Here is a 52,302-nt window from a genome sequence, read left to right on the forward strand (position 1 = left end):
ACGTCCTCCCAAAAGCTTCTCTTTTGGTCGTGCGATGATTACGCTTCCGAAGTCTTCCTTGTCCTGTCGCATTGTCGACACTAGTACGTCCTGTACGGCGGGGGTAGGCGCTGTAGCTAGACGTAGAAAAAGCTCTTGCTGATTTACATAGCAAGAGCTTTTTTGTTATTTAGAGATTATTCTCTGACTGTATTTTTTTGTATCGATGCTTCTTTCATTTAACCAATGATGGGTTTTTCCTGAAATGATTAATGGAGCTTGCTGCAACTCTGATACATTACTTGCACCTAATGCAGTAATGATCATCTTAATCTCATCCTGTATGATTTGAAGCTCTTCTATTAATGCTTCTATGCCTTTATTCATTAAAATACTAAGAACAAAGCCAGCCATTCCAACAGCCTCGGCTCCAAGGGCTATTGCTTTTGCAATATCAAGACTTGTCTGAACTCCCCCAGAACCTATAATAGATACATCTTTTGAGTTTTCTTTCGCTTCAATAATTGATACTGCAGTGGGAATACCCCATTCATTAAAAATGGATAGTTCTCTATTTCGCCGTTCATTTTCTATTCTAGCAAAATTAGTGCCGCCAAACCCTCCAACATCGACAGCCGAAACACCGATAGAACGCAGCATTAATACCGTTTCTCTACTCATTCCAAAGCCTACTTCTTTAACGATGATCGGTACATTAGCGGCCTTTACAATCGCTTCTAAACGGTGAAGGGCTGTTCGAAAGTCTCGGTCTCCTTCAGGCATTGTTAGTTCCTGAACTACATTTAAATGAATTTGCAATGCATCAGCATTAATCATGTCAATGGCGGCTTTTGCTTGGTCCACTGTTGCTTCACTGCCGAGGTTTCCAAAAATAATGCCGTCTGGATATTCCTTTCGAACGACTTCATAAGATTTTCTTTCTGAAGGATTCTTAAGAGCAGACATTTGCGAACCGACAGCAATTGCCATTCCCATTGCTTTTGCAGCCATTGCCAATTCACGATTAATTCGTAAAGTCTGCTCACCTCCACCGCCTGTCATCCCATTTATAAAAATTGGCGAACTTAAAGAAAGTTCGCCAATTTTTACATTTAAAGTTGCCTGATCTAATGAAGTATGAGGCATACTTTGGTGAATAAAGGTAATATCATCAAAACCTGATAGCCTTTTCTGCCCTGTAGTCAAAGCTAATTGAATATGATCCCATTTACGTTTTGATCTAGACACCATTTATCACCATTATCATTTTAAATTCTTTAATTGATCCCCAATCATTTCGCCGAGCTGAAATCCTTTTGATTCCTCTGGGAGTTCATAATCAGTAACATAATCTGGTTCTTTTTCCTGTAGCTCTTTAATGCTTAGAGATAAACGCTGTTCTTGTTCATTTGCGTCTAAAACTTTAACTTTGATTTCTTGACCTTCTTTTAACACTTCATGCGGAGTTGCAATATGTTTATGTGAAATTTGAGAAATATGAACAAGTCCTTCTACACCAGGGAAAAGCTCTACAAACGCACCATATGAAACAAGTCTTTTTACTACTCCGTCAAGCACACTACCCTTTGGAGCTTTTTCAGATATATTTGACCATGGTCCTGGCTGAGTTTCTTTAATTGATAAAGAAATTCGTCCACTTGCCCGATCAACACTTAGAACCTTTACTTGGACTTTTTGACCTTCTTCTACTACTTCTGAAGGGGTGCTCACATGCTCGTGAGAAAGCTGGGATATATGAACAAGTCCATCTATGCCGCCAATATCAACAAAAGCGCCAAAATCAGTAATTCTTTGAACAGTTCCTTCTAATTCCTGTCCTGCCTCTAAAGAATCAAGGATTTGATTTTTTTGCTTACCCTTTTCTTCCTCGACAACAGCCCGATGAGAGAGAATTAAACGATTTTTATCCTTTTCAAGCTCAACGATTTTAAAGGTCATTGTTTTTCCTTTGTAGTCTGAAAAATCCTCAACAAAGAAATCTTCAACTAATGAAGCAGGGATAAATCCTCTGACACCAAGGTCAACGACTAAACCGCCTTTAACAACATCCTTAATTTCAGCTTCGAAAATTACACCGTTATTAAATTTCTCTTCAAGATCAGCCCATGACTTTTCAGCATCTACTTTTCGTTTTGATAGAATTAATGCATCCTCTTCTACCTTTAAAACTTCAAGCTCCAGCTGATCTCCTTCTGAAACAGCATCACTTGCTTTCTCTACATGAAGACTTGATAATTCACTAATAGGGATAATTCCATCAAGCTTGCTATCATTGATGTTTACAATTACTTGCTTCTCTTCAACCTTTGTAACCTGGCCGGAAACCTTATCGCCAATTTCGAAATTTCTCACTTCAACTTGATTCATCTCTTCTGACATATGTATTCCTCCTTATTTGAAAGGCGGAAGCGCCTTCGCAATATCTAATGATAAAATTCGCCTTTTAACTAACTTCTTATAAACCACTTCTTTTGTCAAGTAAGAAGGTTTAGCTATTCTCATTTATCAGTTTGCGAATTTCACTCATAATTAATTCAGTCGTCTCCTCCACGGAAGCTTTCTTTTCACGTAAAGGAGCCATGTCTATCGGCTTTCCATAAACGACTTTCAATCTTTTAAAAGACTTATATGGACCTATAATAGCACATGGTACAATTGCAGCATCGGTACGAAGAGCAAAAAAACCGGCTCCTGCAAGCCCTTGACCCAACTCACCGGTTTTACTTCTTGTCCCTTCAGGAAATAAGCCCAAAACTTTTCCTTCTTTCAAAATAGCAAGTCCTTTTCTTAGAGCTTCCCTATCACTCATCCCCCTCTTAACTGGAAAGGCATTTAAATCAGGAAGAAGCTTCCCTAAAATAGGCACTCGAAACAATTCTTCCTTAGCCATAAAGTGTACTGCCCTTGGTGCATTGATACCGACTACAGGCGGATCAAAATTATGAATATGATTAGAACAGAGCAGAACACCGCCTTCTTTAGGGAAATGCTCTGTTCCAATTACTTCAAAGCGGTATATTGGCTTTAATATTCCATAAACGACTGATTTTGCAAAAGAGTATAAATTCACTGTCATCCGATCCTTTCATAAGCAAGCACCATGATTCTTTCAACAACCTGATCGATTGATAATGAGGTTGTGTCAATTTCGATTGCATCTGACGCCTTTTTCAATGGTGCAACTGCCCGTTCTGAATCTAATTTATCTCTTGTAGAGATTTCTTCTTTTAATTTCTCTAAATCGGATGGGTAGCCCTTTTGGATATTTTCAGTATGTCTGCGAATCGCTCGTTCATCAACAGATGCCAATAGGAAAATCTTAACCTCTGCTTTGGGCAGAACATGTGTCCCAATATCTCTGCCATCCATAACAACGCCGCCGTTTTCAGCAAAGCTTTTTTGTCTGGCGACCATTTCTTCTCTAACGAGTTTATGTTTTGCAACAATCGAAACGGAATTCGTTACTTCAGCAGTCCTAATTTCATTTGTAACATTTTTTCCGTCTAAATATATGAATTGACCATCATCACCTGGCAATAATTCAATGGTTGTCTCATTTAAAATATTCAACAAGCCTAGTTCATCCTCTAAGTCCATTTTCATATTTATGGCTTTATATGTTAAAGCTCTATACATAGCCCCTGTGTCGATATAAATATATGATAGTTTTTCAGCTGTAATTTTTGCAACAGTGCTTTTTCCTGCAGCAGCAGGTCCATCAATTGCAATAGAGATTTTTTTATTCATAGTGCCTCCCAAAAACAATTTCTCGTCCATTTTATTTTATCATATGATGGCATATATAAACGAATAAAACTATGATTACCTCTCTACATTGAAAAGCATTTATTAAAAATAAAAATAGCAGGCAAGCACCTGCTATCATTGCCCCCTGAATGTTTCAAGGAATTCCGTAAAGTTATTATCCGTGACACCTTCATATTGAGTAAGCTGTTTGAGTTCAGGAAAAATATTAAATTTATGAAAAAACAATTGGGTTATGAAGAGGAATAAGAACTGTATAATGACAACTTTTATTAGTATTCTTTCAATCGATTTCATAACGATCTCCCCGCATGGTTAATATATTTAAAGTATGCGAGTAATTTTTACTTTTTATTCCTATCTATTATATTTCTATCCCTTTTTTCTTATAGGCAAGCTGTCGGTCAAAACAGAAGCGAAGCAATACCTGTCTATCAGTCGGTGAAATATCAATAAATTGAAGAGAGATTAGCGATTTCCACTCATTGACTGCAACGATCCTGACAATTTTACTTTTTAGTTTTAAATAATGGGTTTCCCCATTTTGCATCGGAAGAACAAACCAACTATGGATCATCATATTTTGTGATAAAGGTCTCTTTCTGTCATTAATGATGGCAGCCCCCCCAGCACTAATGTCATCTGTAACCGTTACAAATGGAGCAAATTCCCATTCGATCGGATGAATAGCCGCATCCACTCCTGTTTCAATACGAACAAATTGCCGGCGCTGTATCTTAACAAGTTGTTCAATACCCGGATAGGATAATATAATCATTGGAATATTGCCTTTGACTTTTCTAAGTACCTCACATTCAAATAGATAAACAGACCCATCCCCTGAGATAAACGATCCTTTTAATTGTGTACCATCTATAAGAAAAACGGTTCTATTCGTATTCATATTTATCGGATAATCAATATATACCGAATTGTCCCCTTTTTCTAAAATTTTACATTTGTATTTCTCAACACTTTTCGAATACCTCGGTTCTAAAAAAAGTACATCACCAATTTTTATCATGCTGACCACACTTTCTCTGTCCATTTTCTTTCAATAGGATAATCTTGTCATTTTATTATGACATGTATACTAGTGTTTGTACATCGACATTTATATGCAAACAGAAAAGGAAAGGCTTAAGACCTTTCCTTAAAGAACATCTTCATAAATTGGTTCTGCATTTTTTAGTTTTTCAACAAGTTCTTCATGCCCATTTTCTGCATTAATAAAGATCCGGTACGTATCATTACCGAGTGTGCCAAGGAACTCATAACAGAGAACCTCTTTCCCTAAATCATTTTCAATAACTGCAAGCCTATTTTCCATAACTTTAACTTGAGGATTTATATCAGAACGAGCATTTTCAAGAGAAATGGCCGGTTTCTGAATGATTCTATTGTGGTTGCTTTTCAAATAGTTCCCTGCTGAAAACCCAACGATATTCCCATTATCTAATGCAACCTTTACTTTAATGGAGTCTGGATAAATTCTAATATCATCCTGCTTTGAAACGAAGTTAAATACTCCTGTATGATTGTACTGTGCACTTTCAAAAAGTTCCAAATCATTAAATCCATTATCATTCAGAAATTTAAGGGCTTGATTGCTTGCCTCATTCAAGCTTATTGTTTGTTTATTTATATCTCTTGAGAGAATAAACCAGATTGGATATCCGCCTTTTTTAGTAATATCCATGTTGGCTTCTTGTTTTGTTTTCTGATTCAAGATAGATACACTATAAAATCCATAATCAGAGCCTTTTCCATTCTCTGTCACTTGAACGGCAACATCATTATTAAAACCTGAATATTTTTTAGCAATATTGATTGCATCCTGCTGTGAAATCACCTTGCCTTTTATGTTTTTAAAATTGTTATCTTCCTTCTCTAAACTGACTTTTGTTGGGCCAAGATCCGTTTCTCCGTAGCCCTCGACTGTTTTTTCTACCGTTTTGAATCCGTCAATAATGGTATTATCAGCATTTTCTTTGCCTGTAGCAATTGCCATTTCTACATCCATCCAGCGAAGATTATTTTTGAGAACTAAGTGCTGCACTTTCCGTAATTCTTTCTGGATCTCAGCAGAGTTGGAATATAATTTTTTTAGGTTCTCATATTCTTTATCAGTTAATGGTTCCTTATCTAAATCCCTAACAGCCGTCCTGTAACTAAAATCACCAATATTTGCAAGAAACTCCTCTGTTTTATTAAATGGCAATAACGTTAACGGCAGCTGACCGACATTTGTATGTGCCTCTGATGTAAGTCTCCAAACATCAGCCAAACCTGGAGATAAGGATTTACGGGAATTCATTGCCAATGTTGTTCCGATCTTATCATGCAGTAAATCTACATTATACGTTAAGCTGTGGAAGGCATTCTGATAATTATTTTCCGCATTCATTAAGATTGCATTTTTTTCGCGATGCTCTTGGTATCCCCAAAATGCGGTTCCAGCTACACCTAATGAAAGTACGCCAATTAATATTCCTCTAATCAATATTCCTCACCTCTTTATTTGCAAAATATATGTTTCCCAATCCGCTTAATTTGCGGGCGTGTCCAGATCCATGCACTAGTTGCAGTATCAGGATTAAAATAATAAAGTGCCTGTCCTGTAGGGTCCCAGCCATTAATGGCATCAATAACAGCTTCTTTTGCTCTCTCATTAGGAGTAAGCCAAATCTGGCCATCTGCCACAGCAGTAAATGCTCCTGGTTCAAAAATTACGCCTGATACGGTATTCGGGAATGATGCACTGTTTACACGGTTCAAAATAACAGCCGCTACTGCCACTTGCCCTGTATATGGCTCTCCTCTTGCTTCACCATAAACAGCATTAGCCATTAATTGAATATCATTTTGCGAAAAACCGTTAGGCATATTAGCTGCTGTTGGTTTTTGGGCTGTTTGATTCTTTGCAGGAGCAGGCGTACTTTTTGCTGGTTTTTTTTGCGATTCGAGATTTACTCCCCCGTAATGAGTAAATTTATTGCCTTTGGCAATTTGCTCCTTTACAAATTGCTGATTATATTTAGATGCCTTGACGAGCTTGTTTTTCGTATCAGCTCCTGCCATCCCATCAATTTCGAGTCCAAATTCATATTGAAAATTTCTTAAAGCCCAATACGTTCCCCATCCAAATACCCCATCGATCTTTCCGTTGTAAAATCCTAAGTATTGCAGTCTTGACTGTAATTCAATTACATCATCTCCAACAGCTCCTTGCTGAATAACTTGATTGGTAAAAGCTGTTGCCCTCTGCTCGTTTCCACTCATAGGGACTAAAATCATACAAATAGAGACAATAAGAATTACTTTAGTAAACAAAAAGTTCTTTTTCATGAATCGTACCTCCAAAGTAAATCTTGATGACATTATCTCTATATTTTGTAGTAGCTGGTTTTTTATGCAAATCCCTTGTTATTTTTTGACGAATAAAAAAAACTCCTCATTTATGAATGAAGAGTTGCTTTTAGTAGTTTAGCTGGTTCTCTATATGTTTCGCGCTTAATTCGCGGGCCTTCTTAACCTTTCTTAATCCAAACCACCAAAGAAATATCATGAATGGGAACATAATGATCAGCCAATTTTCTTGGGTAATCAGGATGAAGTCATACGTACCGTGAAGAATAACAGGAAATAGGAAGGAAAGCATAAGCCATTTCGCCTTAGAGGTTGCTGAAAATTTCCCTTTTCCTATATAATAGCCCATAATAACACCAAATAAAGCATGACTGGAAACAGGCAGAAGCGCTCGGCCAATCGCATGCTCTAAGCCATAGGAAATAAGATACAAGATGTTTTCCAACGAAGCAAACCCTAATGATACAGATGCACCATATACAATACCATCATATGGTTCATCAAAATCAACATGCTGATAGACTGCATAAAACAGGATAAACCATTTAAAAAATTCTTCCAGCATCCCTGAAGAAAGAAATGCATTTATAAAGCTTGATTGTATATTGTACTCTGTTTCCAGAACATATTGAATAAACGCAATGGGGAAAACAAGAATTGCACCAAATAAAAAGGTCCTAAAAACTGTAAAAACCGGCTCAGAGCCATATTGATCTTTCAAATAAAAATAGCTTAATAGCGCTAATCCAGGGGCAATACCCGCAGATAAAATACCAAGCATGTACTGTCCTCTTTTCTATAAATTAATGAGGTCATTTCCCCAATATGCAGCTAAATTTCATCATTAGCAATGAATTTTTGTACCATTATCCATTACTTTTATCGTAACATGATGAAGGAAGAAAGAAAATGGATTATCAAATTTTGGAATAAGAAATATGTTAAATCTCTAAAATAGTAAACTTTCATTCAATTATACACTTTTTACACTAAATTAGTTTTATATTTTTGTAAATTTGGAGGTATTCAGTATGCAAAAGAAAAAAATTCTTGTTATACATACAGGCGGAACGATTTCAATGAGTGAAGATGCATCTACTGGAGCTGTTAAGCCGTCTGAAAGCAATCCGATTACGGAAAAAACGAAAGAACTGCTTACACTAGCAGACATTATTATCGAGGAGCCATTTCATCTTCCTTCCCCGCATATTACTCCTGTGGAAATGCTTATGCTGAAGGATCTAATTAATCGCTATTTAGAGAAAAAAGAAATCTCTGGAGTCGTAATTACACATGGAACAGATACACTAGAGGAAACAGCGTATTTCCTGCACTTAACAGTTCAGACTTCTCTGCCCATTGTCGTAACAGGTGCTATGAGGTCAAGCAATGAAATTGGTGCAGACGGCCTCTACAATTTAATTACTTCTATTAAAGTTGCTTCATGTGAAGAGGCAAAATATAAAGGAGTTCTTGTCGTATTGAACGATGAGATTCATACGGCAGAGAATGTTACGAAGACTCATACAAGTAATGTTTCCACCTTCCAAAGTCCTCAATATGGACCGATTGGAATTGTGACAAAAAGAGGCGTGTTTTTCCACCATCTGCCAACGAACAATGAATTTTATGACATTGATCATGTATCGACACGCGTTGCCTTAATAAAAGCACATGCTGGGATGGATTCAACACTTCTGTTTGCCATCCGTGACTTAAACTATCAGGGAGTAGTTATTGAGGCATTAGGTCAAGGTAATTTGCCGCCTGCAACAGTAGAAGGGATTAAGGTCCTTATAGAAAAAAACATACCTGTTGTCATCGTATCCAGATGCTTTAATGGAATAGCCCAAGACGTTTATAGTTATGAAGGCGGAGGAAAAAAACTTAAAGATTTAGGAGTCATTTTTTCCAATGGCTTAAATGGTCAGAAAGCACGAATCAAACTGCTCGTTGGTTTAGCCACCACCAATAGCAGTAAAAAAATTGAAGAGATGTTCATGGTTTAATGGTGAATGTAAAAGAAATCGGCGAAAAATGCCGATTTCTTTTTTACTTCTTATATTCTTTATTGACGATTGCCTTTGCAATTAAATCACCATGAAACCGGCCATTTTCAATAAAAATTTCATTCGCATTATTGCCAGCAGCAATGACACCAGCAATATAAATCCCTTCGACATTTGTTTCCATTGTCTCAATATTAAATACCGGCCTTCCTGTCTCGGAATCAATATGGACTCCCATCGCTTGCAGAAAGTGATGGTCTGGATGGTAGCCTGTCATGGCAAATACAAAATCATTTTTTATCTCAAAACGTTCTTCTTTTACTGTATAAATCACTTTATCGTTTAAAATCTCCTTCACATGCGCATTGAATTCCATTTTGATCACCCCATTACGGATTAGGGAATCAAACTCAGGCAAGATCCATGGCTTTACACTTGGTGAATATTCGCTTCCCCTATAAATAACTGTAACTCTCGCACCAGCTTTCACTAATTCTAATGCAGCATCCACACTAGAATTTTTTCCGCCTACTACTATGACATCTTTATCAAAATACGGATGGGCTTCTTTAAAATAATGAAATACCTTAGGCAATCCTTCACCTGGAACATTCATGTAATTCGGATGATCATAATAGCCTGTTGCAATTATTACATTCTTCGACCTGTATTCATCCTTATCTGTCATTACTAAAAATCCGCTTTCTTGTTTCGTAACCGACAAAACCTTTTCGTAAGCATTTATTTGGATTTTTTTTCGTTTAACAACTTCTCGATAATAGGACAATGCTTCGTTTCTTCTTGGTTTATAGTCAACTGTAATAAAAGGCACTCCGCCAATTTCCAGCTTTTCACTAGTACTAAAAAAAGTTTGATGTGTTGGATAATGGTAAATGGCATTAACGATATTTCCTTTTTCAATCACAAGCGGATTCATTCCTATTTCCTGAAGAGAAATCACAGCTGCTAACCCACACGGACCTCCCCCTACAATAATTGCTTCTTCACATTTCATTTTTAGTTCTCCCTTCAATAAATAAAAATCTCCCATCAAATATGATAGGAGATTTTTCATTAAGATTCAAATAATGAACTTATACCCAGCCGCGGAATCTTGATGCCTCAGCCATTTTGCGCACGCCAACCATATAAGCAGCAAGACGCATATCTACACGGCGGGATTGTGAAGTTTCATAAATATTATTAAAGGATTGTACTAAAATCTTTTCAAGCTTTTCTGCAATTTCTTCTTCTGACCAGTAGTAGCCTTGGTTATTTTGCACCCACTCGAAGTAAGAAACTGTAACACCGCCTGCAGACGCTAATACATCTGGAACGAGAAGAATTCCACGCTCAGTTAAAATTTGCGTAGCCTCTAATGTAGTTGGCCCATTTGCTGCTTCTACTACAATTTTCGCTTTAATGTTATGTGCGTTTTCATCCGTAATTTGGTTTTCAATTGCAGCTGGAACTAAAATATCACAGTCTAATTCTAAAAGCTCTTTATTTGTAATTGTATCATTAAATAAATTAGTTACTGTTCCGAAGCTATCGCGGCGGTCTAATAAATAATCAATATCAAGTCCATTAGGATCATGTAATGCACCGTAAGCATCAGAAATACCAATCACTTTTGCACCAGCGTCATGAAGGAACTTAGATAAGAAGCTTCCTGCGTTACCAAAGCCTTGAACTACAACACGAGCACCTTCTAATTCAATGCCGCGCTTCTTAGCAGCTTCTCTAATACAAATTGTTACCCCTTTAGCTGTTGCTGTCTCACGGCCGTGAGATCCACCTAGTACTAATGGCTTTCCAGTAATAAAGCCTGGTGAATTAAATTCATCCATTCTGCTGTACTCGTCCATCATCCATGCCATAATTTGTGAATTTGTAAATACATCTGGCGCTGGAATGTCTTTTGTAGGTCCAACGATTTGGCTTATGGCACGTACATATCCACGGCTCAAAGCTTCTAATTCACGGAATGACATATTACGCGGGTCGCAGATAATACCGCCCTTACCACCGCCATATGGCAAATCAACAATACCACATTTTAAACTCATCCAAATCGATAGAGCTTTAACTTCCTTTTCAGTAACACCAGGATGGAAACGAATTCCACCTTTTGTAGGCCCAACCGCATCATTATGCTGTGCCCGGTAGCCGGTAAAGACTTTAACTGTTCCATCATCCATCCGGACTGGGATTTTAACTGTCATCATTCGAAGAGGCTCTTTTAATAATTCAAACACCTCATCAGAATAACCTAGCTTTTCCAAAGCCTTATGAATAACCGTTTGCGTTGACTTTAATACGTCAAGCTTGTCTTCTTTTTTAGTATCAGTACCATGATTGGCTACCATTAGTAAACCTCCTAGAAATCACTATCATTTGTTGTTCGCTTCCATGCAATAGTATACACCTTTGATTAATATATGCAAGATAGTAGAAATATTTTTCCGCATTTTTTGATAATTTTATGTAACCGTTTTTACTATTGTTTTATTAAGGAAAAAATCATTTTTTAAATAAACGGCAGATTAGTTTGGAAAGGGAGAAAACGATCCTCCCTCCTCTATTAATTACGAAAGAAATGCATAAGTTTCTCCACAGCCTGATCTTTCATTATTTCCGTTCCATATTCTTCTACCACATGAATACTTATAATAGCTGGATTCCCATACTCCGCTATAATAGCTATAAGTTTATTTTTATCGTCCGGATTTTGGTTTTTCAGATGAATATAATAATGATTATTATAAGCATACAAGCTTGTGTTTGTTATGTTTAATATATGAAGACGCCTTGCCAGCTGAATGACATTTTCGAAGTCTTCCAATTCAAAGAATAATTCCTCGCTGCCATCCATGATAACCTGCATTTCTATAAAGCCATCTTGAAGCAGTTCCTCATCATTCTGATCCTCCATCGTTACGATCATAATCATCCCTTGTGCCTGCATGGAGAATATCTCTACTGCAACAGAGCCTTGAATTTCTACCCCAAATTCTTCACTTGCCTCTTCAAGCATATCATGGAAAAGCTGATGCCATTTCATCGAATCCTTCCAAATATCTTCTTTCGTTAGCCCTCTTTCCGATAAATCATCTTGAGTTAGAAAAATTTTGATTTTGTTATAATTTAAACGTTCTAAGCGCATGTAACTGCCCCCTGCCGTGAACTAACTCTTTTATTTAGTGTATGACAGAAACAAAGGATGGTGAGTCGTCTAAGTTATTTACCTTATGCGCTTTAATTTGCCTTTACCTCATTACTGCAAAGAAGACAAGCATAGGCCTCCCCTAATTCCCATTATTTAACGTGATTAAATGTGTTTCTGCTTTTGCTCCTAATCTTAATGGCAAAGCGGTTGTTCCATAACCATTACTTATTAATAATGTCGTTTCCTTTCGTTTTTTTATACCCCCTTTTTCATAAGGACTGTAGCCCAAAATATGTATTTGCCCTCCATGTGTATGACCGCTTAACACTAAGGATATTTGATGTTCTTTTTTTATTTTGCTCATAATTTGAGGACTATGGCTTACTAAAACTCTAAAGCCTGTTTGACCCGCATCAAGTAAAGCGAGATCAAGTCTATCGCGTTTTTTACTCATATCGTCAACACCTAACAATATGAATTTATCACCTGTTTCTGATTCAAAGAATACTGCAGTATTATCAAGAACCTTAACGCCAAAATCCAAAAATATAGTATCTAGCTCACGAAAATTTACTTCGTAATCATTATTGCCCCATACAAAATAAACAGGGCCTAATGTTTTTAGTTTAGCTAAATTTTCTTTTACTCTTTGAAGCGGAACTCCTTTTTCAACTAAGTCGCCGCCAATAATAATGATATTTGGTTTCAATAAACGAACTTCCTCAATAATTTTATCTGAGATGACTCTCTTATGTATGTCAGAAATGAAAAAAATCTTGACTTCACCAAAGCTTGCTGGAAATTCTTTGAAGGACAGATCATTTAATATGACTCGATCTGCATTCGCTTCCCTATACATAAATGCAATAAACCCTATTCCTATTAATACTAAAATGATAACTATTGTAAAAATCATAATGCTCCTGCCCCGCAATCTGTTATCTATACTTTTGCTAGTTTAAGTTCCTCGAAATCTATAGAAATAATACCATAAAGAATAGAAAAACAGAAAAATACAACTGTTTGCCAAAATCCTAATAAGAATAAGGTGATAAAGCCTGCCAGAAAAAACAAAGAAAACAATAAATTAAATAGCGTTGTCTTGCGTTTCATAAATAACTGAACTGTTTGGATGACCTCTTCACCAATCAACTCAGCATTTGTCAGAAAGCCAATAATGAAGACAACTGCAGAAGCAAAAAATGGAACTGGCTCCAAAATGCAAGCAGCCAAAATTTCCGTAAGCCCTGATGGAACACTAATTGGAAACCACTCAATAAAAAGTAAACCACAAAGGAAGCCGCCAATAAGCTGAACTGTTTTACGCAACAAGAAAATCCCTCCCATAAAATTGTATGAGGGGGATTATTCTTTATTGCTTTGATTTATTATTCAATCGGACAACTATTACTCTTCATGAACATCAAGAATTCTGAATCCTGAATCCTCAAGCTTTTCGAGGAATTTCTTTATATTGTCTTTCTTCTCTACCTTCATTACAATCCTGCGTACTAGTTTATCTGTTTCGTCAAATGTGACGATCGAAATGATCTGTTCATGAAACTGACGGGCAATCTCAGATAATCTCGCTAATCTGCCTTCTGTTTCAGAAGCGGTAAACGCAATTCTAACACCTGGTTTGTTCATACCGAATGCAGATTGAAACTGGGCAAGAACATCAAAACGCGTTACGACCCCTAAAAACCTTTGCTTCTCATCAAGAACAGCCAATAGCGGAAAGTCCTTTAAACTTAGCAAGGTTTTTTCGAAGATCTCATTCCCCTTAAGATATTGATCCTGATGTGTAGCGATGTCTTCTGCCTTCGTATTCTGTAAAAAATCTTCCTTTATTTGTTTAGATTTAAAGTAATTTTCATAGATCCCATATCTGGTAATCATTCCGACATAGTTGTCACCATTTAAAACTGGCAAACCATCGATTTGATGCTCCTCTAATTTGTCAAGGGTTTCTTTAATTGTTGATTCATGATTAATTGTATAACTAGAATATTTAGGAATCATAACGCTTTTTACAAACATTCCACTCACCCCAGAGAATTATTTACGATAATGTATTAAATATTCGATAACAGCCATTAATATACCTTCATAATCAAACATGATTGCAGACATTTAGTCATAAGATTGAATGATACAAATTGAAGGAGGGATTGCATGTTTACACCTGTAAAGACCTACCATCCGTATGTCAGTCCTTTTGATCCCTGTGAACCGATTCGTGTAAAAACGTTTTCGACACCCCCACATCTTTATATGGGTTTCCAGCCGCCAAACTTACCGCAATTTACGCCAATGGAAGCTTTACGACATGGAACTCTTTGGAAAGCTTTTTATGATCCCTATTATAGCCCGTATGAGAAGGCTAAGGAGGAAGCCTCTACATGAAACAGATGCCTGCAGAATATTATCAATTATTAGAACAGCTTCAGGTAGTTGACTTTGTCTTAGTTGAACTCACTTTATACCTAGATACTCATAATGGGGACGAAGATGCGATTAACCAATTTAATCATTATGTTAGCGAAAGAAAAAAGATTAGAAAGCTGTTTGAAAGCCAATTTGGTCCGCTCATGCAATTCGGTCACAGTTATTCAGGCAAACCATGGAACTGGGATGACTCGCCATGGCCATGGCAAGTTTAAGAACGCCTTAGCCCAGGGGCTGAAGCTACCGATTTGTCTTAATTGCAAAATTTTTATGAAAGGGCGGGAAAATTATGTGGGTTTATGAAAAAAAGCTGCAATATCCAGTTCGAGTAAGCACATGTAACCCGAAGCTGGCTAAATTCTTAATTGAACAATACGGCGGAGCAGATGGTGAGCTTGCAGCTGCTTTAAGGTACTTAAATCAGCGTTATACTATCCCAGATAAAGTGATTGGTCTCCTTACAGATATTGGTACAGAGGAGTTTGCCCATCTAGAAATGATTGCAACGATGGTATATAAGCTTACAAAGGATGCAACACCAGAGCAAATGAAAGAGGCAGGCCTAGGTGCTCACTACGCAAACCACGACAATGCTCTCTATTACGAAAATGCTGGTGGGGTTCCTTTTACAGCAACTTATATTCAAGCTAAAGGAGATCCAATAGCAGACTTATATGAGGATATTGCCGCAGAAGAAAAAGCGAGAGCAACTTATCAATGGATTATCAACATGAGTGATGATGTAGATCTAAATGACGGTCTCCGGTTCTTAAGAGAGAGGGAAATTATTCATTCGCAAAGATTCCGAGAAGCAGTTGAAATTCTGAAAGATGAACAAGGGAAGAAGAGAATATTTTAATATATGAGAAAAGAAGCGGCCATGTATAAAGCAGCTTCTTTTTTCAATCTATTTATTTTCATGATACAAATTAATATCATAATTCGCCTTCATCATTTCAAAAACGACATGTCTGTTTTTCCACTCGTCTTCCTTTTTCCAAAGATCTTTGCTTTTATCAATTATTTCGCATCTGAGTGCATGGTACTCCTTCTCAGCCTTCTCTCTTTTCTCCTTCAATAAATTCATTAAGCCATATAACCCAAATGTAAATATAAGGAAATAAAGATTAGCCGATTGGTTAACGAAAACCGAAAACATGGCCGAAAATGAATAGGAGAAAGGCTTCATTACCGTTTTATAAATATAAAAAAGATAAATGAAGGAAGAAAACATTGTTGCCCACATCGTAATTAAATGCCTTAGCTTAAAAGTGTCAAATTTCTTTTTCCTTTCAACCACTTTTTGAAGCATCTGCCTAGTAGCTTGATCTGTTCGATCATCAAGCAGTTTTATTGATGATTCCATAATCCCCCTCCGTTCACCAAGGCTAACCTTAAACCCTGACAACACTCTTTTCTACTTAATGTATGAGCTTGTACAGCATTATATGATAGGGAGATTGGGAATCTATTGTTTAGGTATTTTCAATACTTGACCAGCTTGAATCTCATTATTTTTTAAGTTGTTTGCTTTTTTAATAATATCCATGCCGTCCTGAGAATTATAGTATTTCAATGCGATCCGAAACATGTTTTCATTAGGTTTGACAGTATGATAAATAATTTCCTTTTGCTCCGCTTGCTGATTATCCTTCGCTTGTTGGTTTTCATCGGTTTCAGCAGGCTTAGCAGAACCTTTATCTTCAGAATCACTTATTATTGGAGTTTCAGAGGCAGGAATAGAGGGTTCCTTTTCCTCATTTTCGACTTTACCATCGGTGTTTCCCGGATCTTCTTCTCTTTCTTCAATGATCGTTCCTTTTTCTTCTTTTTGTTCTTGCTCTTCAAATCCTATTGTTTCAAATCCGTTTTGGGTGCTTGCTTTTTCAGCTCCTCCATTATCATTCTTTTGCAAATAGTTATACATACTATAAATAGTAATCGGCAGTAAGATAAACAGTAATGCCAGAAGGCGAATAACAGGGTATTTGACCTTCCATTTATTTTTCTTTCTCTTTTCCCGGTGAAGCCTGCTTCTCGGCGGTAAAGTTTCCTTTTTTTGGATAGGTTCCTCACTATCCCAATTTCTATTAACCTTTTTCCGAAGGCGTTCAGCCTGATCCCTGTATGGGCCCTCTTTGTTCATGAAACATCCCTTCCTGTGTTCCCGCTTTTGGAACCTGTATTATGACGGTATTTTATAATTAGTCCGAGTAAAAAATCAATAATAAAATGTGTAAAAATAGTCACGAATAAATTGTTTGTTATCAAGAAAATATAGCCGATAAAAAAGCTTAGTACAACAACATTTAAGAACAAAAACCAATTAAATAAATAGCGGTAATGGACAACCGCAAAAATCAGACTGGAAAAAACAAGTCCAACATGAGTCTGAATGATACCTCTGAATAATAATTCCTCGCAAAAAGCAACGATTGCAGCGATTAAAGCAATATGAAAAACACTACGATTGCGAAAAACTCTTTCATTTAAGCCCCCATCATCGTATAGGGATGGCGGAAGGAGCTTCATAAGAATTACATCCAAGAGAACGACTGCTAATCCAGCTGTTCCGCCGATAAATAATATATTCATATCGCCAATCTTAAAAAGATTAAGTACATCAGAAAAACGATTAAATAATATCAAACTTAAAATAAATGAAATGGCTAATAGGATAAATTGCGTTAAATATAGATGAAAAAGCAGTTCTCGATCTGATAGCTCTTTAATGATTCCTGTATATTTTTCTTTCATGTAATTCGCCTGCTTAAAAGTATTTCTCCCAAATGGTCTTTCCAATTAAAAGAGGATTCGATCTTGGTTTTCTCTTCTTTTTCAATAGAAGTATAAAATTTTGAATAATTAACACCGCATAGGTCGCAGCAATCCTCTATCTCTATTGTGTTATCTTCTTGAAAATACTTCAAGATATTTTTTCTGCGACATTCCGTTAATTGCGTCCAAACAAACATTTCATAAATCTTTTTCCTTTTGACCTGAATACGCTCTTTAATAAATGATTTTATTTGAGTACTAAATTGATCTAGTTGATCTTCCCTAACTTCCTCAAGCAAATCACGAGTAATTCGCCATTGAGTGTCTGTTAACCCAGAAATTCTTCTGATTTCTTCCTCATATGCTGGCAATTGCTTTAATGCATGCTGATTGTCTCCTAGCCAATTAAACAGCCAGTTAATCTGCTCTACTGTCGGCAGCTCTCCTTCAGAAAGCTGGTAAGGCAGCTGTTCATCCCCAGGCGAAAACAGCAAAACGGCAAGGCTTTTCCTTCCGTCCCTTCCCGCTCTCCCAATTTCCTGCAAATAGGATTCAAGCTGAAGTGGCATATGAAAATGTATAATAAAACGGATATTATCTTTATTAATTCCCATTCCAAATGCACTTGTCGCACAGATTACATCTAATTGTCCTTGAATAAATTGCTGTTGAATTAATATTCTTGCCTCCTGTTCCATTCCACCATGGTATGCGGCAACATTAGAAACTCCGCTTTCCTTTAAGTATACGGCCATTTGTTCAGACATTTTCTTGCTTGAAAAGTAGACAATCCCTGAACCACTTAGAGAATGGACGAGTTCAACAAGCCTGTCCTTTTTTTCTTGAAAGGAATTTATCGTTTCAACAGTAAGTGAAATATTAGGACGGTCAACAGAATAAATAAATTCCTTCCAACTTTCCCATGATAGTGACGCAATTATATCATCTTTAACCTCTCGTGTTGCCGTTGCAGTTAAAGCTAATGTCAGCGGGTTTCCTAGTTTTTCTCTAACTTCGCCAAGCTTTAAATAATCAGGTCTGAAATCATACCCCCATTGCGAAATGCAATGGGCTTCATCAATGACAAATAAAGCAATATTAAGATTACATAGCCTCTTTATGACATGATCAAGACGCAGCATTTCTGGGGATAGGAAAATAAATTTATATTTATTTAACTGTGATAATGCACGATTTTTTTCTTCTGCGGATAAAAAGGAATTAAATGCAATGACCCTTTTCTCCCCATTCATCATTAATTGTTCGGCTTGATCCTGCATTAATGATAAGAGTGGTGAGATGATAATCACTTGTCCATTTAATGCATAACCAGATAATTGATAACATAGTGATTTTCCTGTTCCGGTAGGAAGCATAGCGATTGTATGATTCCCTTCCAGTATAGAAGAAATAACTTCCTTTTGACCTGTTCTAAATGCAGTATAGTTAAAATGATGCTGTAATAATTTTTCAAGCTTCATTTTCTTCACCTACTCTAGCTAATGTTAAGCGTATTTCGAAATAATCTGCATTTGGAACTAATTCACGAATTTGCTTTAATTGTTTAGTGGAATTTGTCTTAACGGCTTCTAAAATCAAATGCTGTTTTTCCTTACTCACAAAAGGAGTAATTTCAAAACTCTTATTATTCAGGGCTATTTCAACGATATGATCCTCTATCGTGCTTCTCTTAAGCCTTCGAGTCTGAACAATAGCATTTAATCCCATGCCATTCTTTAATAATGAGTACGTCCTTCTAGCAGTCTGTGTCAATGAAACTAACAGCGATTCTTCCGAAATAAATCTGCTTAAAAGCGGGTAATTTTCTGGTTTTAATTGGATAGTTTCCAGCATAAAATGAATCAAGCTTCTAAATTGGACATAATATACGTCAAGTTCCATTTTCAAACGTTCAGCAGCTTGTAAAGGAGTTAGTCCAATAATTTCGTAACCAGTCAGTCTCATGATGAGTACAGAAGGATCTATTTCCTTATTCTTTTCAAGGCAATTGACTAACTCGATGTATAGTTTCTGGCATAATGCGTCTCTGTTTAAGGACGTTTGCTGCAGAAAATTCTTTACCCAAAAGTGAACCTCTTTTTTTCGCTGGATAGGAAGATATTTTGTTTCTCTGCTTTTTAAGTAGGATATGACCTGTATCGTGAGGGATAATCTTTCCCAAAAAAGCTCGGTAACTTGATGGAACTTCAAACCGTTTAAGGAGCTCGGAATCGGCTGCTTCGTCAATGTTTCTTCCAGAAACCGTGTACCTTCTATTGATAGACGATAGCATTGCTCGGAAATTTGGATAATGAACCCTCTGTTCTTAATTTGACTTACAATATGATCTAAATCTTTTCGCTCAAGAAAAGGAAAAGAATTGAAGAGGTTCGTTAATTGGAAAAAATGAGCATCTTGAATCGTTTGGGCAGATTTTTTCCCTTTCAGAAGATGTAAGATTGAATATATGGATCGCTGACCATCAATTTTGTGTAAACAATATAAAACTATCAAATTCAAATATGAATCCTTCATAAGATCACACCATTTATATTACTTTTTGGGACATACTAACAATTAATCATCTTCTATATCTTATCATGAATAGAAAATATGAGCCTCTATAATTCTGATTATTGTTAGAACCTTATTATGATAAGCATTCTCAATACTTTTACTATTGAAATGTTTGCCATTCAGTTTTACAATAGGGGATGAGGGATGTCTTTCCATCTTCACAAAGGAAAATGTTCATATAATTTTGTTATAATCTTGGGAGGTAATTTTTCATGGCAAAGTATACGATTGTTGACAAGGAAACTTGCATCGCATGTGGAGCATGCGGAGCAGCAGCACCAGATATTTATGATTACGATGACGAAGGCATTGCATTCGTTACTCTAGATGATAACCAAGGAATTGTTGAAATTCCAGATGTATTAATTGATGATATGATGGACGCTTTCGAAGGCTGTCCAACTGATTCAATTAAAGTTGCAGACGATTCATTTGATGGCGACGCACTTAAATTCGAATAGAATCAATAAAGGTTCGCTTTGATTACCGCTCCCTTTCTTTATGAAGGGAGCTTTTTCATTTCAATTATAAACTGCATATTTTATAGTATTTGGAACGATTCAAGAGACCAATAGAAAAAGCAACGGTTGCCCGTTGCTTTTGAAAACTGTCTAGCTTCAGCGCCTAGGGGCTCGAGGTCATAAGCCAATCCGACAAAAAGGTTAAAATACAACCTTTCTGCCAGCTCGTCTTATGCTTGTCGCCCCTGGACACTAAGGAAAGCTCCTTAGAATAATCATCGCAGGAACAATCCGTAATTTGATTGTTCCGAAGGCGCTTCCGCTTTTCTATTAAGCTGCGCTATTATAGGAACCTTGTTTGCTAATCCATGCACTCATACGTGCAAAAATTAGCATAAATACAATGGTTATAATTAATCCTTTTATAATATTAAACGGTAAAATGCCTGTTACGATCATTGTACGCATTTCTGGAGCAGACATAGCTGGCATATTTAAGAAAAATGTATAGGCAGGCAGGATGATGAAGTAATTTAAAATACTCATCATTACAGCCATTATAGCCGTACCAATAATTAATCCAAATGTCATGCCCTTTCTCGTTTTTAATTTGTTGTAAACATAGTATGTTGGCAATACAAACAGGATGCCCGCAATAAAGTTAGAAATATGACCAACTGGAACACCAGTTGCGCTCCCTGTCATAAAGTAATCCAAAATATTTTTAAATAATTCAACTAAGATGCCAGCCAGCGGACCAAAGATTAACGCGGCAATTAATGCAGGAATATCGCTAAAGTCAATCATTAGAAATTGTGGAAATGGCGGTAGCGGGAAGTTTAGCAGCATTAATACATATGATATACTGCTCAACATCCCAATCGAAACTAAAGCTTTTACTGAAAATCTTTTCATGTTCCTCTCTCCTTGTTAGGACTATCTCTCCTAAAGAAGAAAGGTTCAGCAGATCATGTAGCCATCATAAATAAAACCCTCAAGTAATATACTTGAGGGAGATTTAAAAGGCTCACTAAATAAACGTTCATCATTCCTGCAATTTTTGAACGTCTGCAGAACCTCCATCTTCTCCCATCCAGACTGTACTGTCGGCTTTGGAATCGCACCAAATCCTGCCAAAGCTTAAAGCGTTCACCAAGAAATAGAATGATAGTTGCCAAATGACAACTTTTTTCAGCTATTTCCGATAATTTGCTTCAGCCATAAAGGCTCGCGGGCTTAGAGAAAAATCTCATCACCGCCGGTCGGGAATTTCACCCTGCCCCGAAGATAGACCGTATTTATTTGTTACAGTTTTTATTATACTTGAAAACTAACGAATTGGGAAGGAATTAAATTTCTGATCTTTTTTCCTCCTTAAAGCTTGTACAAGCTTCCCCCTAAAAATAACAAACTAATAAATATCCCCATGATTCCAGCAATCATAAATCTTCTTAAATAATCCCGCATTTTATCCTCCTGTTAATCCTAATAAGTTTTTGTCCAATATCCACAGTATGTAAGCAGAAGTTAGGTTAGAACAAAACAAAGCAAAATTGATTAATCTATCTATGAAAAACAGGCTAAACATATTGAATATAATAAGCCAACCCTTTATGATCGCAAAAAGAAAGACGGGCCAAATGGCTCGTCTCTAGTTCTGATTGGAAATTATTCGCTTGTTAGGTACAACAGGAACCTTAATGTCTTGATTTAGATCAAATATTCCAATTCTGTCGATATTTGCATTTTCAAGCTTAACAAATTCATAATTAAACTCTTTCGCTGTTAATAAAATTGCTTCAATAGTATGAAGAGTTGCCTCATCATTATTTAATTGTGATCCCTTTTCAAATTTGATAATGAGCTTTCCTTCTTTTGGATTTTCTTCCGTTTCGAATTGGATCGTTTCAGGAATGGATGCTATCAATTTTTCCCCCGCCTGATTATTTCTCATTATCGAAAAGGCTTCTTGGATTGTGCCCTGTTTTTCAGTAAATTTAAAAGGGACAATAAATGGCTTTGTTTCAACATTGCTTGGAAAATAAAAATAATAAGCGTCATCGCTTGATTGCTCTTTCGATACAAATTCATCTATTTTACCGAGATGGCCAAATTCAATGCCCGGATTTCCTTCAGTCGTCAAATTAACTTTCTTAATATCAAATGAAGCCATTATATGATTCATAACTTGGTTTAATTGCCATTCTGTATTCGAAGACATGCCATATGAATGGTCAGCTGGAACATTTAGTGTCAAAATTTTATTTTCTTCATCAAAAATCAAACCGGCTTGTAAAGGGTAATATTCCGTTAATCCCCATTTTTCTTCAGCCAAATTCGACATATTTTCTACATATAAATCAAATTTTGACTTTTGGTCATCTTTAGGAACAATGAGGCTAATAGGAACAATAAATGAAACATCCTGATTTGGAACACCATATGTTAGCACTTCCTTATCAATCATATCCTCCTCATATACAGCAGTTGTCTCGTCCTCCACTTCTATCGAAGTGATCCCCATTTGTTTCTCTTCTTCCTGTTTTGCCATTTCAATAGGGGCTTCATTTTCCTTTGAATCTGCAAGCTGATCTTGATTGTCACCCAGACTCTTTTTTTCCATCATTATTTCGGATGCAGATGAAGATTTATCCGCTGATTCCATTGATTTCTCTTCAAAGCCTTGCCAATTGAAAAGGTTGGGAACTAGGATGAAAAATAGAAGGAAAGCTCCTGCTGTTGCAATACTAGGCATAATCCACATTTTTTGTTTTCGCTTTTGCAATTTGATTGCGACAAGATGATAGATTTCTCTAGGATCCCGATCATCCTTAATTTTTGGCATATTGCCTAATAATTCTTCAAGCTGTTCCTCAGTCCATTCTGATTTTTTCATTTTCTACGGTTCCCTCCTTTCTTTTAATTTCGTCCATATAAGTCTTTAATACCTTCAACGCCCGATGCTGAGTTGTTTTTACTTTACTTTCTGTCCATCCGAGTGCTTCAGCGGACTCAGTAATGGAAAGTTCATGAATATACCTCATAACAATGATCATTCTTTGATCTACTGTACAATGGTCAAGGCATTTGTAAATATATTGAATTTCTTCATTTTGGACAATAATTTCTTCTGGAATGGGGTATTCATCTTTTACTTGTTGTGTGGACCAATCGAATTTCTCTAGAAGCCGCTGCTTCCATCCCTTTTGTTTGCGGAAAGAATCAATTGCCACATTTCTTGCAATGGAAAATAACCAAGTTTTTTCACTGCTTTTTCCTTCAAATTTTTCATATGATTTTAGAACTCTAATATAAACCTCTTGGACAAGGTCCTCGGCAAGTTCCCTGTTTTTCACCATATAAAAAAGAAATTGAAAAACGTCATGATGATATTTTCTATATAATTCATCAAAAACGGAGTCCATTCGTTTCCCTCCCCGTTTAATTTAATAGTCGTAATAATTCTAGAAAAGGTTACAAACCTAAAAACATATCCTCTCGCCCTATTATCTTTTAATTTGATAAAAAAAGGAAGGATTTTTATGTAAATCCTTCCAACATAGAAAATAAAACATATTTAATTAAATCGCTCTAAATGTTTCCCGTGTATCAAGAACAATCGGCATATTTTTCTATATTAATCTATATTTCGAGGGATAAATAGAGAAAATGTCGTACCTTGACCAATTTTACTTTGAACAGATATTTGACCTTTATGTGCATGAATAATATTTTTCGCAATGGCAAGTCCAAGACCCGTTCCAGATCGTCCTCTCGTTCTTGCTTTATCTGCTTTATAGAAACGTTCAAAGACGAAAGGCAAATCCTCTTCAGGAATGCCTGATCCGGAATCTTCCACTTCAATATAAAGGCCACGTTCATCATTCCGCTCAGAAACGATTACCTTGCCCATATTTGGGGTATGCCGAATTCCATTATCAATTAAGTTGGTTAATACTTGCTCTATTCCGTCTGGATCAAACCTTAATGAGCCAGACTGTTCACTGAGCTGTAAATCAAGGTGTATTTCCTGTTCCTTAGCTAATCCTTGGAACTTACGAACAACCTTCTGCAGAAATGGTTTAACCTCGATTTCCTCCATTGTTAGTTGGATATGTCCAGCTTCCATTCTTGCAAGATCTAAGAGCTCATTCACTAAGCGGCCCATTCTTAATGACTCATCATAAATAACACTTGCCATCTCTTTCTTTTCTTCATCTGTACTGGCAATATCATCTACTATCGCTTCACTATATCCCTGCATCATGGCAATCGGTGTTCGAAGTTCATGTGAAACATTTGCAATGAAATCCTGTCTTAGCTTATCAAGCTGCCTTTCTTCAGTCATATCCCTAATAACAGCAACAGCACCACGAATATATTTTTCATTATATAATGGACTAACAATCATTACCCAGAAACGGCCCTGAATAGATATTTCACCAACCTGCTCTTTCTCTGTACTTACTGCGAGCTGGAAAAGCTCCATTACTTTAGATGGTACTGCTTGAGTATCTTTATTCTCCTCATCCTGTTCGTAATACCAGTTATGCAAAAAACGATCGGCAGGAGGATTTGTAATTAAAATAGTTCCATCTCGATCAAATGTAATAACTCCGTCAGCCATTCCACTTAGAATACTTGCAAGCTGTTCTTTTTCCTGTTTAAGGGCATCCATATTAAATTTGAGCTGCTTCCCCATTTGATTAAAAGCAATAGCCAATTCGCCAATTTCGTCCTGTGACGGGAAAGGTACCTTAGTATCAAACTTCCCCCTGGCAACCTCAAATGCTGCTTCACGCATTTTCCGAAGAGGAGCAGTAATTCGTGTTGATAAGAAAAACGCAAAAATGGTCGTTAAAATGATGGCAACACCAGCGGCAAGGAAAATAAATTTCGTCGTTGTGCGCGTTGTTTCCTCCATAACCTCGAGCGATTGATAAATATAAACGGCCCCATTTTTACTAGTAGATTCCTTTAGTGGAACGCCGACTATTAATATTCGGGAATCATCATTGTTTTTCTCCTTATCCCCATCAAAGGCAGACATTTTCTTGACAGTTTTATGATCAGTAATAACCTTTTCTAGCTCGGCATCCTTTGTAAGATATGTGATAGGAAGCTTAAAGCCTTGATTTTCATTTGGTGAGTAATAATATTCGTTTGGATTTGTCACTATAACTACCTCAGTGACGTCATCCACTAATTCCCACGAAATCTCGAGGCCGACATCTCGATCATGTTCATCTAATATACGGGAAATTTTTTGGGCAGTATTCGTAAGCCCTCTTTCCATTTCATTGATATGATAGTTTTCGAAAAATTCTAATAGCATAATAGTTAAAATAAAGAGTACTAAAGAAACTAGGAATAGAATTGTAAACCAAAGTTTACCTACAACACTTCGCCAGAGCATCATTCATTAATAACCTCGAACTTATAGCCTACACCCCAAACAGTTACAATCATTTTTGCAGCTTGCTCAGAAACTTTATTTAGCTTTTCGCGTAAACGCTTAACATGCGTGTCAACAGTTCGCAAGTCCCCAAAAAACTCGTAATGCCACACTTCCTTAAGTAATTGTTCACGATCAAAGACTTTATCAGGTGATTTTGCAAGGAAATAAAGTAATTCATATTCTTTAGGTGTCAGACTTACCTCTTTCCCATCTGCAAGCACTCTGTGTGCATCATGATCAATCGTTAAGTGAGAAAAGACAATAATATCTTTCGCTGCTGCTTCTGTTTGTATATAGGTTGTTTTAGAAGCTCGGCGCAATAGCGCTTTAACTCGTAAGACTACTTCTCTTGGGCTGAATGGCTTAACAATATAATCATCAGTACCTGCTTCAAAGCCTTGTACTCTATTTACTTCCTCACCTTTTGCAGTCAGCATGATAATAGGCGTAGCTTTCTTTTCCCTTAATTCCTTACAAACTTCAATCCCATCTTTACCAGGCATCATCAAATCAAGCAGGATGATATCATAATCATTTTCAAGAGCTTTTGTTAATGCCTCGTTTCCATCTCCCGCTTCATCAATAATAAAGTTTTCTCTTTCCAAGTACATTTTTAATAAACGTCGAATTCTCTCCTCATCATCAACGACTAAAATTCTTACGTCTTTTTCCATAATCGCATTTCCCCCTTTGTATTTCCGCTAATGAATAGAACTTTTTGAAATAAGCCTCCACAAAGTGAAGGCTTTTTAGCTTAAACTAAAGAACTATCTGTTATAAACATGATGACCAGATTTAAGATCCTGCGTATGAATGCAAACCAGCAATTACTAGATTAACTGCCACCAAATTAAACATAATAATGACAAAACCGATTACGGCAAGCCATGCAGATTTTTCACCGTGCCAGCCTTTAGATAACCGGAGATGAAGAAAGGCTGCATAGAAAAGGAATGTAATAAGTGCCCATACTTCCTTCGGATCCCACCCCCAAAAGCGGGTCCACGCTATTTGCGCCCAGATCATCGCAAAAACTAAACCGCCTAGCGAGAATATTGGAAATCCAATTAATACAGAGCGATACCCAATTTCATCGACTAAATCAAGATTGATTTTCTTTACGATCGGCTGTAATGCGGCTGCAATACGTTTCCGAAGCACGAGCCTAAATAATAAATATAGAATGATACCCGCTCCGAATGACCAAATTACCGTATTCAATTTTTTGGCATTAATAATAGCCGGAACTTCTATAATTGGCTCAAACTTTCCAGCAGTAACTAATTCTCCTTCATGAGGACCTATTAAAGCAGGCATCGTATACTCAAATGTAGCATTCTGTTCTTCTTTATTGATCCAATTAAATTCAGCTTTGTAATCCATTGAAGAGAAGCTGATTGAAATAATAATATAACCAAGCGTACAGATTAATCCAAACATGACTGCTTCTAGCCAAAAAGTACGTTTACTAGATTTAGATTGATCGACAGATTTCACTAAATATAGAATTCCTGCTACAAAACTGATCGACAATACCGCCTGACCCACTGCTGTCGTTGTAACGTGAATATAAAGCCAATCACTTTGCAAGGCAGGAATCAGTGGGGAAATATCTCTCGGGAACATGCTTGCATAAGCAATAAGCAGCAAAGCAACAGGCATCGTAAATAATCCCAATAAAGGGGTTTTGTAAATATAATAAATAATGATAAATGCACCAACTAAAGCCAGTCCAAAGAATGTAATAAATTCAAACATATTACTTACTGGTGCGTGTCCAGCTGCAATCCAACGAGTAATAAAATAGCCTAAATGAGCAATAAAGCCGATTATACTTACCAGCAGTCCAAGCTGTGCCCATCTGTTCGGCCCTTTCTTCTGATTCCTCTTATCCTTTATTGAGCCAGCAAATAGCACAGTTGCGATAATATAAAGAATAAAGGCTATATATAATAAATTACCACTTAAATTTGCCACCTAAATGGTTCCCTCCTCATACTGTTTTTTCGTTTTCTGTTTGATCTTCTGGTTCTTTTATTCCAGTATCTTCTAATACTGCACCGATTTCTCTTTTAAGTCCATGCCAGTTTTTATTTGTATGACCTGCAACCCAAACCTCGTCATTTACACGGCGAATCCAAATCCGACGATGGGTCCAGTAAGAGCCTTGTGCAACCCCGATCATGAAAATCAAACCACCTAAAGCAATGATCCATAATGTTAAATCTTTTCGCACAGTTAAGGCTGTAACATTTTTTGTTTCGACGCCCTTAAATGCTAATTTATATTGATTGTCTCCAAATGGCTCAATCGTCTGGCGGATGGCAACAAAACTGACTTCTCCTTCTGGCTTGTCTGGGGTAATCATGTTAAACACGAAGGCAGGATTGTTAGGAATTCTTGACTTTGTTATGGGTTCCCCGCTTTTATCAAATTCAAAGTCTGGGAAATAACTCATGACTTCAACAGAATATCCATTTCCTAAATCATATTTATCCTTTGGATCAAATAAATCTACGGTAAGATTTCCGTACTCTTCTTTCGTTTGTTTATTAGCAAGTGCAAAAGTCATTTTGTTTAATTCATCAAGTTTATATTCAACCTGATACAAGGCAAAGCTTTCAAACTTTAATGGTTCGTTTACACGAATCTCGTAATCCTTTACCTTTTCAAGCTCAGGCTTTTCCCCAGCAATGGCATCCCCTTTCTTTTTGTATAGGGTTACATTTGACTGGAAATTTTTAGCGACCATTCCTGTCCTTTCAAGCGCATCACTAAAAACCTCTTTATCTTTATCTTTGTCATAAACTTCGAGGATGAAACGATCATTTTTCAAGTAATATTCTCCGTGCGTTTCCGGAATTACTTTCGTTTCCCCTTCCCGGAGCCAGAGGACCTTGTCAACATACATACCTGGGACAAAGCGAAGCATCCCGCCAATTAGGAAAATAATTAAGCCAATATGGTTAACATAAGGGCCCCATCTTGAAAAACGGCCTTTTTCAGCAAGTAAATTGCCATCTTCTTCACGAATATTGTACCGTTTGGCTCTTAATTTCTCTTTAACTGATTCATAGGATTCTTCAAAGTTTTTCACTTCAGATCGTCCAAACAGACGCTGACGCTTTAAGAATCCTTCATGTCTCGTTACGCGCTGGATCTTTAAAGCACGATAAAGCGGAACTACCCGGTCTAAACTACAAATGATGAGTGATATTCCGATTGAAGCGATAAGCAATAAATACCACCAAGAGCTATAAAGATTATGAAATCCTAGATCATAATATAATTTTCCAAGCCATCCATATTGTTCTTGATAATACTCGGCAGCCGGCATTACAGGAGGTATGTACATTTCCTGGGGAAAAATAGTCCCTAGTGCAGATGCTACTAATGTAATAACAATTAGCCACACACCCACCTTAACGGATGAAAAGAAATTCCATATTTTATCTACCATCGTTTTGTTGTACGTTTGCGACCGGCGCGCACTTCCCTCATAGCGCATATCTACAAGCTTTTTTTCTTTCTCATGCTCTTCTAAAATTCTGCCGCAAGCTTCACAAAGAATTGTTCCATGTGGGTTTACGTGTCCGCATTCACATTTTACGTCTTTCATTTTTAAAAACTCCCTATATCTTATGGTTTAACCTGCTCCATCATATCTCTAATCATGTCTTCTGTTAGCTCGCCTGTATGATATTTAACGACTTTTCCATCCTTATCTATCATATAAGTTGCAGGAAGAGGACTTATTTTGTATGCGGTTTGCACTTGTCCATCCGTATCTTTTAATATAGGAAAAGTTAAGTTATGTTTATCTGCAAATTTTTGAACAGCCAGATCCGATTCACCTACATTGACAGCTAGAATCGTTACGCCATTGTCTTTAAATTCCTTATATTGATTTTCCATATATGGCATCTCACGTTCACATGGCTTACACCAAGTACCCCAGAAATTTAAAAAGACCCCTTGACCTTCATAATCAGACAAACGATGTTTTTCACCGTTCATATCCATAAGAACAAAATCAGGTGCTTTTTTACCAATTGCTACTTTCTTCACATCATCCTTCGTAAAATTTGCATATAAAGTGTAAGCAACGGCGGCGCCTAATATAAGTAATATGATTGTCCTTATTACTAAACGCTTTTTTTTCATTTAAATTTCTCCTTTTTAAAGCACTATTCATGAAACACTTATAAAGCATCGTGCATTCCATTTTTTCTTTTTTAAACCAACAAGAATAACAGAAAAGCTCATATTGATTATAGCATTTATCACCATTATGATAATGTTTACAATATGAAGGAAGTGTGACTATTCTATGAAATTTTACTTATTAGCTATTTAGCTTGGGCAAGTACACGGAGTTGTTTCACTTCATGAGCTGTTAATTCTCTGGCTTCCCCTGCTTTTAACCCATGAAGAGTAAGAAATCCATATCTTTCGCGTTTTAATTTTATTACCGGGTGACCAATCGCTTCAAGCATTCTTCTAACTTGGCGATTTCGTCCTTCATGGATTGTAAGTTCGATAATAGATGTTTGTTTCTTCTTATCCATCGATATCATTTTTACACTTGCAGGTGCTGTCATCCCATCTTCTAATTTAATGCCTTTCTCAAGACTTCTTGTCTTTTCTCGCGAAGGGATTCCTTTTACTTTCGCAATATATACCTTCTCTACTTCGCTCTTAGGATGCATGAGCAGGTTTGCAAATTCACCATCATTAGTAAGCAAAAGAAGTCCAGAAGTATCAAAATCTAATCGCCCAACTGGATAAATTCTTTGTTCAATATTTGCTAAATAATCTGTCACAACTTTTCTTCCTTTATCATCTTGAACACTGGAAATAACTCCCCTTGGTTTATAAAGGAGAAAATAAACCGGCTCTTCCCGTTCAATCGGAATTCCGTTTACTTCCACACGATCAGAAGAAGAAACTTTGACACCCAGTTCCTTCACTATTTTCCCATTTACCTTAACATGTCCTTCTACGATTAGCTGCTCAGCCTTTCTTCTTGATGCAAAACCGGCATGCGCTATCACTTTTTGTAATCTTTCCATATTATGTCACCCCAACTTAAAATGCTTTCATATAAGGATTTTACCTAAATCTGTCCTTTTGAATTATGACATAAATCAAGCTTTTTTCAAAGTAAGGGATTTTTAGCAGAAAAAAAGATACCCCATTGGAGGGTATCTTCGTACGAAACTAATTAAATACCGAATACGAGTGTCACAACGATAATAGCTGCAATAATTCCGACTAAATCTGCCAATAGTCCAACCTTTAAGGCATCTCCCATTTTTTTAATTCCAACTGCCCCAAAATAAACGGTTAAAACATAAAATGTAGTATCTGTACTTCCTTGAAGGACGGAAGCAAGACGGCCAATAAAGGAATCAGGTCCGTTGGCAGCGATGAGATCAGTTGTCATGCCAAGTGCAGCAGACCCTGAAATCGGGCGGATGATGGCAAGCGGAAAGATTTCGGGGGGAACCCCAATTGCTTCAAGTGCTGGCCTCATTAACTCCACGAAATATTCTAATGCTCCTGATGCACGAAAGATGGAGATCGCAACAAGCATGCCAACAAGAAAAGGTATGATGGATACAGCAATTTTTATTCCCTCTTTTCCCCCTTCTACAAAGCTTTCATAAGTGGGAACACGCTTAATAGTCCCATATAATAATATGAAACCAATTAGGACGGGAATAAACCATAAAGAGATAACAGATACAATTTGCATGCAGCTTCATCCTTTTCTTGTTCTTCGATAATAGAAATACCTATCAATTAAGATAGCTCCGATAGCCGAGCTAATGGATGCAATTAATGTAGGACCAACAATTTCTGTAGGTGAAACCGATTCATATTTCATCCGTATGGCAATAACCATCGTTGGAATAAGCGTAATGCTTGAAGTATTAACAGCAAGGAAAGTGATCATTGAGCGGGTTGCTTCGTTTTTTCCGCCATTTAAGTTTTTTAATTCTTCCATCGCCTTAATCCCAAGTGGTGTGGCTGCATTACCTAACCCAAACATATTTGCCATCATATTCGACAGAATATACCCCATTGCTGGATGATTTGTAGGTACTTCAGGAAAGAGCCGTTTAACAATCGGTTTAAAAGCTTGCGATAGTTTATTCAATAGCCCCGAATCCTCCGCAATTTTCATCATGCCTAACCAGAATACGAGAATACTAATTAAACCAATACAAAGTGTAACAGCTTCTGCTGCTCCTTTGAAAACCGCCTCATTCACTTCATTCATCGTCCCATTGACCATTGCAAAAATAATGCCGATTAGCGCCATCAACGCCCAAATAATATTAATCATCCGTTTTCACACCAACGATTGAAATAAAAATATTTCTAAAAATGCCAAAGAAGGAATCCTTCTCATTTGCTTTTTCCTGTTTAAAATATATAGGCAGTGTTTTTATTTGACGGTTATCAAAATAAACAATCGCCTTTCCAACAATTTTAGGAATGTTCTCTCCATCCTCCCACTTCCTGTCAGGCTTCATCATTTTATATTTAATCTCGAAAAGGTCTTTCTCTTTATTTGTAATTGGATAATCAAAGCCAGTCTCCAAAAACACTTTCTTTTTATAAAACCTATCCTTTATATCCTTAATCACACCCTTTGGCAAAACCTCAGCTAAACTGTATGTCTTAAAACCCATTTCATACATTTGGATATGATCATTCCAGTCAGTTTGTCCAGTTGCATTTAACGTTACGGCGATTAAATCAAGCCCTCCCTTGGAAGCGGTAGTGACTAATGTTCGTTTTGCCCGCTTTGTAAATCCGGTTTTTCCGCCTGTACTATATTCATAATCTGAAAGTAAACGATTTTTATTCGTCCATTTTCGATCCCAGCCTTCATTAGGATGCGGTGTTTTATAAACCTTTGTTCCTGAAATTTTTCCATATTCTTTATTATTCATGGCATAACGGGTTAATAGCGCCATATCATACGCTGTTGAAAAGTGATTTTCATGATCGTCAAGTCCATGGGGGTTCTCAAAATGGGTATTCTCCATTCCAATTTCTTTTGCTTTTTGATTCATTAAAAAAACAAAGCCGTCAAGGCTCCCCCCAATATGTTCAGCAATGGCTACTGCCGCATCATTCCCTGAACGGAGCATCAATCCATATACTAAATCCTCCAATTTTATTTTCTCACCTGGTATTAAATAAATGGAAGATCCTTCTGCTCTAACTGCTTTCTCGCTAACCTTCACCATCTCGTCCATTTTTCCAGATTCTATGGCCAATATGGCAGTCATAATTTTGGTGATGCTGGCTATTCTTCTTGGCGTAAACGCATCTTTTTCAAATAATATTCTTCCAGATCCCTGCTCCATCACAATAGCACTGCGCGCACTTACAGAAACAGAAGCTTCTGCCTTCTGCGGAATCAATCCGGTTAAAAGTGCAGCAATCAACGGAAAGATCAAAAGCTTTTTAAATTTCTTCATTGTACAACCCCGTCTCCTATAGCTTATCTTCTGTAGCTCCAGCGCCTAGCCCCAAGGTACAGGACGTACTAGTGTCGACAATGCGACAGGACAAGGAAAGCTTCGTCAGCGACACATCGCACGACCAAAAGTGAAGCTTTTGGGAGGACGTCGCGTTTTTGTCGACCTCGAGGTCATAAGCCAATCAGTCAAGAAGGGAAAGAACACCCTTCTCGCCTGCTTGACTTATGCTTGTCGGGGCTGGACACAAAGGAAAGCTACTGCGAATATTCATCGCAGGAACAATTGTCCTTTGATTGTTCCGAAGGCGCTTCCGCTTTTCTTTGTACAATTTTATGCGGGACAAGCGGGGTTATGACAAAAAACACGAACTTGACTGGGGCACCTACTTGCAAATAACAGTGTTTAAAAAACAAAAAAGCGAAAAACTAAATGTTTTCCGCCAGCTTAAGTTGATTAATATGGTTTCCATTTTAGCTCTGATGCGTTTCGGAAGCGTTCTTCAACATTTTTCCAATTCACGAGATTCCACCAATTATTTACATAGTCACCACGATTATTTTTATACTGCAAATAATAGGCATGCTCCCAAACATCCAGAACTAGCAATGGGATTGTATCCCATTGGGTTAAAAGCATATGCATTTCAGATTGGAGGATTTCCAGATGACGGGAGCGTGGAGACCAAACAAGTATAGTCCAGCCAACACCTTCAACTTGCTTTGCTGCTTCACTGAAATGCTTCTTGAATGCTTCAAAGCTGCCAAAATATTTCTCGATTTCTTTCAACAAACCTCCGGATGGTTTACCTCCGCCTTTAGGCTTCATGTTATTCCAAAAAATTGTGTGCAAATAATGACCAGAGCCATGGAATGCCAGTTCCCTTGACCAATGCTTCACTAGTGAAAAATCTCCGGATTTCCTTGCCTCGTGCAATGCGGTCTCTGCTTTATTTAATCCATCAATATACGATTTATGGTGTTTGTCATGGTGTAGTCTCATAATTTCTTCTGATATATAGGGCTCGAGCGCATTATAAGGATATGGCAGCGGAGGAAGCACATGGTTTCCTGCTGCCACATTTGGTTCATGCATATATATACTGCCAACCTGCTGCCTTTCAAGAAAATATTTCTCCATGTCTGAGTGGAGCTCATCAACATAACTTTGTACAACAGAGAGATCCTCCATACTTTGCGGGCTCTTAATCCCCTCTATTATATTTGTCAGGCGGTCCATCTTAGTCCAAAGTTCAGACTTTCCTTCCGTATCTTCCGATTCAAGAAATGCTCGCATTTCTTGATTCCACTTAAACACGTCTTGAATATACTCTTCCAGACGGCTCATGCTGATCCCTCTTTTCCTACATTTTCTAGGTCCGATTTTATCGTATGACCGACTCCATGGAAAATTGCATAAAAAAAAGCAGCTTGTGGGCTGCTTTGCATTTAATTTGCTATTTTGGCTGAACAATATATTCTAAGGGAGAGTGGAGTTGATAGCTTTTTTGACTCCCCAAAGCTTCAAATATAGCAGGAAGTTTAGAAAAATCAATATCCTGAAAATAAGAAGCAAATTCCATCTGTGTATTTATGTAGAGCCGTTTTCTGTGGCGGAAGCCAGGATTTTTCAATAAGCAAACCAGAGCAACAATATCTTTCAATTCCACTGCCCTTTCACCTGCAGAAAAGATTGGATTCGATTCGAACGGTGTAAATTCATTTAACAAATCCTCAAAATAGCGGACATACAATACATGTAGTGTTTTTTCTGCACCATCTTCTTCAAAGGTAATTTCACTTCTATTAAAGAAATCCTCCGAAGTATTTGACTTTTCTTTTTCGAGCTCGTAGCCATTACACTGTTTAATGATCATGCCATACCCTCCCAGAACAATAACCCCATATGTAATAATTTTATCATTAACGATAGTTATATTTTAACATAAATAGTTAGAGATAAATGACTAAACTCAAGATCTAAATGATTCCTGGAATTTCCCGAAAAATAAATCAGCATCCTCCTGAAGGAAATCGTCCTCATCCATTTTTTCAGGAAGGGCCGGCAGTTCTTCTATTCGCTTTAAGCCAAAATAATCAAGGAATTCCTTAGTCGTTCCATATAAATAGGCTCTCCCAGTACCTTCAGCCCTTCCTACTTCTTTAATAAGGGCTTTTGCAGCTAAAGTATGCAGGGGACGCTCTGTTTTGACCCCTCTAATTTCTTCTATTTCCGCTCTAGTTATTGGTTGTTTATATGCAATAATGGCAAGTGTCTCTAGTGCAGCTTGGGAGAGACCTGAAGTTGTCGGAGTGACGACTAGTTTTTTAAGGTAATCGGAGTTTTCTTTCTTCGTTGCCAGCTGGAAGGTCCCAGCAAGCTCAACGATCGTTATCCCTCGCGAAGAATCAGTGTAATCCTCCATTAATTCGTTCATAACCGATTCAGCCTGTATTTCATCGATCTCTAAGACAATGGCGATTTGTTTCAGAGACAGCCCCTCGTCCCCAGCTGCGAAAAGAAGGCTTTCTGCAATGCTTTTCCAATTGATTAACTCCAAGTATCTATACCCCCTTTAGTGTACAGTCATGTAATTTTCCGTAAAGCTACATAATCATCAAGAATATTTCTGAGAAGTTTTTCTCTTGCTCGATATGTATCTCTTTGCGCTTTATCAGCTCTAAAACAGCAAGAAATGTGACAACAATATGTTCACGATCAGGGACGGCAAACAAATCGTTAAAGCTTTTTCTGCCTCTAATACTCTTTAAATCATCTAAAATCTCGGCCATTCGTTTTTCAATTGGAATTTCCTGACGAGAAATTTTTGTTGTAACCGGCTTCTGCAGTTTCTGCCTGCGCAATAGCTTTTGAAACGCACCGAGCATGTCGTATAGAGACACATTCAAATCCGTTTTTTCAGTCTGAACTTCCTTTACATAGTCGGAAAGATCACTTGGAGGCTTTGTAAACATCAAACCTCTTTCTTGTTCCATCTCCTTAAGTTCAACAGCCGCTTCTTTATATTTACGGTATTCAATTAATTTCTCAACTAACTCGTCCATTGGGTTCTCTTCTTCTTGAATGATCAGCCCATCATCAAGTAAATCCTCTTCATGCTTTGGGAGGAGCATTTTACTTTTTATTGCCAGAAGTGTTGCGGCCATCACCAAATATTCACTTGCCACATCAAGCTGAAGCTCCTGCATTGTGTGGATATATAATAAATATTGCTCCGTAATCTCCGCCACTGGAATATCATATATATCGATTTCAAGCCGGTGGATTAAATGAAGCAGCAAATCGAGCGGACCTTCAAACGCGTCAATCTTTACATTATAATGCATAACATCCTGCATAAAATTTTCACCAAAATTTCTATTTAAATTCCCCAGTTAACACTAACATAAGTATAAATTATTCATACTCGATATCCAATAGAAATTTAAACCTTATTCATTTAACGAAATTGGAAGAAAAAACATTTCATTCGCCCATACCATTTAACATCTGCCCACATATGATGATTTTGAACAACCAAATGAGAGAAATATAGGAGGTATAAGATATGTCAAGTGTAGGCTTTGGGCACACAGGATTTGCTTTAATTGTCGTATTGTTTATCCTATTAATTATTGTAGGTGCTTCTTGGTGCTTCTAATGAAGTAAGCAAATTAAATGTCAGAGGAAGTCATACGGCTTCGGAGATTAGAATATGAATAACTTTGTAAGATTTAAAGTAAACCCGGTTCATAGCCGGGTTTTTATTTTTCCAAGTATGGGAAAAAATCATGTTTGAGCAGCCTATTCGCATTCATTCCGTTATGTTTCTTATGTTAAAATAAACATGATCGGGGGTGAAAGCGTGTATCCAAATGAATATATCGATTATTTAATTCATTTCCACGGAGATCGGGATTATTTTGAATGTCATGAAATTCTTGAGGAATATTGGAAAAGGGTTCATCCAAAGAATAAACATTCTATTTGGGTTGGACTTATTTTATTTGCAGTCTCAAATTATCATCACCGGCGTGGGAACACTGGCGGCGCTAAAAGAACTTTATCCAAATCTATCCAAATTTTCAAAAAGAACTTGAGCCAGATAGAAAAGTTGGGACTAAACAGGGGAAAGTTTTTACTGGATTTAGAAAAAAGGCAAGATGACCTTTCGAAAGGCTGTCAATACACTAGCTATATGTTCCCGATAATGGATACATCATTAATTTCCAGCTGTAGGGACAAATGTACACAGTTAGGGCTAAACTGGTGTGAAGACAGCGATTTAAACAATAAAGATTTAATTCACCGGCATTCACTTAGAGATCGAAGCCAAGTGATCCAAGAACGATTAATTGCTTTGAGATCAAAAGCAAAAGCGCCTTGACAGATGATCATCGACTAAAAACCGCCACGTCCTGTGGCGAACGCCGATGTCAGCACATCCTTTGCAAGTCCGACAAGCATAAGACGAGCTGGCGGGAAGGTTGTACTTTAACCTTCCTGACAGATTGGCTTATGACCTCGAGGTCGACAAAAACGCAACGTCCTCCCAAAAGCTTCACTTTTGGTCGTGCTATGTGTCGCTGACGAAGTTTTCCTTGTCCTGTCGCATTGTCGACACTATTACGTCCTGTACGTCTGGGCTAGGCGCTGAAGCTAGCCGAAAAAAATAGCAATCGGTAAATTCTCCGATTGCTTTAGCTTTTGTGTATGTTAAGGAAACTTTATGCATCTATATTTAAATCACATTTATTAAGAAAAGAATCAGTCATCTCGTTTGACCGTAATTCTTTCTCTGCAAACATTTCTTTCAATGCTTTAACCATTGTCGTTCCAATGCCTTGATGCCTATGTGAAGGGTTGACTGAAATATGCTCAATCATAGCTGAATCATCCAGAAATGAAACGCCAATTAAGCCGATAATATCGTCCCCTTCCTTCCATAGAAATAATTGCCTGTTTTCAGCTGTTTCATATTGCTTCATAGTCTGCTGTAAAACCTTCAGATCCTTTTCATTTGGCATAAACGATAAAAGTCCCATAGCAATTTTTTCAAAAGCCTTTTTATATCGAATTAACATATTATCCCTCATTATTAGTAAAACATAGTGTTGACCTGCCGTTTTTGCGTGTACTCCGTTTTACTTATGCGATATTTTTATTGGAATCTCTTTTACATGCGAATTCCATATTATCACGATGATGATTAGTCTTTTCTGCATGTTAGCTTAGTTTCATTCATGCAAATTTTGCTCAAATTTCTTATTTCTATCCCTATTTTCCCCAAAAATTATTCATTTCAAACTTATTAATAATATATGTATTAAATCTCCCTTTGCTCCCTCACAAATGCTATTTTCCACTATCCTTCTCAATTTCAATTTTCGAAATGGATTCACTTTGATGGAACAATAACGAACCAATAAAAAAGCCCCCATGCTAGGCTGCCTATTAAGAATAAAACGAAAAGAAGCCAATTATTTTTCTTCATATACCCTAAGTTGCCCCTCCTAAAGAAATCTTAAAAACTATGGACAACTTCATTTTACACGATAGAGAACATTATTTCCATGCCACATACTGAAAATAAAGTAAAGCTGCCTTTAAATGGCAGCTTTAATTATTAATTTTTTGTTTAATTGAAAGATCCATTCTAATTAAATCCTCATATGTTTCCCGTTTCACAACAAGCTTCGCTTCCCCATTCTCGACAAATACAACAGCAGGTCTTGGGAGACGATTATAGTTATTAGCCATAGCATACCCATAAGCACCTGTACAAAATACAGCTAATAAATCATCACTATCAGATTTTGGAAGAGGTAAATCCCAAATAAGCATGTCACCTGATTCACAACACTTCCCTGCAATTGATACAGTTTCCTCTGTTTTTTCATGTACCCTATTAGCTAACACGGCCTCATATTTCGCCTGATATAGAGCAGGTCGAATATTATCGCTCATCCCGCCATCTACTGCCACATATTGACGAACATTTGGGACTTCTTTTCTTGATCCAATTTTGTAAAGAGTAGTTCCAGCATCCCCAACTAAAGATCTTCCCGGCTCAATCCATATTTCAGGCATCTTCATGGAATAATTTTCTGCCTGCTTTTTCACTTCTTCAATAATTTCGGCTACATATTGGGCCGCTGGCAGAGGCTTGTCCTCATCCGTATAGCGAATCCCGAATCCGCCTCCTAAGTTTAAAACCTTAGACTCATAGGAGAAGGCTTCCTTCCAATCATGCAGTTTTTCAAAAAGCTTCTTAGCCGCTAAAATAAAGCCTGTTGTTTCAAATATTTGCGACCCGATATGACAATGAAGTCCAAGTACTTCTATTCTCTCAAATTGAAGCGCCATATTAAGAGCCTTTTCTGCTTGCCCATTTTGCAAATCAAAACCAAATTTCGAATCTGCTTGACCTGTTAAAATATAATCATGGGTATGTGCTTCTATCCCTGGGGTTACTCTTAATAATATTTTTGTGTCCATTTTCAATAATTCGCAAAGGGAATTTAATAATTCCAGCTCATAAAAGTTATCAACAACTATACAGCCGATCTCGTGCTTCAGTGCCATTTCAAGTTCTTCTTTGCTTTTATTATTTCCGTGAAAATGAATACGCTCTCTCGGAAAATCAGCTGCCAAAGCTGTATATAATTCACCGCCTGAAACAACATCTAATGATAGACCTTCTTCCTCTGCAAGCTGAACCATCGCAATAGTTGAAAAGGCCTTGCTAGCATAAGCAACCTGAGCAGGTACTTTTAAGTTTTCGAATGTTTGCTTAAAGCCCCTTGCCCGCTCTCTTATTAACGATACATCATAAATATATAATGGTGTTCCATATTTCTCAGCAAGTTCAACCGTGTCTACTCCGCCTATTTCAAGATGACCCTTAGTATTAACCTTTGATGTGCCATGTAAATACATAATTTCCCCTCTTCCTAAAAGCACAGCTGTATACATGCCTTAGATATTATTTTATTCACTTACAACGAGGCTTGATAATCATATCCGCCATTCTCTTCTTTTTTAGCTTTAGCATCATTCTTTAGAAATAAATAGACAGAATTCTACATGAGAAACTGTCTTTTTTAATATCCTATTGGAAATATTACAAATACTTTAACATAAATACAAGCTAATCACAATCGCAATGACTAGGCCGCTTTATTATTTTTTCGCAGATTTGTTCAACTTTTAACAGTGGGGGATGAAGGCCGACTAAGTTCGCCACTGCCTAATGTCTTCGTTAGCACTTACACACCTAATGCATCGGAACTCCCACCACTGATTGAAGTTTCACTTTATTACTGCCTAACACGATCCCTAGGGCGGTTAATACTTGGACGAAGCTTCGATCCTGGTACCGCCCTGCGAACAATAATCTGCAGTAGTGCTTTTGGATAAAATGGAATGAATGGCCATAAATAAGGTGTATTCAGCGGCTTTTTGCTTGCAAGCCAAATGATGAATAATGTAATTGAGACGATTAATCCTGGTCCATGGAAAATGGCTACCGCGATTAATAAACAAAGCCTTGTTATTTTATTGGCAATACTTAATTCGTAACTTGGAGTCGTATAGGTCCCAATGGCTGCTAATGATACATAAAGGATTACTTCTGGGACAAATAATCCAACATCAATCGCAATTTGCCCAATCAACACAGCGGCAATTAATCCCATGGCCGTGGCAAGTGGGGTCGGTGTATGTATAGCTGCCATCCGTAGAATCTCTATACCAAAATCAGCTAGAAATATTTGTACGATAATCGGAACGTTTGTTTTTTCATTTGGCCCAATAAATGAAAGACTTTCCGGCAAAAGTGACGGCTCCAAAGCAAATAAAAACCATAGCGGTAACAGAAACAAGGAGGAAAATATGCCAATAAAGCGCATCCAGCGTTCAAAAGTCCCAACAGCGGGTGACTGTCTATATTCTTCCGCATGCTGCATATGATAGAAATACGTTGTCGGTGTGATAATGACACTTGGTGATGTATCCACATATACGAGAACATGACCTTCGAGTAAATGTGTTGCAGCAACATCCGCTCGTTCTGTATAACGAACATACGGGAAAGGATCATATCCTTGTTTGAAAAGAAATTCTTCTACTGTTTTATCAGCCATCGGGATCCCATCAATTTTTATATTTTCAATTTCCTTCCTGATTATATTAATTAAATCAGGGTCGGCAATATCTCTAATATACCCGATGGCAACATCTGTTTTGGACCTTTCACCAACAGCTGTAATTTCAAAGCGAAGTCTTTCATCTTTAATCCTTCTTCTTGTTAAGGCTGTATTCAAAATAATGTTCTCGACAAAACCATCCCGAGATCCGCGGATGACCTTTTCTGTATCCGGTTCTTGCGGTGACCTCCCTGGATAGCTGCGAACATCAACGACAAATGCGGTCATTTCTCCCTCAATGACAACAACAATTAATCCAGATAGTACTTGATCTACAAGTTCATCCATTGTCTTTATTTTTTCTACAGCATCATGGACTAGGCGGTTTTCAACAATTTCAAAAATTTTTGAGGATTGTTTTTCATGATCATTAATCTCAACTAGTTCTTCGATTAATTGAACGATGATCAGTGAGTCGGTTAAGCCATTTACATAATACAAATGCACATCTTTGCGAAGAATTTTCAGCTTTCTTATCCCTAAATCGAAGCTTACACCGAGCCCAATTCGTTCTTCCATATATTTTTCAATTTTATCTAATGATTCAGGAATAGGCATTTTATTCTGCATCTTGTTGTCTGACACGATAACCGCTCCTTTCCATAATAAGCTCAATAGCTTTCCTCGTTATTGGAGACCCTTTATCAAGGTCATCCATTTTTGCCATTTTTCCAATATCTCCAATTCCAACAATGATTGGAACATTTAGTTCATCAAGGCAATAAACAGTGTCACCATTTAGCCTGCCAATATCCATTTCAGGCAGCCCATATTTGTCCACACCATATGGAGTTAATCCCCCTTCTCGGTCAATGCAGACATTTACTCTCGTCCATTCAGCCTGCCTCGTCTTGGCTGCAACCGCAACAATTCCCAACACCTCAATATCTTCATGGCAAGCTACATACTTTAAGGCCTTTTCTCCCGCTCCTTCTCCTTCGAAGCCACTATCATCAAACATAACTATAACTGGATCATGAGAAGCTTTTTTTATCAGTTTAACGATTGCAGGACCACTTAATACTGTGGGATTCCCGTGGGATAATGAGATGCATCTTCCGCCTATTTCCTTTGCCACATATTCAATAGACCTTCTAGCATAGTCATCCCCATCTGTTACTAAAATCACGCTTCTCCTATCATCCATATTTATTGTTCCTTTCATTGTGGTATGGTCTATTATTTATCAACAAAATACACCCATTGATATAAGGACCCAAAGATCTTCCCGAAAACAATCGCCATTAATAAAATGACAATTTGTCCGTCAACTCCAATTCTTTTTGCAAGAATTGGGAGTACATTTAATACTTCTGTTAACGCTGCGGCAACCATTCCTACAAATACGCCTGAGGCTAAACCAATGGGTAATAAAAGGTACGGAGTAAGGGTTAAAATGGGGTCCCATAAAGTAGCCGCTGCACCAATAACAGCCCCTAACACAATTGCCCACTCATAAAAACGTACCATTTTCATCGTTTTAGTAAGCTGTGTCAGTCTTGGGATAATGCCAAATACAGTTAAAAACGCTACGAAGCCTGAGCCTACTGCTAAACCACCGGCAAGTCCAATAAAAACAACTATAATCACATTAATGGTCGTCAATATTTTTCATACTTTCTTTGTTTTGATGCATAGATATATAGTTGTCTAAATCCATTTGATAATTAAACATCTCCACTTCCAGCGGGCTCGGTTCTTCATTTAGACGCTTTTTAAATAAATGGTTAAAAAAAAGAATCATTCCTGCACCTAAACCAATCGAATATGGAATTTGGAAAATTAACGGCTTTGAATCGACTTCCCCAGTCATTATCGTATAAATCCGCTGCTGAACAATCTGCATGCTTACATCCTCATGGAAATTCATGATTGTCAATGCAGCACCGAAAAATAATAAGAGCCAAACAATAAAAAATAGCGGAATGGAAATCTTTCGTTTTTTTGCAATCACTTCAACGATTACTTGTGATGGCCCTACTGTTTGAATCTCAACTTCAGGATGTTGTTTAATGATCTCCCGGATTACTTTCATTACATCTACTACGATCATATTTTGATCCTTTTCACTCACCTCATAAACTTTTAAATTTCTTAATTGGGCGTAAATCTGTTCATCGGCAATGATCTGCGCAATGTCCTTTACAAAAATGGAGGCTCGCGGTCGAACTTGCAATCGATGTCTCAATCGAATATAAACCGTTTGTTCCATTTTTCTCACTTCCTACATATAAATTTCCTTATATATGTAGTATGAGTTACATATATTGACTTCATGATTACCAATATTTAGATGCATAAAAGTACAAATGCACTGGAGCTTGACGTGAAAAAACCGTATGGATCATACGTCCATACGGTCTTTCATTTGCTGAAGTATTTTTTTCTCTAGCCTTGAAACTTGAACTTGTGAAATCCCAAGTCTCGCAGCAACCTCTGATTGGGTCTGGTCTTTGTAATAACGTAAGTAAACGATTAACCTTTCCCTTTCATCTAAATCATTAATGGCTTCTTTTAAGGCAATTTTATCGAACCATTTCCCTTCATTGCCATCGTCAATTTGATCAAGCAATGTAATCGGATCTCCATCATTTTCATATACGGTTTCATGGATGGACGAAGGGGTTCGTCCAGCTTCCTGCGCAAGAATAATATCCTCTGGTGGAATATCAAGAAACTCGGAAAGTTCATTGACTGTTGGGATGCGGCCAAGTGATTTTGATAACTCATCTTTCGCCTTCCGGATTTTATTCCCCATCTCTTTAAGAGACCGGCTCACTTTCACTGTTCCATCATCGCGAATAAATCGCTGGATTTCTCCAATAATCATTGGCACCGCATACGTTGAGAACTTAACATCATAGCTTAAATCGAATTTATCAACAGACTTTAGCAATCCAATACATCCGATTTGGAAGAGATCATCTGGTTCATATCCCCTGTTTAAAAAGCGCTGGACAACAGACCATACGAGACGCATGTTCTTTTGAACAATCGTATCCCGTGCACTCTGATCCCCATCCTGGCTCTTTTTAATAAGATCCTTCACTTCATAATCCTTCAAAAATGCTTGGCCTTTATCAGCTTTTACCTCCACATCCATAGCAAGACTCCTTAATTACACAGCATTTTACTATTTGATAAATGCTTTCTTAATCGGATCTCTGTGCCTTTCCCCGGTTGCGATTGAATTTCGATTTCATCCATAAAGTTTTCCATAATCGTAAAGCCCATACCTGATCTTTCTAGCTCAGGCTTCGTTGTAAATAATGGCTGACGTGCCTCTTCCACATCCATAATCCCTGATCCTTCATCCCTAATAGACATATCAATAAAGCCGTCCTCCATTTTAACGGTTATATAAACCATTCCATTTGGATCCTGTTCATAGCCATGAATAATCGCATTTGTAACTGCTTCAGAAACAACGGTCTTTATTTCAGTTAATTCATCCATTGTTGGGTCTAGCTGGGTAATAAATGCAGCAACAGTTACACGGGCAAATGATTCATTTTGGCTTAATGCACTAAACTGAATATGCATTTCATTTTTCATATTAGGCAACCCCCAGTCTTTGCAAAGCAAATTCTTCAGTCGGTTCTAAGCGAATAATCTTAAATAACCCCGACATTTCGAATAATCTTTGTACGGCTGGAGAAATTGCACAAACAACCATTTCACCATGATGCTGTTTAATTTGTTTATACCGGCCCAGAATAACACCTAGTCCTGAGCTGTCCATAAATGAAAGCTGCTCAAGATTTAATACAATATGGTGGATATCATAATCTTCAATTGCCTTCGTCGCTTGTTCACGCAGCTCATCAGCTGAATGATGATCTAATTCCCCGCTAAGACGAATACATAAGACATCTCTTTTTACTTCTAAATTAATCGAAAGACTCACTATTATAGCCTCCTTATCTAGTCTCTAGTGAGTCCAATTCGATATTCTAACTCGCATTTCCTTCCTTAAGACAAAACTAGTGCTTATTCGCTAAAAGTAGAAGGCATATAGTTATTTTCGACATATTAGCTATTATCCTGCTCTTGTAAACATTCCAATGGACCGTTTATACAAAGTCCACCAGTTCGCTTCCTTGCTGGCTTCTTTTGCTACAAGAGGGCTTTCCACTAATGTTTTTCCGTCTTGAATGAGCTTTAAAGTACCGACCTTATCTCCTTTTTTAATGGGTGCCTTTAAATTCTTGTCCAAAACGATAGATTGTTTAATATTTTCAATGTTTTCGCCTTTTTTCGTTAATAAGGAGATCGGTTCGCTTGTAAGAGCTTCAATCTTTTTCTTTTCACCTTTGCTTACAGCCACATGACCTAGAGCTATGTTTCTTTTAAACATAGGGTGGGTTTTGTATTGACTAAAAGCATAGTCCAGCATTTTTGTAACTTGTGCATTACGTTCCTTAGATGTAGGCGCTCCAAACACAACAGCTATGACTCGCATCCCGTCTTTTTGTGCTGTTGCTGTTAAGCAATATTTAGCTTCATTTGTAAATCCAGTCTTTAGTCCATCAACACCTGGGTAGAAACGAACTAGCCTGTTCGTATTGACGAGCCAAAACTTTTTATCTGAGCCTTCACGCAAGTATGATTCATAGGTACTAGTAAATTTAGTTATATCTTCATATTTAAGAAGTTCTTTAGCCATAATTGCCATATCATGAGCAGTACTGAAATCCTTTTTACCAGGCAGTCCAGTGGCTGATTTAAATTCGGTATTCTTTAACCCGAGTTCATTTGCCTTTTTGTTCATTTGCTTGACAAATTCTTCCTCAGAACCTGCAAGCCTTTCTGCCATGGCAACAGATGCATCATTTCCAGATGCAATCGCAATCCCTTCTAACATCTGCTTCGTTGTCATTTCCTCACCAGGCTCAAGGAAAATTTGGGAACCTCCCATTGAAGCTGCATATTCACTCGTACGAATTTTTTCATCCATGGAAAGCTTTCCATTATCAATTGCTTCCATGATTAGGAGCATGGTCATAACCTTTGTCATGCTTGCGGGCGGAAGTTTTTCATCACTGTTTTTTTCATATAGCACTGTCCCTGTGTCGCGCTCAATTAAAATAGCAGACTTCACATTTTGGACAAGATCTACCTCACTTTCTCTAGCTAAAGCAGATGGTACAAAGGCAGATGCTAATAAAAAGGACATCACCATTATAGAGATTATTCGTTTCATCACATAACCCTCCATTCTTTATAGGCTCCATCCTTTCCAATTGGAGGGAAATTATACAACTCGTTCCATACTAAAATGAATATTTTCTTCAGGATCGGATAATTTATAAATTTGGATCAATCATTACTTATTAAACATAAAAAAACGCCAGGGAAATTTGAACTATAACCCGAATAGTGGACATTAAAAAAAGTCCCCTATTCGGGTTTTTTATATCCATAGGATAGAAACCCGATTATAATCATTTCAGAGATACTATCGGGGGAACAAAATGAGTAAAATAATTTTTAATGAATTAGAGATGAAAATCTTGGTGAATAACCCAAACGTGGATCATGTATCAGAACGGTCCATTGCTTATAAGCCTGAGTTTAAAACAATGGCAGTGAAGGAGAATTTGGAGGGCAAAAGTCCTTCACAAATCTTTATTGAACATGGTTTTGACTTAAAAGTTATTGGGGCTGAAAAACCTAAACAATGCCTTAAAAGATGGAGAAAGACGTATAAGGAATTCGGGGAAGATGGCTTCACAACGGAACGTAGAGGTAAAGGGAGCACCGGAAGACCTTCTTCAAAATCCCTTTCACTTGAAGACAGTTTGAAAAAGGCTGAAGCTCGAATTAAATACCTGGAAGCAGAGCTTGACTTCCTAAAAAAGTTAGAAGAACTCGAAAGGCAGGCGGCGAAGAGGAAACAATAAAGACATCTGAGAAGTTCATGCTTATTGAACAAACAACACGCCAGTATAAGCTTGCCAAAATGGTAACTTACCTCTGTAAAATGGTAGGGGTAAGCAGAAGTGGCTATTATGCATGGAAAAAGGCTGAAGGCAAACGGGGAAATAGACAAGAATCCGATTTAAAGGATTATGAGCTTATCAAGTTTATATTCGATGAGAAAAAAGGAAAAGCTGGAGCTCTCACTATCAAAATGATCTTAGAGAATGACTATATGGTAGTGATGAATCACAAGAAAATCCGTAGAATAATGAGGCAGTTTAATTTGTTCACAAGGATCAGACAAATGAACCCATACAAAAAATTAGCCAAGGCGAATCAGGAACATCGTTCACTCCCTAACATTTTAAACAGGGAATTTGATCAGGGTGAGCCAGGCAAGGTACTGCTTACGGATATAACTTATGTTTTTTATGGATCTGGCAAACCAGCCTACCTATCCTGCGTGAAGGATGCTTCAACACGAGAAATTTTAGCTTATCACTTATCCAAAACCTTGAGAATGGAGATTGTCTATGATACTTTGGACAAGCTCTCTGACTCCATTGGAGACCTTATCCACCCTGAAGCCATCCTTCATTCGGATCAGGGAGTGCATTATACTCATCCTGAGTACCAAAAGAGAGTTAAGGAAATGAAACTGACACAATCCATGTCACGAAAGGGAAATTGTTGGGATAACGCACCTATGGAATCATTCTTTGGGCATCTCAAGGACGAGGTTGAGTATTCTAAATGCCAAGCATTTTATGAACTAAAGGAGTTAATCTCTGGGTACATAGATGAATACAATAACAGAAGATATCAATGGGGCCTAAAGAAAATGACTCCGGCACAATACCGGAGTCATCTGTTAGCTGCTTAATAATAGGGCTTTTTTATACTGTCCACTTTATAGGTTACAGTTCAATTAGTTCCACTGACGCTTCTATTTTTCAGTTCTTATTCAGTTATTTCTTCATGAATTAATACTGGTGGGGTTACTTTATTCTCAGATATCCTTATATTCTCATATAGCTTTTTTGTAATCTCTGAAATATTTTCGAAGTTACTATAAATGGTTACGAGCGAATCGCCTTTTTTTACTTGGTCGCCAATTTTTTTGCGAAGAATTAGACCAACAGCAAGATCGATAACAGACTCCTTCGTTGCTCTTCCCGCTCCAAGAAGCATAGCCGCTGTTCCAATTTCATCTGCGACCATTTCAGATACATAGCCATCTTCCGTTGCTTCCAGTTCAAAAGTATACTTCGCCTGTGGAAGCATGTCTGGATTATCTACAACGGCCCCATCCCCGCCTTGCGCGGTTAAAAAGGTTTTAAAGACATTTAATGCAGTCCCATCCTTTATGGCACCCTCCAGCATGGTACGTGCTTCCTCCAGTGTATTAGCCTTTTTAGCTAAATAAACCATATAGCTTCCTAAAGTCAGGCATAGTTCAGTTAAATCCTCTGGACCTTCCCCTTTAAGCGTATCAATAGCTTCCTTCACTTCCAATGCATTTCCGATTGCATACCCGAGCGGCTGGCTCATATCAGATATGATTGCCATTGTATTTCTGCCAACATTGTTACCAATCTGAACCATCGCCTTTGCGAGCTCCCTTGAGTCATCAAGTGTTTTCATGAAAGCTCCGGCGCCGGTTTTGACATCAAGAACAATGGCATCCGCACCAGCCGCGATTTTTTTACTCATAATGGAGCCTGCGATTAGCGGAATGCTATTCACTGTAGCCGTTACATCACGAAGAGCATATAGCTTTTTATCAGCAGGTGTTAAATTCCCGCTTTGTCCAATGACAGCAATTTTATTTGTATTGACAAGATTTATAAACTCTTCGTTCTCCAGTTCCACATGGAAACCATTGACTGATTCCAGCTTATCAATCGTTCCGCCCGTATGTCCGAGACCTCTGCCAGACATTTTTGCTACGGGAACGCCTACCGCTGCAACGAGTGGTCCTAATACTAGCGTTGTTGTATCCCCAACTCCACCCGTTGAATGCTTATCTACCTTTATTCCTTCAATTTTTGATAAATCGATTTGATCCCCTGACTGTACCATAGCCATAGTTAGATCGGCTCTTTCCTTTTCAGTCATATCTTGAAAATAAATCGCCATCATTAGGGCACTTGCTTGATAGTCAGGAATAGATCCATCCGTATATCCCTGAATGAAAAATTGAATTTCTTCAGAAGAAAGCTCTTTTCCGTCTCGTTTGTTTTCAATAATATCAATCATTCTCATTTTTAATCACCGATCCGTTTTCATAATTTCATGGGTAATGCGAAAGTTTAATTTGGTAAAATTAATTTTTTGTTCCCATCTCTGCGACAATTTCTTTTACATACTGCAGAAAATGAGTCTTCACTTTCTCTGTAGTCTCAATAACCTCTTCATGGTTAAGCGGCTGATCTAAGATTCCGGCTGCCATATTCGAAATACATGAAATTCCGAGCACTTTCAATCCTGCATGCCTTGCCACTATTACCTCAGGAACGGTTGACATTCCTACAGCATCCCCGCCCATAGTACGGAGCATGCGGACTTCAGCAGGAGTTTCATAGGTCGGGCCTGTATTTCCAACATACACACCTTCTTGAATGGACAAGTTTAATTTTTCGGCCATTTTTCTTGCAAGCATTCTCAGCTCTTTAGAGTATGCTTCTGACATATCAGGAAAACGTACCCCCATCTGAGAATCATTTGGACCAATTAATGGATTATTCCCCATGTTATTAATGTGATCAGAAATAAGCATTAAATCCCCCGGCGAGTATGTTTCATTTACTCCGCCGGCAGCATTAGTCACAATTAATTGCTTAATTCCAAGCTCCTTCATGACTCTTACCGGAAATGTTACTTTATCGAAGCTATATCCTTCATAATAGTGAAAACGGCCTTGCATAACTGCAACGGGAACTCCATTTAATAAGCCAAAGACTAGATTTCCTGCATGGCCTTCTACCGTGGAAACTGGAAAATTAGGAATTTCATTGTATGGAATTTTTAAGGCGTCTTCTACTTCATCTCCTAATACACCTAATCCTGAACCAAGAATAAGGCCAATTAATGGCTGCTGCTTATATTTTCCTTTTAAAAATTGTGCAGCCTGCTGAATTTTTTGATAATCCATTTTCACTTTTCCTCCTATTTTAATTCTGTTAAGAAACTTCTTCCATTTGCTGGCATTTTAACTTGGAAATTTTCTGCAACGGTAGCACCGATATCCGCAAAGGTTTTCCTAATCGGAAGCTCTTTACCTTCTTCCATATTTTTTTCATAAACTAAGAGTGGCACAAATTCTCTCGTATGATCTGTTCCATGATGGACGGGATCGTTTCCATGATCTGCTGTAATAATTAATAAATCATGCTCTTGCATTTTGGCAAATACCTCAGGAAGGCGCTCGTCATATTCTTCAAGCGCTTTGCCATAGCCTATTGGATCACGCCGATGTCCATAAAGTGCATCAAAATCAACAAGATTAAGGAAGCTTAAGCCTGTAAAATCCATATCGAATGATTGCAATAACTTATCCATGCCGTCCATATTTGAAACCGTGCGCAGTGATTCAGTTACCCCTTCTCCATCAAATATATCGGAAATTTTTCCAATCGCAATAACATCCAATCCTGCATCCTTTAGCTCAGACATAACTGTCCGTTCAAATGGCTTTAGCGCATAATCATGACGATTAGAAGTTCTTTGGAAATTTCCTGGCTTGCCAGTAAAAGGTCTGGCAATCACTCTGCCGACCATATATTTTTCATCTAAAGTTAATTCGCGGGCAATTTTGCAAATCCGATATTGCTCCTCAATCGGAATAATTTCTTCATGGGCCGCAATTTGCAAAACGGAATCAGCTGAAGTATAAACGATGAGAGCCCCTGTTTTCATATGCTCTTCCCCAAGCTCTACAATAATTTCCGTTCCGCTTGCTGGTTTATTGCCAATCACCTTTCTTCCTGTACGTGATTCTAATTCGGATATGAGCTCTTCTGGAAAGCCATTAGGAAAAACTTGAAATGGAGTTTGAATATTTAGGCCCATTATTTCCCAGTGACCTGTCATTGTGTCCTTTCCATTCGACGCTTCCTGCATTTTTGTATAAAAAGCAAGCGGATTTTCAGCTTTTTTAACTCCTTTAATTTCACGGATATTACTAAGACCAAGCTTTGCCATGTTCGACATCTTTAGTCCATTCATTTTATCTGCAATATGACCTAGTGTATCTGCACCGATATCCCCAAATTTTTCTGCATCAGGCGCTTCACCAATCCCTACAGAATCCATGACGATGACGAATATTCTTTTATACGCAAATGATGACATATTCATTCCTCCTAATTTCATGAATGCGGTTACAACGAAATTCGATTTATTTTGTTTTTTTACTATATTTAAGGTTACCCTTTCTTAATTGTGATTAACACAATTTTTCTTCTCATACGTCAGAAGTCTGACTTCTATATTTTACATAAGGGAAGCAAAAAATAAAAGAAAAAAGCTGCCAATTACTATGACAGCTTATTGATCTATAGGTTTATCGCAGATTAACGGGCTGTAAGACCCCCTCTTCAAGAAGTTGAGTTAAACAAAAATTTCTAAGTGGGGGATCA

General features: G+C 37.5%; 57 protein-coding genes and 1 riboswitch. Of the genes, 8 read left to right on the forward strand and 49 right to left on the reverse strand.

Features of this window, described 5'->3' with window-relative positions; all coding sequences use genetic code 11:
- Positions 1 to 165: 165 nt before the first annotated feature.
- The 9 genes from fni to prsW all read right to left on the reverse strand — a co-directional run bounded on the left by fni (position 166) and on the right by prsW (position 7,915).
- On the reverse strand, positions 166 to 1,227 hold the full coding sequence (fni, locus tag V7127_RS13990; RefSeq protein ID WP_335486950.1) for a type 2 isopentenyl-diphosphate Delta-isomerase: 1,062 nt from the start codon (positions 1,225 to 1,227) through the stop codon (positions 166 to 168).
- A 15-nt stretch (positions 1,228 to 1,242) separates the two neighbouring features.
- A complete protein-coding gene (gene rpsA / locus V7127_RS13995; protein ID WP_335346401.1) occupies positions 1,243 to 2,379 on the reverse strand; it encodes a 30S ribosomal protein S1 in 1,137 nt (378 codons plus the stop codon).
- A 109-nt stretch (positions 2,380 to 2,488) separates the two neighbouring features.
- Positions 2,489 to 3,070: a lysophospholipid acyltransferase family protein gene (locus V7127_RS14000; RefSeq protein ID WP_335487292.1), complete on the reverse strand. Its 582-nt coding sequence runs from the start codon at positions 3,068 to 3,070 to the stop codon at positions 2,489 to 2,491.
- A 2-nt stretch (positions 3,071 to 3,072) separates the two neighbouring features.
- Complete coding sequence (gene cmk, locus V7127_RS14005; protein ID WP_335486953.1) at positions 3,073 to 3,747, reverse strand: (d)CMP kinase; 675 nt, start codon at positions 3,745 to 3,747, stop codon at positions 3,073 to 3,075.
- A gap of 135 nt (positions 3,748 to 3,882) precedes the next feature.
- A complete protein-coding gene (locus V7127_RS14010; RefSeq protein WP_066294227.1) occupies positions 3,883 to 4,062 on the reverse strand; it encodes a YpfB family protein in 180 nt (59 codons plus the stop codon).
- Between the two features lie 67 nt (positions 4,063 to 4,129).
- Positions 4,130 to 4,789 carry a flagellar brake protein gene (locus V7127_RS14015; RefSeq protein ID WP_335486956.1) on the reverse strand — a complete coding sequence of 220 codons (660 nt, stop codon included), beginning with the start codon at positions 4,787 to 4,789 and terminating at the stop codon, positions 4,130 to 4,132.
- 129 nt (positions 4,790 to 4,918) lie between these two features.
- The gene (gene ypeB / locus V7127_RS14020) at positions 4,919 to 6,268 is read right to left on the reverse strand and encodes a germination protein YpeB (RefSeq protein WP_335486959.1); all 1,350 of its coding nucleotides are present in this window, start codon (positions 6,266 to 6,268) and stop codon (positions 4,919 to 4,921) included.
- 14 nt (positions 6,269 to 6,282) lie between these two features.
- The gene (sleB, locus tag V7127_RS14025; RefSeq protein WP_335346396.1) at positions 6,283 to 7,113 is read right to left on the reverse strand and encodes a spore cortex-lytic enzyme; all 831 of its coding nucleotides are present in this window, start codon (positions 7,111 to 7,113) and stop codon (positions 6,283 to 6,285) included.
- Positions 7,114 to 7,243: 130 nt separating this feature from the next.
- The gene (prsW, locus tag V7127_RS14030) at positions 7,244 to 7,915 is read right to left on the reverse strand and encodes a glutamic-type intramembrane protease PrsW (RefSeq protein WP_335486962.1); all 672 of its coding nucleotides are present in this window, start codon (positions 7,913 to 7,915) and stop codon (positions 7,244 to 7,246) included.
- A gap of 250 nt (positions 7,916 to 8,165) precedes the next feature.
- Here prsW and V7127_RS14035 point away from each other — a divergent pair, with 250 nt between their 5' ends.
- Complete coding sequence (locus V7127_RS14035) at positions 8,166 to 9,143, forward strand: asparaginase (RefSeq protein WP_335486965.1); 978 nt, start codon at positions 8,166 to 8,168, stop codon at positions 9,141 to 9,143.
- Positions 9,144 to 9,186: 43 nt separating this feature from the next.
- On the opposite strand, the gene V7127_RS14040 is transcribed toward V7127_RS14035, so the two are convergent.
- The 6 genes from V7127_RS14040 to V7127_RS14065 all read right to left on the reverse strand — a co-directional run bounded on the left by V7127_RS14040 (position 9,187) and on the right by V7127_RS14065 (position 14,352).
- Positions 9,187 to 10,158: a YpdA family putative bacillithiol disulfide reductase gene (locus V7127_RS14040; protein WP_335486968.1), complete on the reverse strand. Its 972-nt coding sequence runs from the start codon at positions 10,156 to 10,158 to the stop codon at positions 9,187 to 9,189.
- A 79-nt stretch (positions 10,159 to 10,237) separates the two neighbouring features.
- Complete coding sequence (locus tag V7127_RS14045; protein WP_066294204.1) at positions 10,238 to 11,512, reverse strand: Glu/Leu/Phe/Val family dehydrogenase; 1,275 nt, start codon at positions 11,510 to 11,512, stop codon at positions 10,238 to 10,240.
- A 215-nt stretch (positions 11,513 to 11,727) separates the two neighbouring features.
- Positions 11,728 to 12,309: a genetic competence negative regulator gene (locus tag V7127_RS14050; protein ID WP_335353854.1), complete on the reverse strand. Its 582-nt coding sequence runs from the start codon at positions 12,307 to 12,309 to the stop codon at positions 11,728 to 11,730.
- 142 nt (positions 12,310 to 12,451) lie between these two features.
- Positions 12,452 to 13,228: a metallophosphoesterase gene (locus tag V7127_RS14055; protein ID WP_335486971.1), complete on the reverse strand. Its 777-nt coding sequence runs from the start codon at positions 13,226 to 13,228 to the stop codon at positions 12,452 to 12,454.
- A gap of 26 nt (positions 13,229 to 13,254) precedes the next feature.
- Entirely contained in the window at positions 13,255 to 13,644 is a 390-nt protein-coding gene (locus V7127_RS14060; protein ID WP_335486974.1) for a hypothetical protein, read from the reverse strand.
- Positions 13,645 to 13,719: 75 nt separating this feature from the next.
- Entirely contained in the window at positions 13,720 to 14,352 is a 633-nt protein-coding gene (locus V7127_RS14065) for a CBS domain-containing protein (protein WP_335346389.1), read from the reverse strand.
- A 135-nt stretch (positions 14,353 to 14,487) separates the two neighbouring features.
- Here V7127_RS14065 and V7127_RS14070 point away from each other — a divergent pair, with 135 nt between their 5' ends.
- The 3 genes from V7127_RS14070 to V7127_RS14080 all read left to right on the forward strand — a co-directional run bounded on the left by V7127_RS14070 (position 14,488) and on the right by V7127_RS14080 (position 15,619).
- Complete coding sequence (locus V7127_RS14070) at positions 14,488 to 14,718, forward strand: spore coat associated protein CotJA (protein WP_335346388.1); 231 nt, start codon at positions 14,488 to 14,490, stop codon at positions 14,716 to 14,718.
- Positions 14,715 to 14,975 (forward strand): spore coat protein CotJB, encoded by a 261-nt coding sequence (locus V7127_RS14075; protein ID WP_335346387.1) that lies wholly within the window; start codon positions 14,715 to 14,717, stop codon positions 14,973 to 14,975. The genes V7127_RS14070 and V7127_RS14075 overlap by 4 nt, the downstream gene beginning before the upstream one ends.
- A 74-nt stretch (positions 14,976 to 15,049) precedes the next feature.
- Entirely contained in the window at positions 15,050 to 15,619 is a 570-nt protein-coding gene (locus V7127_RS14080; protein ID WP_335346386.1) for a manganese catalase family protein, read from the forward strand.
- Between the two features lie 48 nt (positions 15,620 to 15,667).
- On the opposite strand, the gene V7127_RS14085 is transcribed toward V7127_RS14080, so the two are convergent.
- The 5 genes from V7127_RS14085 to V7127_RS14105 form a co-directional block, all read right to left on the reverse strand.
- Positions 15,668 to 16,126 carry a YpbF family protein gene (locus V7127_RS14085; RefSeq protein ID WP_335346385.1) on the reverse strand — a complete coding sequence of 153 codons (459 nt, stop codon included), beginning with the start codon at positions 16,124 to 16,126 and terminating at the stop codon, positions 15,668 to 15,670.
- Between the two features lie 102 nt (positions 16,127 to 16,228).
- Positions 16,229 to 16,906 carry a LysM peptidoglycan-binding domain-containing protein gene (locus V7127_RS14090; RefSeq protein ID WP_335346384.1) on the reverse strand — a complete coding sequence of 226 codons (678 nt, stop codon included), beginning with the start codon at positions 16,904 to 16,906 and terminating at the stop codon, positions 16,229 to 16,231.
- Entirely contained in the window at positions 16,903 to 17,517 is a 615-nt protein-coding gene (locus V7127_RS14095) for a CPBP family intramembrane glutamic endopeptidase (protein WP_335353852.1), read from the reverse strand. Before V7127_RS14095 ends, V7127_RS14090 begins: the two co-directional genes overlap by 4 nt.
- The gene (locus V7127_RS14100; RefSeq protein WP_335353851.1) at positions 17,514 to 19,019 is read right to left on the reverse strand and encodes a RecQ family ATP-dependent DNA helicase; all 1,506 of its coding nucleotides are present in this window, start codon (positions 19,017 to 19,019) and stop codon (positions 17,514 to 17,516) included. Before V7127_RS14100 ends, V7127_RS14095 begins: the two co-directional genes overlap by 4 nt.
- Entirely contained in the window at positions 19,009 to 20,058 is a 1,050-nt protein-coding gene (locus V7127_RS14105; RefSeq protein WP_335353850.1) for a helix-turn-helix domain-containing protein, read from the reverse strand. The genes V7127_RS14100 and V7127_RS14105 overlap by 11 nt, the downstream gene beginning before the upstream one ends.
- Positions 20,059 to 20,327: 269 nt before the next feature.
- Here V7127_RS14105 and V7127_RS14110 point away from each other — a divergent pair, with 269 nt between their 5' ends.
- Positions 20,328 to 20,576 (forward strand): ferredoxin, encoded by a 249-nt coding sequence (locus V7127_RS14110; protein WP_335347385.1) that lies wholly within the window; start codon positions 20,328 to 20,330, stop codon positions 20,574 to 20,576.
- Positions 20,577 to 20,906: 330 nt separating this feature from the next.
- Here V7127_RS14110 and V7127_RS14115 read toward each other — a convergent pair whose 3' ends face one another.
- From V7127_RS14115 to V7127_RS14190, 16 genes are all read right to left on the reverse strand, one after another.
- On the reverse strand, positions 20,907 to 21,491 hold the full coding sequence (locus V7127_RS14115; RefSeq protein WP_335346718.1) for an ECF transporter S component: 585 nt from the start codon (positions 21,489 to 21,491) through the stop codon (positions 20,907 to 20,909).
- A 162-nt stretch (positions 21,492 to 21,653) separates the two neighbouring features.
- A riboswitch (FMN riboswitch) is annotated at positions 21,654 to 21,869 on the reverse strand.
- Between the two features lie 358 nt (positions 21,870 to 22,227).
- On the reverse strand, positions 22,228 to 23,472 hold the full coding sequence (locus V7127_RS14120) for a hypothetical protein (protein ID WP_335353849.1): 1,245 nt from the start codon (positions 23,470 to 23,472) through the stop codon (positions 22,228 to 22,230).
- Entirely contained in the window at positions 23,450 to 24,001 is a 552-nt protein-coding gene (gene sigX / locus V7127_RS14125) for an RNA polymerase sigma factor SigX (RefSeq protein ID WP_335346720.1), read from the reverse strand. The genes V7127_RS14120 and sigX overlap by 23 nt, the downstream gene beginning before the upstream one ends.
- Positions 24,002 to 24,213: 212 nt before the next feature.
- Entirely contained in the window at positions 24,214 to 25,995 is a 1,782-nt protein-coding gene (locus V7127_RS14130) for an ATP-binding protein (protein ID WP_335353848.1), read from the reverse strand.
- Positions 25,992 to 26,708: a response regulator transcription factor gene (locus V7127_RS14135; protein ID WP_335353847.1), complete on the reverse strand. Its 717-nt coding sequence runs from the start codon at positions 26,706 to 26,708 to the stop codon at positions 25,992 to 25,994. Before V7127_RS14135 ends, V7127_RS14130 begins: the two co-directional genes overlap by 4 nt.
- A gap of 121 nt (positions 26,709 to 26,829) precedes the next feature.
- Positions 26,830 to 28,011 carry a c-type cytochrome biogenesis protein CcsB gene (gene ccsB / locus V7127_RS14140; RefSeq protein ID WP_335486978.1) on the reverse strand — a complete coding sequence of 394 codons (1,182 nt, stop codon included), beginning with the start codon at positions 28,009 to 28,011 and terminating at the stop codon, positions 26,830 to 26,832.
- A 16-nt stretch (positions 28,012 to 28,027) separates the two neighbouring features.
- Positions 28,028 to 29,653, reverse strand: coding sequence for a cytochrome c biogenesis protein ResB (resB, locus tag V7127_RS14145; RefSeq protein ID WP_335486981.1), 1,626 nt, complete (start codon positions 29,651 to 29,653; stop codon positions 28,028 to 28,030).
- A 20-nt stretch (positions 29,654 to 29,673) separates the two neighbouring features.
- Positions 29,674 to 30,198 (reverse strand): thiol-disulfide oxidoreductase ResA, encoded by a 525-nt coding sequence (resA, locus tag V7127_RS14150; protein WP_335346725.1) that lies wholly within the window; start codon positions 30,196 to 30,198, stop codon positions 29,674 to 29,676.
- A gap of 185 nt (positions 30,199 to 30,383) precedes the next feature.
- Positions 30,384 to 31,106 carry a 23S rRNA pseudouridine(2605) synthase RluB gene (gene rluB, locus V7127_RS14155; protein WP_335353845.1) on the reverse strand — a complete coding sequence of 241 codons (723 nt, stop codon included), beginning with the start codon at positions 31,104 to 31,106 and terminating at the stop codon, positions 30,384 to 30,386.
- 152 nt (positions 31,107 to 31,258) lie between these two features.
- Positions 31,259 to 31,792 carry a spore maturation protein gene (locus tag V7127_RS14160; RefSeq protein WP_335346727.1) on the reverse strand — a complete coding sequence of 178 codons (534 nt, stop codon included), beginning with the start codon at positions 31,790 to 31,792 and terminating at the stop codon, positions 31,259 to 31,261.
- Positions 31,793 to 31,798: 6 nt separating this feature from the next.
- Positions 31,799 to 32,386, reverse strand: coding sequence for a nucleoside recognition domain-containing protein (locus V7127_RS14165; RefSeq protein ID WP_335346728.1), 588 nt, complete (start codon positions 32,384 to 32,386; stop codon positions 31,799 to 31,801).
- The gene (locus V7127_RS14170; protein WP_335353844.1) at positions 32,379 to 33,533 is read right to left on the reverse strand and encodes a D-alanyl-D-alanine carboxypeptidase family protein; all 1,155 of its coding nucleotides are present in this window, start codon (positions 33,531 to 33,533) and stop codon (positions 32,379 to 32,381) included. Before V7127_RS14170 ends, V7127_RS14165 begins: the two co-directional genes overlap by 8 nt.
- 456 nt (positions 33,534 to 33,989) lie before the next feature.
- A complete protein-coding gene (locus V7127_RS14175) occupies positions 33,990 to 34,880 on the reverse strand; it encodes a superoxide dismutase (protein WP_335346731.1) in 891 nt (296 codons plus the stop codon).
- Positions 34,881 to 34,989: 109 nt separating this feature from the next.
- Entirely contained in the window at positions 34,990 to 35,409 is a 420-nt protein-coding gene (locus V7127_RS14180) for a hypothetical protein (RefSeq protein WP_335346732.1), read from the reverse strand.
- A gap of 96 nt (positions 35,410 to 35,505) precedes the next feature.
- A complete protein-coding gene (scpB, locus tag V7127_RS14185) occupies positions 35,506 to 36,093 on the reverse strand; it encodes an SMC-Scp complex subunit ScpB (protein ID WP_335353842.1) in 588 nt (195 codons plus the stop codon).
- 46 nt (positions 36,094 to 36,139) lie between these two features.
- The gene (locus V7127_RS14190; protein WP_335346741.1) at positions 36,140 to 36,880 is read right to left on the reverse strand and encodes a segregation/condensation protein A; all 741 of its coding nucleotides are present in this window, start codon (positions 36,878 to 36,880) and stop codon (positions 36,140 to 36,142) included.
- 221 nt (positions 36,881 to 37,101) lie between these two features.
- On the opposite strand from V7127_RS14190, the gene V7127_RS14195 reads away from it, so the two are divergent.
- Both V7127_RS14195 and V7127_RS14200 read left to right on the forward strand, forming a co-directional pair.
- Positions 37,102 to 37,194: a YjcZ family sporulation protein gene (locus tag V7127_RS14195; RefSeq protein WP_335346734.1), complete on the forward strand. Its 93-nt coding sequence runs from the start codon at positions 37,102 to 37,104 to the stop codon at positions 37,192 to 37,194.
- Positions 37,195 to 37,398: 204 nt separating this feature from the next.
- A complete protein-coding gene (locus V7127_RS14200; RefSeq protein ID WP_335346735.1) occupies positions 37,399 to 37,920 on the forward strand; it encodes a DUF309 domain-containing protein in 522 nt (173 codons plus the stop codon).
- A gap of 340 nt (positions 37,921 to 38,260) precedes the next feature.
- Here V7127_RS14200 and V7127_RS14205 read toward each other — a convergent pair whose 3' ends face one another.
- The 10 genes from V7127_RS14205 to V7127_RS14250 form a co-directional block, all read right to left on the reverse strand.
- Positions 38,261 to 38,617 carry a GNAT family N-acetyltransferase gene (locus tag V7127_RS14205; protein WP_335346736.1) on the reverse strand — a complete coding sequence of 119 codons (357 nt, stop codon included), beginning with the start codon at positions 38,615 to 38,617 and terminating at the stop codon, positions 38,261 to 38,263.
- A gap of 535 nt (positions 38,618 to 39,152) precedes the next feature.
- On the reverse strand, positions 39,153 to 40,472 hold the full coding sequence (gene lysA, locus V7127_RS14210; protein ID WP_335353841.1) for a diaminopimelate decarboxylase: 1,320 nt from the start codon (positions 40,470 to 40,472) through the stop codon (positions 39,153 to 39,155).
- A gap of 380 nt (positions 40,473 to 40,852) precedes the next feature.
- Positions 40,853 to 42,310: a spore germination protein gene (locus V7127_RS14215; RefSeq protein WP_335346742.1), complete on the reverse strand. Its 1,458-nt coding sequence runs from the start codon at positions 42,308 to 42,310 to the stop codon at positions 40,853 to 40,855.
- The gene (locus tag V7127_RS14220) at positions 42,300 to 42,887 is read right to left on the reverse strand and encodes a stage V sporulation protein AE (protein ID WP_335346738.1); all 588 of its coding nucleotides are present in this window, start codon (positions 42,885 to 42,887) and stop codon (positions 42,300 to 42,302) included. Before V7127_RS14220 ends, V7127_RS14215 begins: the two co-directional genes overlap by 11 nt.
- Before the next feature lie 32 nt (positions 42,888 to 42,919).
- Positions 42,920 to 43,336, reverse strand: a complete 417-nt coding sequence (locus V7127_RS14225; RefSeq protein ID WP_335487296.1) for a stage V sporulation protein AB — start codon at positions 43,334 to 43,336, stop codon at positions 42,920 to 42,922.
- Positions 43,332 to 43,952 (reverse strand): stage V sporulation protein AA, encoded by a 621-nt coding sequence (locus tag V7127_RS14230; RefSeq protein ID WP_335353840.1) that lies wholly within the window; start codon positions 43,950 to 43,952, stop codon positions 43,332 to 43,334. Before V7127_RS14230 ends, V7127_RS14225 begins: the two co-directional genes overlap by 5 nt.
- A 132-nt stretch (positions 43,953 to 44,084) precedes the next feature.
- Positions 44,085 to 44,843 carry an RNA polymerase sporulation sigma factor SigF gene (gene sigF / locus V7127_RS14235; RefSeq protein WP_335347390.1) on the reverse strand — a complete coding sequence of 253 codons (759 nt, stop codon included), beginning with the start codon at positions 44,841 to 44,843 and terminating at the stop codon, positions 44,085 to 44,087.
- Positions 44,844 to 44,854: 11 nt separating this feature from the next.
- On the reverse strand, positions 44,855 to 45,295 hold the full coding sequence (gene spoIIAB, locus V7127_RS14240; protein ID WP_335347391.1) for an anti-sigma F factor: 441 nt from the start codon (positions 45,293 to 45,295) through the stop codon (positions 44,855 to 44,857).
- A gap of 1 nt (position 45,296) precedes the next feature.
- A complete protein-coding gene (spoIIAA, locus tag V7127_RS14245) occupies positions 45,297 to 45,647 on the reverse strand; it encodes an anti-sigma F factor antagonist (protein ID WP_335347392.1) in 351 nt (116 codons plus the stop codon).
- A gap of 132 nt (positions 45,648 to 45,779) precedes the next feature.
- Entirely contained in the window at positions 45,780 to 46,943 is a 1,164-nt protein-coding gene (locus V7127_RS14250; protein ID WP_335347393.1) for a D-alanyl-D-alanine carboxypeptidase family protein, read from the reverse strand.
- A 271-nt stretch (positions 46,944 to 47,214) separates the two neighbouring features.
- Between V7127_RS14250 and V7127_RS14255 the strand changes: the two genes are divergently transcribed.
- A protein-coding gene (locus V7127_RS14255) for an IS3 family transposase (RefSeq protein WP_335486985.1) occupies positions 47,215 to 48,545 on the forward strand; the annotation gives its coding sequence in 2 pieces (ribosomal slippage) (positions 47,215 to 47,602 and positions 47,602 to 48,545; 1,332 coding nt in all).
- A 77-nt stretch (positions 48,546 to 48,622) separates the two neighbouring features.
- Here V7127_RS14255 and V7127_RS14260 read toward each other — a convergent pair.
- The 3 genes from V7127_RS14260 to deoB all read right to left on the reverse strand — a co-directional run bounded on the left by V7127_RS14260 (position 48,623) and on the right by deoB (position 52,015).
- Complete coding sequence (locus V7127_RS14260; RefSeq protein WP_335353838.1) at positions 48,623 to 49,927, reverse strand: pyrimidine-nucleoside phosphorylase; 1,305 nt, start codon at positions 49,925 to 49,927, stop codon at positions 48,623 to 48,625.
- 61 nt (positions 49,928 to 49,988) lie between these two features.
- Positions 49,989 to 50,816 carry a purine-nucleoside phosphorylase gene (locus V7127_RS14265; RefSeq protein WP_335347395.1) on the reverse strand — a complete coding sequence of 276 codons (828 nt, stop codon included), beginning with the start codon at positions 50,814 to 50,816 and terminating at the stop codon, positions 49,989 to 49,991.
- A gap of 14 nt (positions 50,817 to 50,830) precedes the next feature.
- Entirely contained in the window at positions 50,831 to 52,015 is a 1,185-nt protein-coding gene (gene deoB, locus V7127_RS14270; protein WP_335347396.1) for a phosphopentomutase, read from the reverse strand.
- Positions 52,016 to 52,302 lie beyond the last annotated feature (287 nt).

Origin of the sequence: Bacillus sp. JJ1773 (genome assembly GCF_036962035.1) — a bacterium.
Taxonomy (GTDB): Bacteria; Bacillota; Bacilli; order Bacillales; family Cytobacillaceae; genus Cytobacillus.

Bases quoted from the DNA above. Each gene is read 5' to 3' on its own strand.
- V7127_RS14130 (WP_335353848.1), bottom strand. From the start codon at position 25,995: ATGATGCTCTGGCGAAGTGTTGTAGGTAAACTTTGGTTTACAATTCTA.
- V7127_RS14160 (WP_335346727.1), bottom strand. From the start codon at position 31,792: ATGCAAATTGTATCTGTTATCTCTTTATGGTTTATTCCCGTCCTAATT.
- V7127_RS14230 (WP_335353840.1), bottom strand. From the start codon at position 43,952: ATGGAACAAACGGTTTATATTCGATTGAGACATCGATTGCAAGTTCGA.
- V7127_RS14100 (WP_335353851.1), bottom strand. From the start codon at position 19,019: ATGAAGCTTGAAAAATTATTACAGCATCATTTTAACTATACTGCATTT.
- resA (WP_335346725.1), bottom strand. From the start codon at position 30,198: ATGAAAAAAAAGCGTTTAGTAATAAGGACAATCATATTACTTATATTA.
- V7127_RS14110 (WP_335347385.1), top strand. From the start codon at position 20,328: ATGGCAAAGTATACGATTGTTGACAAGGAAACTTGCATCGCATGTGGA.
- V7127_RS14135 (WP_335353847.1), bottom strand. From the start codon at position 26,708: ATGGAAAAAGACGTAAGAATTTTAGTCGTTGATGATGAGGAGAGAATT.
- rluB (WP_335353845.1), bottom strand. From the start codon at position 31,106: ATGGAAAGATTACAAAAAGTGATAGCGCATGCCGGTTTTGCATCAAGA.
- V7127_RS14095 (WP_335353852.1), bottom strand. From the start codon at position 17,517: ATGAAAGAAAAATATACAGGAATCATTAAAGAGCTATCAGATCGAGAA.
- V7127_RS14220 (WP_335346738.1), bottom strand. From the start codon at position 42,887: ATGGATGATAGGAGAAGCGTGATTTTAGTAACAGATGGGGATGACTAT.
- V7127_RS14170 (WP_335353844.1), bottom strand. From the start codon at position 33,533: ATGAAGAAATTTAAAAAGCTTTTGATCTTTCCGTTGATTGCTGCACTT.
- V7127_RS14075 (WP_335346387.1), top strand. From the start codon at position 14,715: ATGAAACAGATGCCTGCAGAATATTATCAATTATTAGAACAGCTTCAG.
- rpsA (WP_335346401.1), bottom strand. From the start codon at position 2,379: ATGTCAGAAGAGATGAATCAAGTTGAAGTGAGAAATTTCGAAATTGGC.
- V7127_RS14195 (WP_335346734.1), top strand. From the start codon at position 37,102: ATGTCAAGTGTAGGCTTTGGGCACACAGGATTTGCTTTAATTGTCGTA.
- V7127_RS14055 (WP_335486971.1), bottom strand. From the start codon at position 13,228: ATGATTTTTACAATAGTTATCATTTTAGTATTAATAGGAATAGGGTTT.
- spoIIAB (WP_335347391.1), bottom strand. From the start codon at position 45,295: ATGAAAAATGAAATGCATATTCAGTTTAGTGCATTAAGCCAAAATGAA.
- V7127_RS14205 (WP_335346736.1), bottom strand. From the start codon at position 38,617: ATGTTAATTCGATATAAAAAGGCTTTTGAAAAAATTGCTATGGGACTT.
- V7127_RS14215 (WP_335346742.1), bottom strand. From the start codon at position 42,310: ATGCAGAATAAAATGCCTATTCCTGAATCATTAGATAAAATTGAAAAA.
- V7127_RS14180 (WP_335346732.1), bottom strand. From the start codon at position 35,409: ATGATCATTAAACAGTGTAATGGCTACGAGCTCGAAAAAGAAAAGTCA.
- V7127_RS14090 (WP_335346384.1), bottom strand. From the start codon at position 16,906: ATGAACAAAGAGGGCCCATACAGGGATCAGGCTGAACGCCTTCGGAAA.
- V7127_RS14165 (WP_335346728.1), bottom strand. From the start codon at position 32,386: ATGATTAATATTATTTGGGCGTTGATGGCGCTAATCGGCATTATTTTT.
- sigX (WP_335346720.1), bottom strand. From the start codon at position 24,001: ATGGACTCCGTTTTTGATGAATTATATAGAAAATATCATCATGACGTT.
- V7127_RS14050 (WP_335353854.1), bottom strand. From the start codon at position 12,309: ATGCGCTTAGAACGTTTAAATTATAACAAAATCAAAATTTTTCTAACT.
- resB (WP_335486981.1), bottom strand. From the start codon at position 29,653: ATGAAAGACGTAAAATGTGAATGCGGACACGTAAACCCACATGGAACA.
- V7127_RS14190 (WP_335346741.1), bottom strand. From the start codon at position 36,880: ATGCATTATAATGTAAAGATTGACGCGTTTGAAGGTCCGCTCGATTTG.
- V7127_RS14010 (WP_066294227.1), bottom strand. From the start codon at position 4,062: ATGAAATCGATTGAAAGAATACTAATAAAAGTTGTCATTATACAGTTC.
- V7127_RS14260 (WP_335353838.1), bottom strand. From the start codon at position 49,927: ATGAGAATGATTGATATTATTGAAAACAAACGAGACGGAAAAGAGCTT.
- lysA (WP_335353841.1), bottom strand. From the start codon at position 40,472: ATGTATTTACATGGCACATCAAAGGTTAATACTAAGGGTCATCTTGAA.
- V7127_RS14250 (WP_335347393.1), bottom strand. From the start codon at position 46,943: ATGAAACGAATAATCTCTATAATGGTGATGTCCTTTTTATTAGCATCT.
- V7127_RS14035 (WP_335486965.1), top strand. From the start codon at position 8,166: ATGCAAAAGAAAAAAATTCTTGTTATACATACAGGCGGAACGATTTCA.
- V7127_RS14175 (WP_335346731.1), bottom strand. From the start codon at position 34,880: ATGAGCCGTCTGGAAGAGTATATTCAAGACGTGTTTAAGTGGAATCAA.
- V7127_RS14115 (WP_335346718.1), bottom strand. From the start codon at position 21,491: ATGAAAAGATTTTCAGTAAAAGCTTTAGTTTCGATTGGGATGTTGAGC.
- V7127_RS14080 (WP_335346386.1), top strand. From the start codon at position 15,050: ATGTGGGTTTATGAAAAAAAGCTGCAATATCCAGTTCGAGTAAGCACA.
- V7127_RS14265 (WP_335347395.1), bottom strand. From the start codon at position 50,816: ATGGATTATCAAAAAATTCAGCAGGCTGCACAATTTTTAAAAGGAAAA.
- V7127_RS14040 (WP_335486968.1), bottom strand. From the start codon at position 10,158: ATGAAATGTGAAGAAGCAATTATTGTAGGGGGAGGTCCGTGTGGGTTA.
- prsW (WP_335486962.1), bottom strand. From the start codon at position 7,915: ATGCTTGGTATTTTATCTGCGGGTATTGCCCCTGGATTAGCGCTATTA.
- V7127_RS14085 (WP_335346385.1), bottom strand. From the start codon at position 16,126: ATGGAATCATCAATAAAACTGCTTGATGATCGAACAGATCAAGCTACT.
- sigF (WP_335347390.1), bottom strand. From the start codon at position 44,843: ATGGATGTGGAGGTAAAAGCTGATAAAGGCCAAGCATTTTTGAAGGAT.
- V7127_RS14065 (WP_335346389.1), bottom strand. From the start codon at position 14,352: ATGTTTGTAAAAAGCGTTATGATTCCTAAATATTCTAGTTATACAATT.
- sleB (WP_335346396.1), bottom strand. From the start codon at position 7,113: ATGAAAAAGAACTTTTTGTTTACTAAAGTAATTCTTATTGTCTCTATT.
- deoB (WP_335347396.1), bottom strand. From the start codon at position 52,015: ATGTCATCATTTGCGTATAAAAGAATATTCGTCATCGTCATGGATTCT.
- cmk (WP_335486953.1), bottom strand. From the start codon at position 3,747: ATGAATAAAAAAATCTCTATTGCAATTGATGGACCTGCTGCTGCAGGA.
- V7127_RS14045 (WP_066294204.1), bottom strand. From the start codon at position 11,512: ATGGTAGCCAATCATGGTACTGATACTAAAAAAGAAGACAAGCTTGAC.
- V7127_RS14120 (WP_335353849.1), bottom strand. From the start codon at position 23,472: ATGAAAAAATCAGAATGGACTGAGGAACAGCTTGAAGAATTATTAGGC.
- V7127_RS14070 (WP_335346388.1), top strand. From the start codon at position 14,488: ATGTTTACACCTGTAAAGACCTACCATCCGTATGTCAGTCCTTTTGAT.
- V7127_RS14015 (WP_335486956.1), bottom strand. From the start codon at position 4,789: ATGATAAAAATTGGTGATGTACTTTTTTTAGAACCGAGGTATTCGAAA.